65 protein-coding genes (2 of these 65 running past the window's edge) are annotated in these 55691 nt (G+C 47.9%); 25 read left to right on the top strand and 40 right to left on the bottom strand.

Features of this window, described 5'->3' with window-relative positions:
- The 5 genes from K6T22_RS08270 to K6T22_RS08250 all read right to left on the bottom strand — a co-directional run.
- Window positions 1-191 carry the beginning of a DUF2339 domain-containing protein gene (locus K6T22_RS08270; RefSeq protein ID WP_238239985.1) on the bottom strand. The gene continues 1513 nt to the left of window position 1, outside the view, so only the first 191 of its 1704 coding nucleotides appear in the window; it begins with the start codon at window positions 189-191; the stop codon falls past the left edge of the window.
- A gap of 151 nt (window positions 192-342) precedes the next feature.
- Window positions 343-1419, bottom strand: a complete 1077-nt coding sequence (locus tag K6T22_RS08265; protein WP_238239984.1) for a C39 family peptidase — start codon at window positions 1417-1419, stop codon at window positions 343-345.
- A gap of 183 nt (window positions 1420-1602) precedes the next feature.
- Entirely contained in the window at window positions 1603-2652 is a 1050-nt protein-coding gene (locus tag K6T22_RS08260; RefSeq protein WP_238239983.1) for an oxidoreductase, read from the bottom strand.
- A gap of 73 nt (window positions 2653-2725) precedes the next feature.
- Window positions 2726-3211 (bottom strand): GNAT family N-acetyltransferase, encoded by a 486-nt coding sequence (locus K6T22_RS08255; RefSeq protein ID WP_238239978.1) that lies wholly within the window; start codon window positions 3209-3211, stop codon window positions 2726-2728.
- Window positions 3212-3432: 221 nt separating this feature from the next.
- Window positions 3433-4305 (bottom strand): SDR family NAD(P)-dependent oxidoreductase, encoded by an 873-nt coding sequence (locus tag K6T22_RS08250; RefSeq protein ID WP_238239977.1) that lies wholly within the window; start codon window positions 4303-4305, stop codon window positions 3433-3435.
- A 159-nt stretch (window positions 4306-4464) separates the two neighbouring features.
- On the opposite strand from K6T22_RS08250, the gene K6T22_RS08245 reads away from it, so the two are divergent.
- Window positions 4465-5928, top strand: a complete 1464-nt coding sequence (locus tag K6T22_RS08245; RefSeq protein WP_238239972.1) for a potassium/proton antiporter — start codon at window positions 4465-4467, stop codon at window positions 5926-5928.
- A 530-nt stretch (window positions 5929-6458) separates the two neighbouring features.
- On the opposite strand, the gene K6T22_RS08240 is transcribed toward K6T22_RS08245, so the two are convergent.
- Together K6T22_RS08240 and K6T22_RS08235 are read right to left on the bottom strand one after the other, a co-directional pair.
- Complete coding sequence (locus tag K6T22_RS08240) at window positions 6459-7643, bottom strand: hypothetical protein (RefSeq protein ID WP_238239970.1); 1185 nt, start codon at window positions 7641-7643, stop codon at window positions 6459-6461.
- Between the two features lie 21 nt (window positions 7644-7664).
- Window positions 7665-8261, bottom strand: a complete 597-nt coding sequence (locus K6T22_RS08235) for a DUF1129 family protein (protein WP_238239969.1) — start codon at window positions 8259-8261, stop codon at window positions 7665-7667.
- Window positions 8262-8409: 148 nt separating this feature from the next.
- Here K6T22_RS08235 and K6T22_RS08230 point away from each other — a divergent pair, with 148 nt between their 5' ends.
- Window positions 8410-8556 (top strand): hypothetical protein, encoded by a 147-nt coding sequence (locus K6T22_RS08230; protein WP_023468299.1) that lies wholly within the window; start codon window positions 8410-8412, stop codon window positions 8554-8556.
- Between the two features lie 35 nt (window positions 8557-8591).
- On the opposite strand, the gene K6T22_RS08225 is transcribed toward K6T22_RS08230, so the two are convergent.
- From K6T22_RS08225 to K6T22_RS08210, 4 genes are read right to left on the bottom strand one after another with little or no spacing between them, the layout of a single operon-like run.
- Window positions 8592-9383 carry a PP2C family serine/threonine-protein phosphatase gene (locus tag K6T22_RS08225; RefSeq protein WP_238239968.1) on the bottom strand — a complete coding sequence of 264 codons (792 nt, stop codon included), beginning with the start codon at window positions 9381-9383 and terminating at the stop codon, window positions 8592-8594.
- Window positions 9384-9401: 18 nt separating this feature from the next.
- Window positions 9402-10319, bottom strand: a complete 918-nt coding sequence (locus K6T22_RS08220) for an alpha/beta hydrolase (RefSeq protein ID WP_238239967.1) — start codon at window positions 10317-10319, stop codon at window positions 9402-9404.
- A gap of 34 nt (window positions 10320-10353) precedes the next feature.
- Window positions 10354-11802 carry a PH domain-containing protein gene (locus K6T22_RS08215; protein ID WP_238239965.1) on the bottom strand — a complete coding sequence of 483 codons (1449 nt, stop codon included), beginning with the start codon at window positions 11800-11802 and terminating at the stop codon, window positions 10354-10356.
- Window positions 11799-12290: a PH domain-containing protein gene (locus K6T22_RS08210; protein ID WP_238239960.1), complete on the bottom strand. Its 492-nt coding sequence runs from the start codon at window positions 12288-12290 to the stop codon at window positions 11799-11801. Before K6T22_RS08210 ends, K6T22_RS08215 begins: the two co-directional genes overlap by 4 nt.
- A gap of 126 nt (window positions 12291-12416) precedes the next feature.
- On the opposite strand from K6T22_RS08210, the gene K6T22_RS08205 reads away from it, so the two are divergent.
- A complete protein-coding gene (locus tag K6T22_RS08205) occupies window positions 12417-12872 on the top strand; it encodes a hypothetical protein (protein ID WP_023468294.1) in 456 nt (151 codons plus the stop codon).
- A 17-nt stretch (window positions 12873-12889) separates the two neighbouring features.
- Here the strand turns inward: K6T22_RS08205 and K6T22_RS08200 are convergent, their stop codons facing one another.
- A complete protein-coding gene (locus tag K6T22_RS08200) occupies window positions 12890-13321 on the bottom strand; it encodes a MarR family winged helix-turn-helix transcriptional regulator (protein ID WP_238239955.1) in 432 nt (143 codons plus the stop codon).
- A 108-nt stretch (window positions 13322-13429) separates the two neighbouring features.
- On the opposite strand from K6T22_RS08200, the gene K6T22_RS08195 reads away from it, so the two are divergent.
- Entirely contained in the window at window positions 13430-13852 is a 423-nt protein-coding gene (locus K6T22_RS08195) for an organic hydroperoxide resistance protein (protein ID WP_023468292.1), read from the top strand.
- 128 nt (window positions 13853-13980) lie between these two features.
- On the opposite strand, the gene K6T22_RS08190 is transcribed toward K6T22_RS08195, so the two are convergent.
- Window positions 13981-15117, bottom strand: coding sequence for a Six-bladed beta-propeller, TolB-like protein (locus tag K6T22_RS08190; protein ID WP_238239954.1), 1137 nt, complete (start codon window positions 15115-15117; stop codon window positions 13981-13983).
- A 140-nt stretch (window positions 15118-15257) separates the two neighbouring features.
- Here K6T22_RS08190 and K6T22_RS08185 point away from each other — a divergent pair, with 140 nt between their 5' ends.
- The 4 genes from K6T22_RS08185 to K6T22_RS08170 all read left to right on the top strand — a co-directional run bounded on the left by K6T22_RS08185 (window position 15258) and on the right by K6T22_RS08170 (window position 17737).
- Entirely contained in the window at window positions 15258-16334 is a 1077-nt protein-coding gene (locus K6T22_RS08185; RefSeq protein ID WP_238239953.1) for a GTP pyrophosphokinase, read from the top strand.
- A gap of 71 nt (window positions 16335-16405) precedes the next feature.
- Window positions 16406-16849, top strand: coding sequence for a MarR family winged helix-turn-helix transcriptional regulator (locus tag K6T22_RS08180; RefSeq protein WP_238239952.1), 444 nt, complete (start codon window positions 16406-16408; stop codon window positions 16847-16849).
- Between the two features lie 72 nt (window positions 16850-16921).
- On the top strand, window positions 16922-17407 hold the full coding sequence (locus K6T22_RS08175; RefSeq protein WP_238239945.1) for a tetratricopeptide repeat protein: 486 nt from the start codon (window positions 16922-16924) through the stop codon (window positions 17405-17407).
- Window positions 17408-17488: 81 nt separating this feature from the next.
- The gene (locus K6T22_RS08170) at window positions 17489-17737 is read left to right on the top strand and encodes a hypothetical protein (protein ID WP_231496855.1); all 249 of its coding nucleotides are present in this window, start codon (window positions 17489-17491) and stop codon (window positions 17735-17737) included.
- A gap of 67 nt (window positions 17738-17804) precedes the next feature.
- On the opposite strand, the gene K6T22_RS08165 is transcribed toward K6T22_RS08170, so the two are convergent.
- Genes K6T22_RS08165 through K6T22_RS08145 form a run of 5 tightly spaced genes read right to left on the bottom strand, consistent with a single transcriptional unit; the run spans window position 17805 to window position 21963 of the window.
- A complete protein-coding gene (locus K6T22_RS08165; RefSeq protein ID WP_238239944.1) occupies window positions 17805-18680 on the bottom strand; it encodes an aminoglycoside phosphotransferase family protein in 876 nt (291 codons plus the stop codon).
- Between the two features lie 51 nt (window positions 18681-18731).
- Window positions 18732-19289: a guanylate kinase gene (locus K6T22_RS08160; protein WP_238239940.1), complete on the bottom strand. Its 558-nt coding sequence runs from the start codon at window positions 19287-19289 to the stop codon at window positions 18732-18734.
- The gene (locus K6T22_RS08155; protein WP_238239931.1) at window positions 19279-19749 is read right to left on the bottom strand and encodes a hypothetical protein; all 471 of its coding nucleotides are present in this window, start codon (window positions 19747-19749) and stop codon (window positions 19279-19281) included. The genes K6T22_RS08160 and K6T22_RS08155 overlap by 11 nt, the downstream gene beginning before the upstream one ends.
- Before the next feature lie 13 nt (window positions 19750-19762).
- Entirely contained in the window at window positions 19763-20485 is a 723-nt protein-coding gene (locus tag K6T22_RS08150; protein WP_238239930.1) for a glycerophosphodiester phosphodiesterase, read from the bottom strand.
- The gene (locus K6T22_RS08145) at window positions 20485-21963 is read right to left on the bottom strand and encodes a carboxypeptidase M32 (protein WP_238239929.1); all 1479 of its coding nucleotides are present in this window, start codon (window positions 21961-21963) and stop codon (window positions 20485-20487) included. Before K6T22_RS08145 ends, K6T22_RS08150 begins: the two co-directional genes overlap by 1 nt.
- Before the next feature lie 145 nt (window positions 21964-22108).
- Here K6T22_RS08145 and K6T22_RS08140 point away from each other — a divergent pair, with 145 nt between their 5' ends.
- Window positions 22109-22738, top strand: coding sequence for a serine/threonine protein kinase (locus tag K6T22_RS08140; protein ID WP_238239928.1), 630 nt, complete (start codon window positions 22109-22111; stop codon window positions 22736-22738).
- 142 nt (window positions 22739-22880) lie between these two features.
- Here K6T22_RS08140 and K6T22_RS08135 read toward each other — a convergent pair whose 3' ends face one another.
- From K6T22_RS08135 to K6T22_RS08125, 3 genes are all read right to left on the bottom strand, one after another.
- Window positions 22881-23576, bottom strand: coding sequence for a tubby C-terminal domain-like protein (locus K6T22_RS08135; RefSeq protein WP_238239926.1), 696 nt, complete (start codon window positions 23574-23576; stop codon window positions 22881-22883).
- A gap of 77 nt (window positions 23577-23653) precedes the next feature.
- Window positions 23654-24946 carry a globin-coupled sensor protein gene (locus tag K6T22_RS08130; protein ID WP_238239925.1) on the bottom strand — a complete coding sequence of 431 codons (1293 nt, stop codon included), beginning with the start codon at window positions 24944-24946 and terminating at the stop codon, window positions 23654-23656.
- Between the two features lie 248 nt (window positions 24947-25194).
- On the bottom strand, window positions 25195-26496 hold the full coding sequence (locus K6T22_RS08125; protein WP_238239923.1) for a hemolysin family protein: 1302 nt from the start codon (window positions 26494-26496) through the stop codon (window positions 25195-25197).
- 283 nt (window positions 26497-26779) lie between these two features.
- Here K6T22_RS08125 and K6T22_RS08120 point away from each other — a divergent pair, with 283 nt between their 5' ends.
- The 3 genes from K6T22_RS08120 to K6T22_RS08110 all read left to right on the top strand — a co-directional run bounded on the left by K6T22_RS08120 (window position 26780) and on the right by K6T22_RS08110 (window position 29742).
- The gene (locus K6T22_RS08120; RefSeq protein WP_238239922.1) at window positions 26780-27832 is read left to right on the top strand and encodes a YrzE family protein; all 1053 of its coding nucleotides are present in this window, start codon (window positions 26780-26782) and stop codon (window positions 27830-27832) included.
- A 117-nt stretch (window positions 27833-27949) separates the two neighbouring features.
- On the top strand, window positions 27950-28543 hold the full coding sequence (locus K6T22_RS08115; RefSeq protein WP_238239921.1) for a TetR/AcrR family transcriptional regulator: 594 nt from the start codon (window positions 27950-27952) through the stop codon (window positions 28541-28543).
- 17 nt (window positions 28544-28560) lie between these two features.
- Window positions 28561-29742 carry an MFS transporter gene (locus tag K6T22_RS08110; RefSeq protein ID WP_238239920.1) on the top strand — a complete coding sequence of 394 codons (1182 nt, stop codon included), beginning with the start codon at window positions 28561-28563 and terminating at the stop codon, window positions 29740-29742.
- 40 nt (window positions 29743-29782) lie between these two features.
- Here K6T22_RS08110 and K6T22_RS08105 read toward each other — a convergent pair whose 3' ends face one another.
- From K6T22_RS08105 to K6T22_RS08085, 4 genes are all read right to left on the bottom strand, one after another.
- Window positions 29783-30388, bottom strand: a complete 606-nt coding sequence (locus tag K6T22_RS08105) for an HAD-IA family hydrolase (protein ID WP_238239919.1) — start codon at window positions 30386-30388, stop codon at window positions 29783-29785.
- Window positions 30360-31268 (bottom strand): PhzF family phenazine biosynthesis protein, encoded by a 909-nt coding sequence (locus K6T22_RS08100; RefSeq protein WP_283205712.1) that lies wholly within the window; start codon window positions 31266-31268, stop codon window positions 30360-30362. The genes K6T22_RS08105 and K6T22_RS08100 overlap by 29 nt, the downstream gene beginning before the upstream one ends.
- Window positions 31268-32323 (bottom strand): flavin monoamine oxidase family protein, encoded by a 1056-nt coding sequence (locus K6T22_RS08095; RefSeq protein ID WP_283205707.1) that lies wholly within the window; start codon window positions 32321-32323, stop codon window positions 31268-31270. Before K6T22_RS08095 ends, K6T22_RS08100 begins: the two co-directional genes overlap by 1 nt.
- An 80-nt stretch (window positions 32324-32403) precedes the next feature.
- Window positions 32404-32580, bottom strand: coding sequence for a hypothetical protein (locus tag K6T22_RS08085; RefSeq protein WP_238239917.1), 177 nt, complete (start codon window positions 32578-32580; stop codon window positions 32404-32406).
- A 189-nt stretch (window positions 32581-32769) separates the two neighbouring features.
- Between K6T22_RS08085 and K6T22_RS08080 the strand changes: the two genes are divergently transcribed.
- From K6T22_RS08080 to K6T22_RS08070, 3 genes are all read left to right on the top strand, one after another.
- Window positions 32770-33369, top strand: coding sequence for a Pr6Pr family membrane protein (locus K6T22_RS08080; protein WP_238239916.1), 600 nt, complete (start codon window positions 32770-32772; stop codon window positions 33367-33369).
- Window positions 33370-33525: 156 nt separating this feature from the next.
- Complete coding sequence (locus tag K6T22_RS08075) at window positions 33526-33735, top strand: helix-turn-helix transcriptional regulator (protein WP_238239915.1); 210 nt, start codon at window positions 33526-33528, stop codon at window positions 33733-33735.
- Window positions 33732-34193, top strand: coding sequence for a DUF2178 domain-containing protein (locus K6T22_RS08070; protein WP_238239913.1), 462 nt, complete (start codon window positions 33732-33734; stop codon window positions 34191-34193). The genes K6T22_RS08075 and K6T22_RS08070 overlap by 4 nt, the downstream gene beginning before the upstream one ends.
- Here the strand turns inward: K6T22_RS08070 and K6T22_RS08065 are convergent.
- A complete protein-coding gene (locus tag K6T22_RS08065) occupies window positions 34190-34606 on the bottom strand; it encodes a GNAT family N-acetyltransferase (protein ID WP_238239911.1) in 417 nt (138 codons plus the stop codon). The genes K6T22_RS08070 and K6T22_RS08065 overlap by 4 nt on opposite strands.
- An 80-nt stretch (window positions 34607-34686) precedes the next feature.
- Between K6T22_RS08065 and K6T22_RS08060 the strand changes: the two genes are divergently transcribed.
- Both K6T22_RS08060 and K6T22_RS08055 read left to right on the top strand, forming a co-directional pair.
- Entirely contained in the window at window positions 34687-35217 is a 531-nt protein-coding gene (locus K6T22_RS08060; protein ID WP_238239910.1) for a GNAT family N-acetyltransferase, read from the top strand.
- Entirely contained in the window at window positions 35214-35999 is a 786-nt protein-coding gene (locus tag K6T22_RS08055; protein ID WP_238239908.1) for an endonuclease/exonuclease/phosphatase family protein, read from the top strand. Before K6T22_RS08060 ends, K6T22_RS08055 begins: the two co-directional genes overlap by 4 nt.
- A 40-nt stretch (window positions 36000-36039) precedes the next feature.
- Here K6T22_RS08055 and K6T22_RS08050 read toward each other — a convergent pair whose 3' ends face one another.
- The 3 genes from K6T22_RS08050 to K6T22_RS08040 form a co-directional block, all read right to left on the bottom strand.
- Entirely contained in the window at window positions 36040-36543 is a 504-nt protein-coding gene (locus tag K6T22_RS08050) for a YusW family protein (RefSeq protein WP_238239904.1), read from the bottom strand.
- Window positions 36540-37154, bottom strand: a complete 615-nt coding sequence (locus tag K6T22_RS08045) for a flavodoxin family protein (RefSeq protein ID WP_283205706.1) — start codon at window positions 37152-37154, stop codon at window positions 36540-36542. The genes K6T22_RS08050 and K6T22_RS08045 overlap by 4 nt, the downstream gene beginning before the upstream one ends.
- Window positions 37155-37279: 125 nt before the next feature.
- Window positions 37280-37759, bottom strand: coding sequence for a GNAT family N-acetyltransferase (locus K6T22_RS08040; protein WP_238239902.1), 480 nt, complete (start codon window positions 37757-37759; stop codon window positions 37280-37282).
- Window positions 37760-37875: 116 nt separating this feature from the next.
- Here K6T22_RS08040 and K6T22_RS08035 point away from each other — a divergent pair, with 116 nt between their 5' ends.
- Together K6T22_RS08035 and K6T22_RS08030 are read left to right on the top strand one after the other, a co-directional pair.
- Window positions 37876-38322: a MarR family winged helix-turn-helix transcriptional regulator gene (locus K6T22_RS08035; RefSeq protein WP_238239900.1), complete on the top strand. Its 447-nt coding sequence runs from the start codon at window positions 37876-37878 to the stop codon at window positions 38320-38322.
- 35 nt (window positions 38323-38357) lie between these two features.
- Window positions 38358-39626, top strand: a complete 1269-nt coding sequence (locus K6T22_RS08030; RefSeq protein ID WP_238239897.1) for an NAD(P)-binding domain-containing protein — start codon at window positions 38358-38360, stop codon at window positions 39624-39626.
- Between the two features lie 21 nt (window positions 39627-39647).
- Here K6T22_RS08030 and K6T22_RS08025 read toward each other — a convergent pair whose 3' ends face one another.
- Window positions 39648-40088: a VOC family protein gene (locus K6T22_RS08025; RefSeq protein WP_238239896.1), complete on the bottom strand. Its 441-nt coding sequence runs from the start codon at window positions 40086-40088 to the stop codon at window positions 39648-39650.
- 150 nt (window positions 40089-40238) lie between these two features.
- On the opposite strand from K6T22_RS08025, the gene K6T22_RS08020 reads away from it, so the two are divergent.
- A complete protein-coding gene (locus tag K6T22_RS08020) occupies window positions 40239-40985 on the top strand; it encodes a bacteriorhodopsin (protein WP_238239893.1) in 747 nt (248 codons plus the stop codon).
- Window positions 40986-41016: 31 nt separating this feature from the next.
- Here K6T22_RS08020 and K6T22_RS08015 read toward each other — a convergent pair whose 3' ends face one another.
- Window positions 41017-41439, bottom strand: coding sequence for a hypothetical protein (locus K6T22_RS08015; RefSeq protein WP_238239892.1), 423 nt, complete (start codon window positions 41437-41439; stop codon window positions 41017-41019).
- Window positions 41440-41520: 81 nt separating this feature from the next.
- Here K6T22_RS08015 and K6T22_RS08010 point away from each other — a divergent pair, with 81 nt between their 5' ends.
- Window positions 41521-42024: a DNA topology modulation protein gene (locus K6T22_RS08010; protein ID WP_238239891.1), complete on the top strand. Its 504-nt coding sequence runs from the start codon at window positions 41521-41523 to the stop codon at window positions 42022-42024.
- Between the two features lie 153 nt (window positions 42025-42177).
- On the opposite strand, the gene K6T22_RS08005 is transcribed toward K6T22_RS08010, so the two are convergent.
- Window positions 42178-43884, bottom strand: a complete 1707-nt coding sequence (locus K6T22_RS08005) for a methyl-accepting chemotaxis protein (protein WP_238239889.1) — start codon at window positions 43882-43884, stop codon at window positions 42178-42180.
- A 162-nt stretch (window positions 43885-44046) separates the two neighbouring features.
- On the opposite strand from K6T22_RS08005, the gene K6T22_RS08000 reads away from it, so the two are divergent.
- The gene (locus K6T22_RS08000) at window positions 44047-45099 is read left to right on the top strand and encodes a C45 family autoproteolytic acyltransferase/hydrolase (protein WP_238239887.1); all 1053 of its coding nucleotides are present in this window, start codon (window positions 44047-44049) and stop codon (window positions 45097-45099) included.
- Window positions 45100-45143: 44 nt separating this feature from the next.
- On the opposite strand, the gene K6T22_RS07995 is transcribed toward K6T22_RS08000, so the two are convergent.
- From K6T22_RS07995 to K6T22_RS07985, 3 genes are all read right to left on the bottom strand, one after another.
- The gene (locus tag K6T22_RS07995; RefSeq protein WP_238239881.1) at window positions 45144-45893 is read right to left on the bottom strand and encodes a VLRF1 family aeRF1-type release factor; all 750 of its coding nucleotides are present in this window, start codon (window positions 45891-45893) and stop codon (window positions 45144-45146) included.
- A gap of 15 nt (window positions 45894-45908) precedes the next feature.
- The gene (locus K6T22_RS07990) at window positions 45909-47078 is read right to left on the bottom strand and encodes a hypothetical protein (protein ID WP_238239878.1); all 1170 of its coding nucleotides are present in this window, start codon (window positions 47076-47078) and stop codon (window positions 45909-45911) included.
- A 198-nt stretch (window positions 47079-47276) separates the two neighbouring features.
- Entirely contained in the window at window positions 47277-48401 is a 1125-nt protein-coding gene (locus K6T22_RS07985; protein ID WP_238239877.1) for a M20/M25/M40 family metallo-hydrolase, read from the bottom strand.
- A 395-nt stretch (window positions 48402-48796) separates the two neighbouring features.
- Between K6T22_RS07985 and K6T22_RS07980 the strand changes: the two genes are divergently transcribed.
- A complete protein-coding gene (locus K6T22_RS07980) occupies window positions 48797-49939 on the top strand; it encodes an AI-2E family transporter (RefSeq protein ID WP_238239876.1) in 1143 nt (380 codons plus the stop codon).
- Here the strand turns inward: K6T22_RS07980 and K6T22_RS07975 are convergent.
- On the bottom strand, window positions 49889-50455 hold the full coding sequence (locus K6T22_RS07975) for a DedA family protein (protein WP_238239875.1): 567 nt from the start codon (window positions 50453-50455) through the stop codon (window positions 49889-49891). The two genes, K6T22_RS07980 and K6T22_RS07975, sit on opposite strands and share 51 nt — an antisense overlap.
- Before the next feature lie 53 nt (window positions 50456-50508).
- On the opposite strand from K6T22_RS07975, the gene cls reads away from it, so the two are divergent.
- Window positions 50509-51948, top strand: coding sequence for a cardiolipin synthase (gene cls, locus K6T22_RS07970; RefSeq protein ID WP_238239874.1), 1440 nt, complete (start codon window positions 50509-50511; stop codon window positions 51946-51948).
- Between the two features lie 35 nt (window positions 51949-51983).
- On the opposite strand, the gene K6T22_RS07965 is transcribed toward cls, so the two are convergent.
- The 4 genes from K6T22_RS07965 to K6T22_RS07950 all read right to left on the bottom strand — a co-directional run bounded on the left by K6T22_RS07965 (window position 51984) and on the right by K6T22_RS07950 (window position 54563).
- Complete coding sequence (locus K6T22_RS07965; RefSeq protein WP_238239872.1) at window positions 51984-52454, bottom strand: GNAT family N-acetyltransferase; 471 nt, start codon at window positions 52452-52454, stop codon at window positions 51984-51986.
- Window positions 52436-53017, bottom strand: coding sequence for a GNAT family N-acetyltransferase (locus K6T22_RS07960; protein ID WP_238239871.1), 582 nt, complete (start codon window positions 53015-53017; stop codon window positions 52436-52438). The genes K6T22_RS07965 and K6T22_RS07960 overlap by 19 nt, the downstream gene beginning before the upstream one ends.
- Before the next feature lie 34 nt (window positions 53018-53051).
- Window positions 53052-53540: a GNAT family N-acetyltransferase gene (locus K6T22_RS07955; RefSeq protein ID WP_238239869.1), complete on the bottom strand. Its 489-nt coding sequence runs from the start codon at window positions 53538-53540 to the stop codon at window positions 53052-53054.
- A 117-nt stretch (window positions 53541-53657) separates the two neighbouring features.
- Window positions 53658-54563: a methyl-accepting chemotaxis protein gene (locus tag K6T22_RS07950; RefSeq protein WP_238239868.1), complete on the bottom strand. Its 906-nt coding sequence runs from the start codon at window positions 54561-54563 to the stop codon at window positions 53658-53660.
- A gap of 269 nt (window positions 54564-54832) precedes the next feature.
- Here K6T22_RS07950 and K6T22_RS07945 point away from each other — a divergent pair, with 269 nt between their 5' ends.
- Window positions 54833-55691, top strand: the 5' portion of a protein-coding gene (locus K6T22_RS07945) for an ROK family protein (RefSeq protein ID WP_238239866.1). The gene runs 125 nt beyond the window's last position; the window shows 859 of its 984 coding nt (coding positions 1-859); it begins with the start codon at window positions 54833-54835; its stop codon lies beyond the right edge, outside the window.

The raw sequence follows: 55691 nt of genomic DNA, 5'->3' as shown, positions 1-55691 counted from the left end.
ATTGTCGGTTGTGGGACGACTGGTTTTCGTTTCGTATAAGCAGGACGCGGTTTCGGGCGTTCAACCGTACTCGACACTGGTTCAATGGGTTCAGGTGAGACGGGGGCGACATGTTGTTCTTCGAGTTTTGCAACCCGTTGTCGTAACGCTGCGACCTCCTGTTCGAGACGCGTGATCCGTGGATCTTCCATCTCTTCACTTCCTTTCATGGATGCATTGTCATTCTTTTACACACCTAGCGGGCGAATTCCTTTATTTTACGGTAGATTTTCGAGCGAAAACAGTCCTGACTTGGAAAGTAATCAAAAAATCCGGTCGCACGAGTGCGACCGGATAAACCGATTAACGAACTGATAATGCATATTGTCCTGTTTGATTGAACACGGACGTGAATTGCGACCGGCTGACGCTGTATTTGCCACGATATGGATCCGAGACATAAAACGCGCTGCTTGAGACGCCTGTCACGAGCATGACATGATAGTTGCGATAACCCGTGAATGTCTTACCATCAGGCTTAGTCCATGAGAAGTAGCCGTATGGATTCTTGAAATCGACGGTTGCCCAGACGATGACCGGGTTTCCGCTACGAATTTCACGTTCGATCTTTGAAACGCCTTGTTTTGAGATATCAACTGCACCACTGCGGTATTTTTTAGCAAGTGGTAAGATTCCTTTCGGATAGATGCCCCAGTTCTTGTAGTAATCGAGTGTCCCGGCTGGATTTCCTGTGAACATCTTTTCAGGATCAGCCCAATAGTACTTTCCATTCTTGTATGTCGCATTTTTCATGCTTTTCGGCATCTGATTGTAAAGCGACGCAGCAGAGACGGCTTTTTTCTTGTATTCGAGCGCCATCTTTAACGAAACGAATTCACAACCCGACGGATAGCCGAGTGAATATTGATTATAGTACGGGACATTCAACTTCTTCGTTGACGTCGATGGCTTTGATTTCGATACGTATTGTGTTGAGATGTAGCGGTAACTTCCCTTATAAAGAATCCGCGTCCAGCTCCCTGACGTTCCGTACGTTGCGACAGCAACACCTTTATTCAGTTGGGCAACGACCTTATACTTCGTTCCAGCACCTGTCCGGACGTTGAGCGTTCCGACCGTCGTATACTTCGTACCCGTTGACGTGTATTTCGACGAGGATGATTTGACATAATCCTTGTGTATGTAACCTGTGCGGGATTTGTAGCTGATTTTATACCAGCTGCCGGATGTTCCTTTTGATGTGTAGACGTTTCCTTTGTAGACGTTCCCGAGTATTTTGCTCGACGTCGACGGCTTTTCACGGACACGCAAGACGTCCGTCGTCACGGTCAACTTCGTCGCGGCCTCAGCGATCAACGAAGGGCTGAGTACCCCAACGATGACAACCGCTACGAGCAATGCGGATAAGAATCGTTTCATGATAGACCCCCTATGCTTTGATTTGGTGAGACACTCCTCTTTTCCCAACTTTTTGAAAAAATAATCAACATTTCTTTAGAAAAATCTGAAAAATCAGGAATGCACTCATTCTTTATATCAAAAAAACTCGACCATGCCTACGGGCGCAGTCGAGTTGTCATCTTCCTGAAATCAAAATAAAATTTAATTTTTAACCGTTAAGATATATGGTGATGGTTTCGCAAAAGCTTGTTCGAGCAGATGAGAAACGAATAACGTGTCCTCTTCTTTCACCGGCAGCGGTGCATCTTCGACGATACTACGATAAAAGGCACGATACAGCTTGCCATAATCGCCGACGGGACTCGGGATCCGGACGTCTTGTAAGTGACCGTGTTCGTCATGGTAAATCAGACGACCATAATCGTCTTCGGAATCTTCACCGAACCCTTCTTCCCCTGGGAAGTAGTTCGCTTTTAGATCAAGTTCTTGTCGGTCGACGTGTTGTTTAATGAACGTCCCGTTCGTCCCGTGCAACATCCAGCGTGGTGCCGGGGCAAGTGCGACGTGACTCGTCCGGACGCTTACTTTCAGCTCCGGATAATAGAGATCGATTGCAAACGCATCGTCTGGATTATTCGGTAGTCGAACACTACGCACGTCAAAAGCGACCTTGTCCGGTTTTCCGAATAAGGCGATGATTTGGTCGAGCGTATGGACGCCAAGCCCGTAGAGCGCTCCATTCTCATGCCGAGCGTCCGCTGATGCTGCTTCCGGGCGGAATAAGTCAAACTGCGAGACGACTTCAACGAGTCGACCGAGTTTACCGGAACGGATGATTTGGGCAACGACTTGGAAGTCGCTATCGTAACGTCGATTTTGATAGGCGAGAATTTTAACGCCTTGCGCAGCTGCTTCCGCAAATAAACGTTGTGTCTCTTCTTCCGTCACGGTGAACGGTTTTTCGACGAGGACATGCTTTTGGTGCTGCAACGCGCGTAACGCATACTCGAAATGAGTCGCCGGTGGCGTATTGATGACGACGACGTCAAGTGCCGGGTCAGCAAGCATCTCAGAGAGATCCGTCGTAAAACGGGCGTCCGGCAGTCGATCCTGATAGGATGCGAAAAGCTCCGGTTTTTCTTTCCGATTGTAAATCCAGGTAACGTGATAATTATCCTCGATCATCACGTACGGTAAATGGTAACGGGTCGTACTTTTGCCAAAGCCGATGAAGCCGATATTCAGTCGCATCCGATCACTCCTTGAACCGTTCTTTTTCTCTTACCATACCAAACGAAGCGACTGTTGTCTTGATTGAACCGCTTCAAGCAGTCGCTTCGATGCGTTCGTACTCATAAATCGAGAACCCGTCTCGTGTTCCTTGATAGACGAATCCGAATGAAGCGTAATACGCATTGAGAAACTCGTTCGTCGCGACACAGTCGAGTCGTAGAATTTCCCCTTCGTCCTCTGTCACAGCAATCGCATGTTCCAGTAGTTTCCGACCGACACCACGTCCTTTTGCGCGGTCACTGACGACGATTCGATGGATATACAGACCTTCTACATCATCCCACAAGGATTGATCCCATTCGAGCGAAGGAAGCAGGGCAACGGAACCAAGCAGCTCGTTCTGATCCTCAAAGACATATAGGCGACCTGCTTCTAAATCTCGCGCGACGAGTTGTTCGATGTCTTGTTCGAGATAAGCAGACCACTGGCTACTGCCACTGGCTTTGAGTGAGAGCGCTTTTTGCTCAAGTAGGGTTGCGATGTTTCGAACGTCTTTTGATGTAGCTAGTCGTATCATGTTATTCCTCCTGTTACAAAAAAATTCTTCTCTATCCTAACGAATGTGACACGAGAAGAAAACCTTTTTGCTTCAAGATTTCACGTTTGCCCATTATTTTGTGATTTTTTTCATATTCCACAATTCTATTTCAATGTAACGTATCCTTGAGGAGTGATCTGACCCCCAGTCGTCACAACGGTAAACGACCGGCTTCCCACGAGCCGGTCGTTTTTTTGCGTTCAGGCGAGTTCGACCCAGCGGCGCGATAGATTTCGTGCGTGTGCCCGGTATTCGTCGTCCTCAACGATTGGATTGCTAAGACGAGGTGCGGAGTCAGCGTAATAGCCACCGTTATCAAGCGGATCGTCAGTCGTTGCCAGATACAACGCCGTCTTTGCACCGTATTCCGGTGTATAGAGCTTTCCGGTCCAGTATCCGACTTGTGCGACCGGTTTGAGTAACGTCTTCATCACCTTGCCGTATTTGCCGCGGTAAAAGAGGTCCGTATTGACAATCCCCGGGTGCACGCTGACGAACGTGATCTGATCACCATGTTGTTCCGCAAGCTCACGCATATGAATCATCTGCAAGAGTTTTGATTCCCGGTATGACCGCATCGGACTGTAATGCTCTTTTTTGACGTGGGCGATTGCTTCAAGTTCGACATCGGTTCGAATCAAGCCGCCTTCACCAGCAAGCGACGAAATCGAGATGACGCGTGGATCGTTCCCTTTTTCAAGAAGCGGCAATAAGCGTTCGATCAGATAGAAGTGACTCAAGTAATTGACTTGGAATTGTGATTCGAATCCATCCTTCGTAATGTGATACGGAGGCACCATGACCCCGGCATTCAGGATCAATCGGTCAATCCGACCGACCATATCGAATAGTCGGTCCGCAAATTGACGGACAGAATCGAGTTGATCCAGCTGGACGATTTCGACTTCTAGCTGCGTATGCGATACACCATGTTCCCGTAATAGTTGCACGAGTGCCGTCGCTTTTTTCTGCGAACGGACGGTAGCGATGACCCGATCTCCTCGCTCTAATAACTCTTGAATCGTGACCATCCCCATGCCGGAGTTGGCACCTGTGACGATACAGATGTTCATCCCTTTTCCTCCTTGATGTTCCGTTTTGAACGAAATGTTCTGTTTCTAGTTTTCCTTTTTCTGTTCGTTTGTACACCTCGTTTTGACGTTATTTTTCGAAATTTTCAAAAAGTAACGTATACTTAAAGAAGAGCATGTCATCAAGAAAGAGGTGGTCGGATGGAAGAAGGTACAATCTTGTTCGTCGCAGGAACGTTATTACTGATTGCGATCATTACAACAAAGTTTGCCGTCCGATTGAACGTACCGACATTGATCTTGTTCGTTATTGTTGGGATCGTTGCTGGTTCTGACGTTACGGGACTCATTAACTTCGGTGATTTTGAACAAGCCCGTCTTTTTGGGACGATGGCGCTCGTCCTGATACTGTTTGATGGTGGTTTGCATACGAAGTGGACACACTTTCGCAAAATCCTTCCTGCTGCTTTGTCGCTTGCGACCGTTGGTGTCCTTGCAACGACCGGCATCATCGCTGTCGTCGCGCATATTCTCCTCGATTTTTCTTGGCCCGTTGCTTTACTGATCGGAGCGCTCGTCGGCTCGACCGATGCGGCCGCTGTCTTTTCTCTGCTCAGTGGACGACCGGTCGATGCAAAAGTGAAACATACGCTCGAAGCGGAGTCTGGAACAAATGATCCGATGGCCGTTTTCCTGACGATTCTGTTTACCTCATTTGCGTTAGCTCCGGAAGCATTTTCAATCGGTGCTGGTCTCCTCTCCTTCATCTATGAGATGGGACTCGGAACACTTATTGGTTTAGCGATTGGATATGCTGTTTCGCAGTTATTGAATCGAATCCAGTTACCGTCGTCCGCTCTCTACCCAACACTCTTGTTTAGTGGAGCGCTCTTCTCTTACGGTCTCGCAACGATCTTACATGCTAGTGGATTTCTCGCCGTCTATCTGACAGGAATTTGGATCAACAATCACGATATGATTTACCGTGAGACACTGAAGCGGTTTAGTGGCAGTTTGTCGCATTTAGCAGAAGTTGGCATGTTCATCATGCTTGGGTTGCTCGTCTTTCCGAAACAGTTGCTTGATCCACGGACATTGTTCGTCTCGGCCGTCATCGTCCTGACGCTGATTTTGCTCGCTCGTCCACTAGCTGTCGTGTTGTCTTTACTTCCGTTCCGTTATACGTTCAAAGAACAGAGCGTCATCACGGCAGCCGGTCTACGGGGAGCTGTACCGATTATTTTAGCGACATATCCGCTCTCAAGCGGTCTTTCGGAAGCACCGCTTCTTTTCAATATCGTCTTCTTTACCGTCATGACGTCCGCCCTTTTACAAGGGACGGCATTACCGTGGATCGTTCGCCGAATGGGACTTGAGACGCCGCCCGATACGACGGTCGAACCGTTCCTGAAATTCATGACCGTCACCCATCCCCAAGCGGAAATCATTGAAGTCCAGGTTTCAGCAAAAAGTCTGATTGCCGGGAAGACACTGCAGGATATCGAGATGCCGCAAGACGTACTTGTCGTCGCCATCATTCGCGAAGACGAAATCTTGACCCCGCGCGGTCAGACACGTGTCCTAGTAGACGATCAACTATTGATTTTGACACCGAAACAAGCGGATCAGGACGTTCGGCGACTGATTATGTCGCTTGGTCTATAGGTTGCGCTAAACACATCCTTGCATAGGGTGTGTTTTTTGATTTGAATTGGTATACTCAAAACGGAAAATAAAGGAGGCACCTTGATGCTGAAACGATTACTTGCCGTCATCTTGACCACCGCTCTCGTTTGCACTGTCCTAGCGTACATCTCCTATACACCGGTAGCGGAGCGGTCGCCGGATACACTATATGATTCGTTTAGTTCGATATTATTGTTTTATGTCTTATATGCTTTCCCAATCATCTTGGTGTCCGGTTTTTTGCTCGACTTCCTCGTCGGCATGATCATCAACCGATCATCGACGACATTAGCTTTTGTGCCGACGGTCCTTGGTTATGGTCTATCGGGTGTCTTGATCGCTAGTATCCTACTTGCATTTACAACGAAGGATTCCTTTAATCTACCGATATCGTTTGGAATAGCTGGACTGACAGCCATGCTCTATTGGTCGTGTTCAATCGAATGGTGCGACCCACACATTAAAAATGACCCGACACGTCTGCTTGATAGCGGACGTGCCGGGTCATTTTATTCTGCTTCTGATCGTTCAATCGTGACGACACCCGGTGGACGGTGTGGAAACGTCAACGTCAAGCCAGCAAAGTGGCAACTATCATTTTCGTTCGGTGCCCGGTGCACCCACTCAATCGTCTCCTGTCGCGCTAAAGCGTGACGGATCCGATTGTCTGCTTGCGTACGTGAGATGCCGCGGCAGTCGACATTCGTAATATACGTCGACTCATCCGACTCGATTTGTTGCCAAACCCCGAGGATCAGTTGACCAATCGGACTGACGGGTTGACCGTCTGGCTCTTCACTACTTACTGCGTCATCGAGCACCTCGATGACAGCGTCACAGGTCTCACCGGAGGCAAGTAACCGTGTCGAACCTTGTTGCAAGATCCGGTATCTCGTGACGCCATTTTCGAGCCATAAGCGTTGCGCGAACGGATTGACCGGGACACCGTGGAAAAATGTCTGTGTCCCGCGCCAAGCAAAACCGAATGATGGATCATATACGCGGATTGTATCCATCGCCCGTTCATGAAACGAAGCAATCGTCTGACGCTCCTTCTCAAGCAGGCGACGAATGGCTTGATCGTCTTCGAGTGGCGCTGTCCGTGGTGTCATCGTAAATAGCTCGGATTCCGGTAGCCGGTGCGGTGCAAGAATCGTTCCGTCGAAACGATAGTCGTTCGCCGGTCGTCCAGAGCGTCCGACAGATAAGCGCCACGTCCGTTCTTCCGGCATGAAGGCATAACTTTGGTGAGCAAAAGGTGGGGCGACGAATAGTCCCGGAAACGTTTCGAACGTTTCGACCCGCAGTACGTCACCGTCATACCAACATTCTTCAATCAGACGGACGAGCCGTCCGACGGGCGCATTACGGTCTGTCAGGTAACGCCCGGTATTGGCATGAAATCCGAGTAGGAACTCGCGCTCTTCTTCCTGAAATGTCACCATCAAGAGTTGAAACAAAGAGGCAATCTGTTGCTCGACGAGTTCGGGATCTTCCTCTGTCTCTGCTTCAAACGCGATCATCTTCCAACCGGATCGTTCATAGAGATGGATCGTCACCGGAAAGAACAGGAACGCACCGTGTGTCGCTTCGAGCTTAACCATGTCCTGCGATGCTAAGCGTTCGGTCAGTAGGGAAAACCCCATACGTTCGAAATGATCTTGCAGTCGTCGTTTCCAATGTGTGAACTCCACGCAACCATCCCCTCTCGCGAATTATGCGCCGCGTTTTCGTAACGGATTCTTTGACCAGTAGATGTAAAGACCGACCAGTCCCGCGATGCCGATGATATAAGACGGCGTTCCACTGACTTGGATCAAGACGTCTGGTGCCGGGAAGACCGTTACGAGCAGTGCCTTGTAGGTTGAGAATAATATGAAGCTGATGATGAATTGAATCCACACCTTCGGCTTGACTTGCTTGATTTTCGGCGCCGTGATGACTTGTGACATCGCGTCAATCAAGAACAAGGCGATGATCGAGAAGAATAAGTAATCGATCAAAGCGAACTGGAACAACCCATCGATGCCTTCGATGAAGATGAACATCAAAATCGATGAGACGTAGTTTCGCGTCCATCGCTTTTGCGTCTCCATCCGGTGCCGTTGTGGTAATTCGGCGATCATCTGATCAAGTCGCGCTTCGACGGATAGACCGTGTATCTCCTCAAATGGTCGTTGTTTCCGCTGCGCTTCGTAGATATCTGCCCGCAGGCGGTCTTCAATCTCCGTTCGGTCTGGTTCTGCGACATTCAGATTCAATCGTGGTAAAACAGTTTCTAATAGACGAGTGTTGGCTTTCGTTAATTTCAATCGATTTCCCCCTTTTTCATGTTTAAGTATACTGGGTTTTTGGGAAAAATACGTAGTGGAAGTAAAAGATTGCTTGACGAAACGATGAAGAATGTTCAGAATTATTAAAATATGGTGTCGGAATGAGACAGAAAGGACGTGTTGGACTATGCGTCAAACGTTGACGAGCGCCGCTTTGATCACCTTGCTGACAAGCGCGGGCATCGCCTTCCCTTTGGCTGAAGCAAAGCCACCTGTTGACCAAGAGCCGGTCGAACTCGATCAGCAACAGGAACAAACGCCTGAAACAGAATAATAACAACCCGCGCTCAATCAAGAGCGCGGGTTGTTTCATGTATCGCTGGGTTGAGTGACCGTCTCTTCAATCGTGACCGTCCACGTGACGACCGTCGTGCTGTCGCGAACGCCATATGCTTCGATCGTCGAGAGCAGTTCAGCGACACCACCTGATTGTAATGCGTTCTCGATCTGTCTCGGTTCAGCATACGGTGCATGTGGGCATTCAAGCAGACCGTCCGTCGTCACGAACAATCGGTTCTCCCCTTGCCGCAATTCGCGGACGCCACGGGTATAACTCGGGACCGGTAACGCGAATGTGTTCGCACGTCCAATCCATTCATAGAACTGTCGCTGATTCAAGGCGGCTTGTCCCATCTTCATCAAATCCGAATGAAACAGATACAAGACGACGTCGCCGACCGATAACCACCAGATGAAGCGTTCTTTGCGGACGGCGATCAGACATGCCGTTTCGCCTTGTAACGTTGTGCAGGCTGCTAAAAAATCCGGGTCTTGAAACAGATCCAGCACGGTTGTCTCGATTCGTCCGAATGCTTCAGCAAGTGGTGCATCTAAATCATCTCGGATTCGCGACTCATGTTGTGCCAATTGCTGTAAGACAAATGCTGCGCTATCTGCTGTTTTGTGAGCATCTAAAACGACGGTCATCTCCCAATCATCTCCGATTAGGATGGCAGCCCCATCTTCGTTTTTATACTGGCCACTGTTTGAGCAACCACCGAAACGTCCAAGTGTAATTGGACCAAACTGGTCGATTTGTTGTTGATCGACGAACGGTTCGTCGGAACCGACCCAGTAATGGGATACTTGTGTAGTGTGCATGACGACGTCTCCTCTGCTTTACATATCCCGCAAGTATGGCTGCAAGAATAAGCGTAATCGTTTTTCGTAGTTGTCTGGGTCTAGCGTATACGTCTCATCATGCCCAGCATTACGGACCGGGTACAATTGTTTAAGACCGGTTTTTGCTTGATACAGTTCATACATCATCCGGACCGGAACGAGTTCGTCCTTCAGTCCGTGGATGAACATCGTCGGAATACGACTTTTCGTCGCTTGGCGTGTCACGGAGACGTCGCCATAAAAGAAGTCCTGTTCGCCCTTATTCCACATGCTTGCGACCGTCAGAGACGGGAGTGCCGGGTAACGAATCTGTTCGTCTGCGAGTAGGCTGAACCAGTCGTCAAGCCGGGCGTAAGCTCCTTCAGCGACGACGGCACGGACTTGAGTCGGTAAAGTCTCACCAGTAGCGAGTAAGACAGTTGCAGCGCCAACACCTAGTCCGTGATAGACAATCCGAGTATCATCTCCGTTTTCAGCAAGCAGGCGCTGCGTCCACTCCAAGACATCGAGTCGATCGAGCCAACCGTAGTTTCGGACCCCACCACTTCGTTCCTGTCCACGTCGTTCAATGAGTAGGACGTTAAACTTAGCATCATGATAATAGCGAGCTAGTGCATAGGCACCAGTCTGCGAAAAGCCGATCTCGTCTGGTACGAGAAGGACTGTCTGTTTGCTACCAGTAGCAGGTAGATAACGACCGAAACGGACGACTCCGTCTTTTGACCATTGTTGTGTCTCGCTCGTTTGTTTGAACCACGTCTCGTCTTGGCTCACTTGTTGCTCGCTCGTTGATTTTAAAATCGGAGAGGCGTCCGACTGACCGATCAATGTTTGCTGAATCCGGTATCCGTCATAGACGATATATAATAGCAGACACGTGACGAGCACCACGATGCCGATTCCCCATTTGCGCATGTGATTCGCTTCCTTTCCGACAGTGAGTCTTTCCTTATTCGTCGTCGGTTTCAGCTTCCCCTGCTAGCGGTGTCGAAAGGAACGATTGTTTATACCACCGTTGTAAGGTGTCAATGTCCGTTCGTTCAAAATAGAGGGCATGAAACGCCGTATTGCCGCGCAGTTGAATCTGAATCCGGGCAATCTCCTTTGCTTCGAGCCAGCGGGAGACAGACCAGGTTAATTCCTCAATCTTCAGTCGTGGCGTATAGACCGTTTCTTTTTGCACCCATTGTTTGCGTAACATCAAGAGATCGTGTCCCGTTCCAAACCGTGTCTTCCGGTAGCCGCTTCGCACAGCCAGATAATAGAACGGTAACCAGATGAATAGCAGCAAGATCAAGAAGCGCCAGGAAGAGTCAAGGACGATGATCACGACACTGCTCAGTGCAGTAAACAAAAGCGCATAACCAAGTAGCGGCCAACGGACCCGGTAACGGAAGCCGATCGGTGCGACATCGTACTGTGGCTTGAACTGGCGAAAGCGCGGTAGATACGTTGCAAGAAAGCCACCGATCTCGTTCGTCCGGATGAATGGATGGAGCAACAGACGCTCCTTTTCCCCAGTCGCCGAGATGATGTGTAAGGACAGACTCGCCCGACCAATCAAACGCTGAATCCAACTTTCTTGAATGACGAGAGCTTGAATCTTATCGGCGTGAAACGCCACTTCGGTCCGGTTCAACATGCCGTAGCCGATTAACAAACGATTGTGCTGCAACACAGCGCGGTATGAGCCGTATTTCAAAATATAGACGATGATCGAACCGATATAGATGACGAGGAGGACAAGGATGCCGAGTCCACTCAAGACGAGTAATGACAAATGGGCGAGTTCCGAGAACAACCGGTCGACATAGCGTTCGATGAATTGGTCGATGAACTGATAAGCGGTTCCGATCCCGACGAGTGCCAGTCCGACGCGTCCAGACAACGCACCTGCTAACGCTAAATCACGGACGGGAATCGTATAGGCGATTTCTTCAGATTCTTCCTTCGCGACGCTAGGTCCGTCGTTTTTTATCGACGACTTCAATTCTTTCGCAAAATCAAGCCGGATTCCCTTCAGCTCGACTTCCGGTGTTCCGCTCTCGGACGACGTCTCGACCGTCAATGTCGCAAGACGCAACAGACGTTCGATGACGTTTTGCTGAATCCCGATCGACTCGATGCGTTTGCGTTGCGTCGTCCGTTCACTTTTTTGAAAAATGCCTTTGCGGACACGAATCGTCTCGGCATCAATCGTAAAAGTATAAAAGTACCAAGAAGCGATCCCGTAGAGGATGACGAACAACATCCCGACACTGATCCCGATCCACGTATAGGTATTGATTTCCCCTTTACGGATTGCATTTAAAATCAAGGCGGCAAACGGAATCAGGAGTGAACGGATGATCGAGATGCTCGACATCAAGATGAACAGCGGATGAACGCGCCGTGTCATAACGATTCCTCCTCCCGCTCCTCAAGTTTCGCGAATCGTTCGACTTGTTTGCGCAGATCGTCCCCTTGCGCACGATCAAGACGAGCTAACGTGACGAAGCCGGATGCTGTCCGGACGTCGAGCGTGATCAAGTCATAGCGCCGCAAGATTGGTCCTGTTTGACTGTCAATCAGTTGCACCTTCACGAGTGGCACCGTCACTTCGCGGCGGAAAAAGATCCCGTTACGAACAATCAGAAATTCCTCATCGATTCGAAAACGCATATACTTCACACGAAGAACGGGTATGTAGACGATACGGGGAATGAAGTAAATGAGCCAAAGCAAAGCAGCGATCCCCATCCACCAAGGCGTCAGGTCGAGCCACATGACTTGGGTGATCGTCGTGCCGATTAAGATGATGGCAATCAAGCCGTGGAGCGGAATCAATCCGAGTCGTTCTGCCCGGATCGAACGTTCTGGCAACGTATGCCATTGTACAGTAGACATCAAAAACACTTCCTTTCGTTTCCATTTACGGTTAAAATCATTGCTGGGTTTCATTGCAGTGGTTGACATTTTGTTCGATTTCATCGCATATATAGAAGTGAAGAACTGTAACACCAAGGAGGAACCATGTTAACTTTTGAAGAAAAACTACGAATTATCGAGACGTTCCCACAACTCGTCCGCAAAGATGTCTCGCTGAAGCGCGTCAATTTCCAATTTCCGGATAGCCAATATGAGAAGAAGAATCTCGTCTATCATTTGCATCCGAACGGAAATGGTTTTGTCTATGCAGCTGGTCTACCAGGATACGAAACGGATGAAAAAGGCTTCGTCAATATCCGCGAATTCTCAGAGCCTGCTTTAATTCTCTTATTAGAAGATGCGATCAAAGCGCTCTCGACGGTCCAGTCTGTCGAAACACTTGAAGAAACATGGGTCAACGATAACCAGTTCGAATTGACGTTACTCAATGAAGACATCGATACGTGGCTCGTCTACGCTGGCGATCTTTTAGACGGTGCGTTCAACTCGTATAAGGAAGCAGCAAACTATCTTGAAGAAGAAGGCTTCCGCCGCAAATAAGACAATGAGCGATCCGGTTAATCCGGGTCGCTCATTTTCATGACGAGACGATTTAAGGCTGCTTTGACGACTTGTAAGTCCTCTTCGTCGACGTCAAGTGTCCGGACGAGATCAAGCGGAACGCTCTCCGCATGAGTTCGTAACGCGCGACCGGCGTCCGTCAAAAAGATTTGAATGTGTCGTTCGTCTTCCGGTTTTCGAACCCGTCGCAACAAATCAGCAGCTTCGAGTTTTTTAAGAAGTGGTGTCAACGTTCCGGAATCGAGATGGAGCCGTTCACCGATTTCTTTAAGCGACTGTCCCTCTTCTTCCCAGACGACGAGCATGACGAGATATTGCGGGTACGTCAGACCGAGTGGTTCGAGTAACGGTCGGTATCGACGCGTGATTTCGCGTGAAATCGCATAGAACGGAAAACAGAGTTGTTCATCTAAGGCTAACGGGTTCATAAAAAATTCCTCCAATCGTGAGCAAACGAGTTGCAATTCGATTTAAATTGTATACAATCTAATTGTAAGCTACTTATTTGATTCTAACAACGAAAGGGAGTTACACACATGAAACCAATGTTCACATCATCTGCAACAGCTGTCGGAGGTCGCGACGGACGCGTCGTATCAGAGGACGGAATTCTTGACGTCGCCCTCGCAATGCCAGTACCAGGATCGAAAAAACAAGCAACGAACCCAGAACAACTCTTTGCTGCAGGATACTCTGCATGCTTCGACTCTGCTTTAAACATGGTCGCTCGCAAACAAGGTATCAAACATGACGGTAGTGAAGTTACAGCGCACGTTACATTAAACGAAGCAGCTGACGGATTCATGCTTTCAGTCGAACTTGACGTTCTCGTCCGTGGAATCTCGGAAGAAGCGGCTGCTGAACTCGCGAAAGTCGCGCATACGGTCTGCCCTTACTCACGTGCGACTGCTGGAAACATCCAAGTCGATGTCTATACACGTACAACTGACGCAGAATAAGTGTAGCATTTCTAGCCAGCCTGAGGTTTATTCTTGGCTGGTTTTTATTTTTTAATATGAATTTGGTAGTTGAAATAATTTTATTTTTAAACAAGCGGCTGCTCTCATAACGAGAACAACCGCTTGTATCATAACTGGTGGACCGATAAGATGACGAGTTCCCCGGACACGGTCACGTAATAGGCATCTTCGAACCGATACCGTTCGTTGTGTTCCGCGTCGTACACCGTAACCATCGGCTCCGCGTCGTCACCGATCGCTTCGTGTAAATAGAAACGTTCCCGTAAGACACGCTCAAACGGTTCCTTATCAAGGAATCGGGCACCGTTGCGTAAATTGATTACTTCATGATGCTGTTCGGACCGGTCATTGACGATGAAGATCGTCGACTCGACGTCGTCATAGGTGAAGTCGAGTGGTTCATAGTCACTCCAATTGATTCGTGCGACCTCTTCAACACTCGCTTCCGTATCGATCCGGTAAAAGACTTCTTCGTTCAGCCGGTCGGTATAGGCACTGAAAATCAAGTGACCTTCCTGTTCCCCGAGATACTGGACGGTGTCCCCTTCTCCTTCTAACTTTAGTAAGGTTGCAAACGATAAGTGCTCAACGCCTTGTTCAATCTCCTCGATCAAAGTCGGGAGCGGAGCAATCAACAAGCTTTCCGAGTGGTCGATCGGATCTTCCGGTGAGATGACGCCACTTTCAAGCGCGTCATAAAACGAGAACTCGTCAAGCCGAGCATTACAGACGATGTATTCCTTGTCTTCAAGCGTGACGAGAAAGAAATAGAGCTCCCGGTAATTCTCTGTCATCCCGTAAAGCCGTTGATCGCGAATCGTTTGACGCGATTCATCTGTGACGTCATAGAGAAATGCGGACGTCGTATCCGTCGTCTGCAAGAACACGAGATAGTTTTCATTGAGCACCCAGTAAAGCGTCAAGTCCCCTTCAACGTAAAACGAAGCAATCTGTTCCCGTTTACCGGACATCAGATCGATGACGAGTACTTCTGTCTCGCCACCCTGCTCTTGCGTATGTTCATTCAGGCAATAGACCTTCCCGTGCCGGACGAACGGACGGGTTGGTCCGTGATCGGTCAAGGCTTCTGGCGTCAGATCAACCTGTTCTTGATCTTCAAGATCATAGCGGCTGATATGATAGCGGGCGTCATCAAGACGGCGTCGAAAATAGATTGACGACGGGGTGACATGTAAAACATCCATATGATCGGCGGGTAAAGCACGGGCATCCACTATTTCCATTTTCAATCTCCTCCCGGAAACGTACTACTTGTCTTTTTCCCACGAATCGTACTGCTTCAAACAGGGTCTTACTGTGCGTTGAACAAAGCAGAGTGCTACAATATGGCTAGATGACTACAGGATGAGGAAGGTGCGAAACGGTGCAATCACAAGATTTAAATACGATGATGCTTGAATATGTCAACGATAAGGAAGAATATGATGCGTACGCCGACAAATTGAAGATGCTTCTGTCCGAGCTACTGGACGCGGCAGGGATCAAATACCACTCGATCGTCGCCCGGACGAAAGACTCTGAAAGTCTGTATCAGAAAGTCTTACGGCAACCGAACAAATACCGTTCGCTTAAGGACGTCCATGACTTGACCGGGATCCGGATCGTCACTTATTTCCATGACGACGTCCGGGAAGCAGCACGCATCATTGAAAACGAGTTTGCGATCGACCGGGATCAGTCCGTCGATAAGTCGACCTTGCTTGATACGACGGAGTTCGGTTACCTCTCAGTTCACTTCGTCGCGTCACTCAGCGAACAGCGACTTGCTCTAAGCGAGTATGGTCGCTTTAAGGACTACACGGCCGAAATTCAAATTCGGTCGATTCTTCAGCACGCCTGGGCAGAGATCGAGCATGACCTCGGGTATAAAAATCCGAACAGTGTTCCGGCAGAAGTCCGGCGCAGCTTTAGTCGGGTAGCAGGATTGCTTGAGATCGCCGATCAGGAATTCGTCAACATCAAAAAACAGTTGAAACAATTCGAAGACGAGACCGTTCAACAAATCTTGTCTGACCCACACCAAGTCCGGATCACGGCGGACAACTTAAACTACTTCATCGATCACTCCCCAGTCATCAACGAGCTCGATAAACGGCTCGTCACGTCGCAGATGATGCTTGATTCCGATCAACAGTTGATCAACGAACTGATTCGGATGTTCCATTATGTTGATATCCGAACATACGGGGAGTTGATTGAAGCCGTGACGACGCACAGTCCGCTCGCCCTGCGTTGTGCGAAGGTCATGCCGAATCCGTTCCTCCCCCGTCAAGGAATCGGGATCGCTTATATCTGTATGGCACTGACGATTGCCGGAGAAGATACACACCGGATCGATTACTTCTTCCGTCGCTTCTACCCAGAGCTACGCAACGTCGAAGAAATCGTCGCCCAAGTCGCCCGTGCTGTCGAAACAGATGATTCAAGAGAAAAATATTGATTAAACTAAAATTTTTCACTATACTAAATCACGAGTGAAAGAAACTACGGTATAGAAAGAGTGAAGGATACATGGCAACTACACTAGAAGTGGCACAACGCGATCAGTTGATCGTTGATACGGAAAAAGGATTACGGATGAACTACCGCGCGATCAAGAAGGACGTGCGTAGCATGTTCACGACGTATTTGACACGCAACGAGTTCTTCATCTTGAAATCACTTTGTACGAACAGTCCACAAATCGCCTCTGCCCTCTCGCAAGAGTTTCAGTTCTCAGCGAGCATGATCACGGCACTAGCTGACGAATTGACGAAAAAAGAGTTGATTTCTCGCGAGCGGAGCGAACTCGATCGTCGTGTCGTCGAACTCCGGGCAACACCAAAAGGCATCGAGTTATACGAAAAACTCGAGTCGATGAAGATGGATTACCTCGCGGACGTCTTCGAAGACTTCTCGGATCAGGAACTTGAACTGTTCCGGACCCTTTTAACGAAGCTTGAAAAAACAGTCTAAGCTGTTCGATGGAACGGATCCGGTCAAGGACGACCGGGTCCGTTTTTTGATAGCGTAGGAGGAGGAAACGAAATGTTTGATTTCGAATCGGTTCATCAATTACGAAAGACGGGCCAGTATGAAACAGCAAAAGAAGTCGTCCGTCAGTATGTTGAAACGGCACCTGACGACCCAATCGTCCTCTATCAGATGGCGTGGTGTTACGATAGCCTTGGTGAGGAGCATGCTGCTGTCCCCTACTATGAACAAGCACTAGCGCTCGGTCTTACAGGAGAAGACCGCTTGCAAGCCTATATCGGGCTCGGCAGTACGTATCGCGTCACCGGACAGTTTGAAGAAGCGTCAGCCGTGTTCCACCGCGCATTGCTTGAGTTTCCGGATGCCCACGCCTTACACGCATTCCTCGCAATGACGGAGTATAATCTCGGTCAAACGGATCGAGCGGTCAGTCGCTTACTGAAGACGCTTGCTACGACGTCGTCGGATACATCGATCCAGACATTTGACCGGGCACTCCGTTATTATGCCGATCATTTAGACGAGATCGTCACAGAATGAACAGCAACAGTTGACGATGGATTGGTCTGCACAGCATAATGTAACAGCCAAGCGAACTCGCTTTTGCAGGAAAGGATGTTAATGATGTCATCAAAAAAAGTATGGACAGTAGAAGGATATGAAGAACAAGGGCAAGAAAAACACGGGAAGGCAAGTAAGTCGGAAACATATACGACTGAGGCCGACGCTAAGAAAGCTGCTAAAAAAATGGCGGATCAGAATGATCATCTCGACGTCTATGTTATTTATACGAATACCGTCAATGGTAAAACAGAAGAACGATTCTTCAACTCGAACGGCAAGTATAGTGAAGAAGGCTTTGAATGGTAATATTCAATAACTTCAAAAAAATAGCGGGTTCGTTTCTCTTCAAGTGAGAGACGGACCCGTCTTTTTTTTACGCCTCATACCAAAGCGGCATGTCGCGTCGAAAACCATCGTGATCCTGAATGATCCGTTGGACACGTCGTTGCATCACTGGCACCTGGCTTGCGTCAAACCGCTTTGTCCAGACGAGTGATGAGAAAACAACCATCGCCGCGTAAAGACTATAGACCTGCCAAAAGGCGGACGGCACTTCGTTCTTAAAGTATCCATTGATCATATGACTTGCAAAGACGGGACTCGTCTCGACCTGAAACAACCCGCATTTGACGAAATCATGCCACGGATCGCCATAGTCATGGTTGCCGTAATCAAGGAAAGCAGATAGATGCCCATCCTCGACAAGTAGATTATCGAGATGAACATCGTCATGCTGCAATCGATTCGGTCGCGTCTGAAGTAACGCAAGTCGTTCGCCGATAAATCGGTCGAGTCGCTCGACCCACTCGGATGCAAGCAAGTCCTCAATCGCTGCGCGGTAACGGTCATGTTTCGCCTGACAACGTATACTCCAAGACATCATCTCGCTTGGAGCAGGCACTGCATGGATGCGTTTCAATGCTTTCCCCGTCTCCTGACCGAGTTCGGTCGCTAATTCCGGCGTCTCACGGAGCACGCTTCGGACGGTTCGTCCAGATAAATACGGATAAATGCCGTACGCAATCGTTGCTGTTCGTCCGGTCGCAAGTGGTAAGGCATGAGCGATGCCCTGTTGTTCTGGAATCAATAAGGTCGCTTCTTGTTCATACCGAAGGCTAGCTGGGTCTATGACAGTCTTGACGATAAAGTGGTCTGTCAACGTCTTGACGGACCAAACAGCTTGATCTGATCGACCCGGAAGCCGCTTCACGGTTTGAATCTTTTGTAATAATGGATGGTTCGGTAACATAAACACTCCTTTCTGCAGACGAAAAGAGGACGCTCACGTGCGTCCTCTTGGTCATGCCTTTGGAATATAACCGGCGATGATTTTGAGCAAATCGGCGTACGCTGTCTCAAAATCAATATTTTCGATCATGTAATCATAATGATCGCGTTCTTTCCACGCTTCCTCGTAATCAACGAGTCGTGCTTCGAACTCCGGTGTATCGCCGCGCATCAACAGTCGTTCCTTCATCAAGTCGGGTGGGACCGAAACGAAGATCGTGATCACTTGGTCGTTAAACAAGCGTTTGAAGTTCGCTGCTCCTTTTGGATCAATATCCTTGATGACAATCTGATCCTGTTCGAGGACATCGACGTATGCTTGGCGCGGTGTGCCGTACCACGCCCGGTGGACGTGGGCGTATTCGATGAATCCATCGTCTTGGATCAGTTGCTGGAACGTCTTGACGTCAACAAAGTGATAACTTGCTCCATCGATTTCCGTCGGACGTTTCGGTCGTGTCGTGACCGATGGAATGAACCGGACATGCGAATATTCTGTCCGCAAGCGTTTGATCAGGGAAGACTTTCCGCTGCCCGATCCACCAATCAAGAGAATGATTTTACCTGACATCGTTTTCCCCCTGTTGTTGTGTCGTGAAGTAACCGGTAAAACGGAGTGCGAACTGTTCCAGTTCACTGTCGACGACCGTTCCGTAAATCGGTCGGATGACAATTAAATAGCGTTCATACGAGATGATGCGTGACGTCTCGTTACGTGTCATCTGAACCTGGGCTTCCGGATAACTTTCGACGTAATACCAATCGACCGCAATCCGTTCATCAGATGGCGTCTCATAGATCCACGTCACGGTCGTTCCGTTAGCAGGAAGGGTACTTTTTAAGGTGAAGCGTTGAATCTGCTTCAATTCACGTTTCGCTGACGCTAGGCCTGTCTTATAGTCAGCCGGGCGCATCGGTGTCGTTGCGACTTGCTTCGGTTTCGGTTCCGGCAAACGGGAAAAACCGAGCTGAAGTCCGACGAATAAGGCGACGAGCGACAAACTGATGACGAAAACGTAGTCCTTACGCATCCCTTCCTCCTCCTTATCCTTTAAGTCTGTCACGCATGCCTTTCGGATCATTGACGATGACGGCATCGACACCGATCGCTTGCATCTGCCGGACATCATCGACCGTCTTCGGTGTATAGACGCGGACCGTGACGTCTTGCGCGTGAGCAAACGCGACGTCCGCTTCCGTCACCCGTCGATAATCGGGATGGATTCCAGTCGCACCGATCCGGAGGGCTTGTTCTTCCGGATGATAGATCGGGTACGGATAGAGAATCGCCGTCTCGACGCTTGGATCGAGCTTACGAATCAAGGCGACCGAATAATGATTGAACGAGCTGAAGAGTAGTCGATCTGACGTAATCCCGTGAGCGGCGCAGCGTTCGAGGACATAGGCTTCAAGCCCATCATAGCGGATCGTATCCGTCTTCAGCTCGACGTTGAGTCGGAGTGTTGCTGGTGCAAGAATCGTCAACACTTCGTCAAGCGTCGGAATCTTCGTCTTGATCGCTTCCCCTTTAAATCGTGCTCCTGCGTCGAGCGCTTGCAGTTCAGCAACCGTCATGTCGACGACGCGCCCTTTCCCATTCGTCGTCCGGTTGACGGTCTCATCATGAATTATGACACCGACACCGTCCTTTGAAAAATGGACATCGAACTCAACGCCATCGACATCGTCTTCGATCGCAGCAGCGATGGCTTCAAGCGTATTTTCGGGAAAACGCTCACTGACGCCGCGGTGTGCGAACCATAACATCAGAGTGCCTCGACGACGCGTGTGTATTTCTTCGTCAAGTAATTGACGAGTGGTGCGACCGAAATCGATTGTCCTGTTGCTGCTTCAATCAATTCAGCTGGTGTCTTCGATTTTCCGTGACGGTGAATGTTTTCCTTCAACCAGCCTTTGATCGGGGCAAGCGTTCCGGCTGCGATTAGACCGTCGACGTTGTCGACGTCACGACGAAGCGCTTCGTTCAGTTGTGCCGCGTAAACGAGACCGAGGGCGTAACTTGGGAAGTAACCAAACGATCCACCCGACCAATGGACGTCTTGTAGGACGCCTTTATCGTCACTCGGGACATCGACGCCGAGATACTCTTTATAGAGACGATTCCATTCTTGCGGCAGATCCTTGACTTCGAGTTCGTTTGTCATCAGACGTTTTTCAAGCTCATAGCGGATGATGATATGCAGTGCATACGTCAGTTCATCGGCTTCAATCCGAATCAGTGACGGTTTGACTTCGTTGACCGCTGCATAGAAACGTTCGAACGGGACGTCAGCAAGTGACGGAATCGCCTGTTGTAAGCCATGATAACGGGCTTCTAGGAAGCCTTGGTTCCGTCCGATGAAGTTCTCAAAGAACAACGATTGTGATTCATGAATCCCCATCGATGCACCGTCACCGAGACCGAGTGAGTCAAGTTCTGGTTCGATGCCTTGCTCGTATGTCGCGTGCCCGGCTTCGTGCATCGTGCCGAAGACCGAGTTCCGGTAGTCGTTTTCATCGTACTTCGTCGTAATCCGTGCGTCCTTCCGGTTGATCGTCGTCTGGAACGGATGGACCGTCTCATCTAAACGACCCGACGTGAAGTCGTAGCCGATATCGCGGAGCCATTCTTGGTTCAAGGCGATTTGTGTCTCGCGTTCTGCTGACCAATCGAGCGTCGGGAAGTCTTTTCCTTCAAGCTGCCCGAGCAGACCGATGATGGCTTGACGAAGTTCAGCGAACAATGGATCGAGTGTCGCGACTGTCATCCCCGGCTCATAGTCATGGAGCAGTGCGTCGTACGGGTGCGCATCATAGCCCCAGTACTCGACGAATTTGCGTTCCATCGCGACGATTTTCTCGAGGTATGGTTCAAACAGTGACCAATCGTTCGCATCTTTTGCCTTTTCCCAGACACTCTCGGCTTCAGAGATCAACGTGATGAACGTTTGATACTCGGCTTCCGGAATTTTCGAATCGCGGTCGAACGCTTCTTTTGCTTTTGCGAACGAGATCGCTTCAATCCCCGTTAACGTCTCTTGCTCCATCGCCGCGAGTAGTTGTTGGTACGTCGCACCTGTTCGGCGACGGAAGCTCTCGGTTGAGAGGAATCCGATTGAAGCAGACCGGTTTGTTGCGCCTTGATCCGGCATGTATGTCCGCATATCCCAGTATAGTAATGCGACGGCTTCTTCGTATGCGCGAAGACCATCAAAATGGTCGCGCCATTGTTGTGTCGTTGACATGATTAAAAACCCCCTTAAAGTATGTAACAGTATAGCATTTTTAGCATATCACATAATGTTCAAAACTTTCACACACAAGCGATTTTTGAAACTTTTCCTGTCAGATGAGCGTATAATGGGTATAAGAATTGAAGGAGGAAAGGAAGTGACAGCATTGAAAACAGACGCTGAGTTAGCGCACGCGATCCAATTGAAGGAAACAGGTTTGGTTTGTACGATCGAAAGTCTTCCGAGCGAACTCGAGTTGATCGGAACAGGACGGAGTGCGTTCGTCTTTCGAGTCCTGGGAACGGATCGCGTCATCAAGAAGTTTTACCCGTCGTTTCGAACGCTTGCCGAGCTCGAGGGTGGTATCTACGCGCAGTTGACTGATTTTCCGACGTACGCGCAAGTCTACGAATATGGTGCGGATTATATCGTGCTTGAATACATTGAAGGTCAAACACTTTTCGAATGTCTCGTCAGCGGGACGTTCATCCCGGAATCCGTCTTGACGACGGTCGATACGGCTTTAGCACAAGCACGGTCCGTCGGTTTGAACCCGTCAGACATCCACTTGCGAAACATTCTCTTGACGGCGAATGGAACACGGATCATCGATGTCGCCCGTTTCCGGCAAACAGAACCATGTACACAATGGGATGACTTGAAGAAGGCGTATCATTATGTCTACGCAAAACCATTCTTCCCTAAGAAGTTAAGTGAGACCTTCCTCAATACAATTGCTGATGTCTATAAGGGGCGATTGTTCGAGTCGATTCGAAAAACAGGATAATGAAAAAGCGCGCTGGTTCTCTTTAATCGAGACCTAGCGCGCTTCTTTATGCATCCAGATAATACTCGGATTGATGGATCGTCTTGTTGATTCTTTACGTACTAATTTTTTTTAGACTATACATACGGTCAGTGAAATAAATTCATTTCGTGTATACGAGACGAAAGACGATCATACTGGCGACGGCTAATAAGCGCTCACTCGTATCACAGTGAAAGACGAGTCGCGTTCCTCGACGCGACCCCGTCGCGATACAGACGCCTTCTTTATAAACTCCGATTTTCCTTGTGATCGTCGAGGAATTGATCTGGTACTCTTGATTGTCATACGTGACGAGTAATACTTCCTGCAGTCGCAATTGCTGACGAAGTGCCGCGTCGGTACGAATCGTTCCGACGTCGTACCCGTCTTCGCGAATCACGAAATGCGTCGTATTACGTAACCACTCTGTTTTCGTTTCTTTGATTTGGAGACGCTTCCCCTCCCCTTCGAACGTCACGTCAATAAAAAACGATTCGAACTTTTCGAAGCGTGCAAGGATTGCCTGCCACCAGTTGGCGTAACTTCGTGAAAATGTCACCCATTTCTGATGTGCTAAAAAAATCGTATTCGTCTTGCGTGAAGCACGGTCAGCAAGTCGGACCGATACGCCCTCTGCTTGTCCCTGATATCGTAAATCGCGCCGGATTTGCCACCACTCGATTCCGCCAATCAAGAAAGCGACACCTGTTAAACCGAGTAAGGCGTAGAACTCACGCGGAGCAAGATCTTCTGCTATTACATAATTTCCTATGAATGCAACAATACATACGACGAGCAATCCAAGGCTTTTCATCATGAATCACCAACACCTCCCCTTACATTTTCCATAAATCGACAAAAAAATCCTCCTTTCTTGGAGAAAGGAGGAACAATTCAGAGCGTCGCCGCGACTTCCTGCAAATCATCTGCGGTCTCAGCAATCGCCTCAGCGATCTTGCGCATACCTTCGATCGTTCCGGCGACATCCTTCGTATCCGTCGATAGTTCGTGAATTTGACGCGAGACATTGTCTGTCTGTTCAGAAATCCGCGAGAAGGCACGGACGACTTGTTGCATCTCGGACGTCGTCCGGACGACCGCCGTCTCCGTCGTTCCCATCCGCTCTGAGACGACGAACATTTTTTGTGTGATTTCTTGTGCGATCCGCGACGTCTCTGCAGCCGATTGTTTACTCTCTTCAGCAAGTTTACGAATCTCTTGCGCGACGACGGTGAAGCCACGCCCCATCTCACCAGCACGTGCCGCTTCGATTGAAGCATTCAGACTGAGCAAGTTTGTTTGATCGGAAATCGTCGTCACCATCCCGGCAATCCGCTCGATTTCTTGCGACAAGCGTGACAGTTCAGCGACTTGTTCGGTCGTCCGTGATAAATCCGCGACGACATCCTGGAAGCGTCGTGTCTCCTCTTCAACGAGAACGACACCTGCTTCTGCTTCGCCGACTGCTTCCGTCAATTGAAGTGAAATGGCATCCGTCGTCGTCGAGACATGTTTTGCATGCCGCTCGATTTCTTGGAAGTTCGCCGATGATTCTTCACTCATGGCAGCGAGTTCTTCGGTCGATTTTTGCACGCCATCTCCGACGTGACGTTTCGCTGTCGCGATCGCTTGTCGTTCTTCATCGATTTGATCTTCATACATCGTCATGACGATCTGTTGTTCCAAGTTGAACAGTTTCCCTGCCGAGCGCATGATCCGGACACGTTCAACTTCCGGCCAATCACTGCCGTCAATCTTCTCACTGAGGACGTTCCAGACTTTTTGGAACGCAGCAATGTACCACTTATTATGCAATCCGATTTGAACATGACGCTCGGCAATCCGGCGGCGTGCTTCGATGTACTCCATCGTCACCTGACCGTCGAACATTTGTAAGATATGCTGAGCGAGCGTACCTTTTAATCGTTTGAGTGTCGAATGCTGTTCGATTAACTGACGAAGGGATGGAACACGGACCAGCTCCTCGTAGAACGCGTCGACCATGCTCGGCATCCAATCGGAGACATCTTCGCGGATGACCCGTACAATTTGTAAATCGACAGCTTGTAAATCGATTAAACGCAATTGTTCATGTAAGGATGTCGGAACATTCAACACGACATGGGACCGTTCGACTTCGATACGTTCATCAAAGGACGGTGATGCTGATTTCGTGAACCACTTCATATGCTTCTCTCCTTCATTCATAGGTGGACTTCACTTTCTATATCGTCTCGATCTTCTGACAATTGAATGGAAAAATCATAATATTTTTGGACGAGTTAAAACCATTTCCTCGTCCCTTGTCTATGGAAGCTTTTTCTCTGTATTTGAAAGAACAGTTACCATCGGACGAGACGAATCTCTCTTCTGCCCAATGAACAAGACCCGTTATGCTCAGTAGATTGGACTACTAGGCACGACGGGTCTTTATGTTAACGAGGCGTCAATGTCAACTTGACATCCTGAATCTGATAGTGGGCAGAACGCATGATTTCAAGCGTAAAGGCTTCATCCGTGACGATGGTTCCTTCTTCAAAGGCAGTCGTTCGCGATTGAATGTAACCACCGACCGTATCGACCGCCTCTGCATCTGCAAACCGAAGACCAAATCGCTCTTCCATCTCAACCAACAGGACAGTACCTGCTAAGCGATAAGAACCGTCCGGTAACTGTTCGATTTCTGCCTGTTCCGCTTCATCGAATTCATCACGGATATCACCGACGATTTCCTCCAAGATATCTTCCATCGTGATCAAACCGGATGTTCCACCATACTCGTCAATGACGAGTGCGATGTGCGAGCGTGTCTGTTTCATCTTCAAGAGTGTTTCTTGCAGCGGCGTCAATTCTGAGACGACTGGAAGTGGCTTGATGAACGATGCAAGTTCTCGTTCATGTTGTACAGCATGATGTGCGAGCACTTCCTTGACATTGATATAGCCGCTAATCCGGTCCTTATCCGTTCCTTCACTGACCGGATAACGGGTGTACGGATTGTCTGACATCGTCTGCAATAGACTTTCCCAGTCGATCTCGTCCGAAATGACCAACATGTTCATCCGTGGCACCATGATGTCGCGCGTGACACGCTCATCAAAAGCGAAGACATTTTGCATCAAGTCGAGTTCTGATTGATTGATTTCACCACTTTGAAAACTTTGCGCCATGATGATTTTCAACTCTTCTTCCGAATGGGCTTGTTCGTGACCGGCTGGTTTTACACCGAACATTCGAAGGAGAACACGGGCAGATCCGTTCATGATCCAGATGAACGGATACATGACTTTCCCAAATATATAGAGCGCCGGTGCAAGTAGCAACGTCATGCGTTCTGCATACTGAATCGCGAGCGTTTTCGGTGCCAGTTCACCGACGACGACGTGTAAGAACGTGACGAAGATGAAGGCAATACTATAAGACAGAAGCGTGGAGACCGCTACTGCAACACCGAGTTCATCAAAGAGCGGTGTCAATAACTTCTCAACGGTCGGTTTCCCGAGTGCCCCGAGACCAAGTGCTGTAATCGTGATACCAAGCTGACAGGCAGACAAATAGTAATCCAGATCGCCCGCCACCTTCTTTGCAAGCACAGCTCCTTTTTTCCCTTCTTGCACCATCTGGTCGAGACGAGACATCCGGACTTTGACGACCGCAAACTCCGATCCGACGAAAAACGCGGTCAAACCAATCAATACGACGAGCAACAACAAATTCAGTGTTAAGACGATGTCCAACTTGTATCCCCCTAAAAGCGGGGGATCACCTCCTTTTAATTTTTAAACTGTACAGTACAACGTGATACTTGATAAAAGTGTACGATGCTTTTTCTTCAAACGCAATCCATAACCCTTCATTGGAGTTCAGACGACCATTAATCATGTACTTGTAATACTAGGTTTCTCCATCTCATTGAGCGGTAATATAAGAGCTATGCGCGTAAGAAACTTGAGATGAAGCTTTTACATTCATGAACATCTCGAACTTGAAAGACCAATTTGGGGAGAGGTAGTGCTTATTATGGAAAAAACAAACAGAGGCTTTTCGTCCCATTTCCGACCGGAAGCGGACGACGCAGGTCGTAACATCTCATGGAGCTCGATTTTTGCAGGTGTGGTATCATTCTTATCCTTATTGATTTTATTTAGTCTCATCGGTTCAGCCATCGGACTCGGTGTCACGGACGTAACGTCGAACAATCCGTTTGATGGTGTCGGAACTGGCTTGATCATCTGGGCAATCCTTTCATTGCTCATCTCGCTATTCGTCGCTGGATTCGTCTCCGGTGTGACGTCCGCTCGTGCTGGTCTCGTTCACGGTTTCTTGACATGGTCAACAAGCGTCATCCTCTTGTTCGCTCTCTTGACATTCACGACAGTCAATACGTTACAATCGGTTGGCTCATTACTCGGAACAGTTGGTGGTGCGGCAGGTAACGGTATCGGATCTGTTGCTTCAACCGCTCAAGACGCTGCAACAAAAGGCTTTGATTCGATTACTAAAAACGTCTCACAAGTCGACACGAAAGAGCTTGAAGGAAACGTCGATGAGATTTTGAAAGACACGGATATTAAAGAGTTACAACCAGGCTACTTGCAAAATGAGCTTGACGCTGTCCAAGAAGACGTCACAGCTGCTGGTAAGGAAGCGATCACAAAACCAGAAAACTTCGATACAATCGTCCAAGATCTCGGGGATTCGTTAACAGCACGTGCTGAAAAAATCGAGAAATCGGTCGATGAAGATAAAATCGCTGACGCTGTCGCGAAAAACACCGACCTCACAGGTGCTGAGGCAGAAGAAGCGACACAAAACATCGTTGACGGTCTTAATACAGCAACAAAAGAAACAACGCAACAAATCGAAAATGCTAAACAAACGCTTGACGAAACTTCAGCAGACTTGAAAAAAACAGTCCAAGATGTCCGTGAGCAAACGGAACAAGCAACACAAACGGCATCAAAAGTTTCAATCTGGGCATTCGTCGGACTGCTTCTGACACTCATCTTCACGTCATTTGCTGGTATCGTCGGCTCACGCGTCGCTACTCGCGGTCGTGTCATGAACAAATAAGATGTACTACTGAACTGATTCCGCATACGCGGAGTCAGTTTTTTTGTGCAGTAAAACAATCTGATTGACTTCATCTAAATTCTCCTGTTAAAGTGTTACCTAACGACCGTTAGGAAGGTGATTGACCTGAAAGCCCAACAATTACTTCAGACGAGCATCCATCATTTTGCCGCGCACGGCTATGAAGGAGCATCGCTGCAAGAGATTGCGACAGAAGTCGGTATTAAGAAACCGTCAATCTATGCGCATTATAAAGGCAAGGATGACTTATTCCTGCAAGCGACGACGTATGCCTTGCAGGAACAAAAACGACGCTTCGCGACGTACTTTACGAAAACGCGCCAACAACCGCTCGAACAATCGTTGCATGGCTTCTTCGACTGGTTTATTACGGAGCAGCAAGATGATATCCTGATGCGATTCATTCTACGAGCAGCCTATTTTCCACCGGAGAAGCTCGAACAAGAGATGACAGAACGATTCAATCCATTTTTTGATTCGCTACACGATCTCTTGACGCGTTTACTTCGCGAACGAGACCGGACAGAACAGATTCTGTATTCAACGGACTACAAAAGTGCCGCACTCGCCTATTTGACCGTTGCTGAAGGCACATTGACGGAACTCGTCTATAACGGCGTCGATGCGTTTCACGCGAGACAACAAGCTGTTTGGCCAATCGTCTGGCGAGGTATGTCAAAAACGATTTAATTTAACTGAGGTGAACTATGCAAAACAATACATTGATTCTGAGTACATTGTTGCTCAACTTATTTATCGCCTTTTTAGGTATCGGTCTCGTCATTCCTGTCACACCGACGATCATGAACGAGCTCAACATTTCCGGAGCGACGGTCGGATACATGGTCTCCGCCTTTGCCTTTGCGCAACTGATTCTCTCTCCGCTTGCTGGACGCGCCGTTGACAAATATGGGCGTAAACCGATGATCATCATCGGCTTGTTCATCTTCAGTATGTCCGAGCTCTTGTTCGGTCTCGGTCAAAGCGTCGAAGTCCTGTTCGCCTCCCGAATTCTCGGTGGTGTCAGTGCTGCTTTCATCATGCCTGCCGTCACGGCATTCATTGCTGATATCACGACGAACGAGACTCGCCCGAAAGCGCTCGGTTATATGTCTGCTGCGATCTCGACTGGTTTCATCATCGGACCAGGAATCGGTGGATTCCTCGCTGATTTCGGAACGCGAACACCGTTCTTCTTCGCTGCTGCGTTCGGTTTGATAGCGATGGTCTTATCGGTCTTTACGCTCAAAGAACCAAATCGTCACCATGAGACAACGATGGTCAAACAACAGACTGGTTTCCGTAAAGTCTTCAGTCCACTCTATTTCATCGCCTTTCTTGTCCTGTTGATCTCGTCGTTCGGTCTTGCTTCGTTTGAGTCATTATTCGCCTTGTTCGTCGACCGCAAGTTCGGCTTCACAGCGAAAGATATTGCCCTTGCGATTTCGCTTGGAGCGATTGTCGGTGTCATCGTCCAAGTTGGATTGTTCGATCGATTGACACGCTGGTTCGGTGAGATTCGCTTGATTCGCTATAGTTTGATCGGTTCGACCTTACTCGTCGTCTTGATGACGTTCGTCACGAGCTACATCTCGATCATTCTTGTGACGATGGTCGTGTTCGTCGGGTTCGACTTGATGCGACCTGCCGTTACGACCTATCTCTCGAAGATCGCGGGAAATGAACAAGGATTCGTCGGTGGGATGAACTCGATGTTTACGAGTATCGGAAACATTCTTGGACCGATCGTCGGTGGATTATTGTTTGACGTCAACCTGAACTATCCGTTCTATTTTGCGACAGCGATGCTTGCAGTCGGTATTTTGCTGACGTACTTCTGGCACGCCCCACGCACCGAAGCAACCGAAGTCGATCGATTGTCCTCTTAACGCAACAGCCCCGTTTCCTTAAATGGAAGCGGGGCTGTTGTTATGTCAGGAAGAGTTCCTTTAATCGGTCTGGAGACAACACCGTGTAGGTCGCAACCGTCTCACTCGGTTGATTACTGATGAGACACGTTGCGATGCCAGCGTGATGTCCGGCTAAGACGTCGAGTTCCCGGTCGCCAATCATGATCGTTTCAGATAGTTGCAACTGATGCTGTTCGATCAGGTACTGAACGGCTTCTGGATCCGGTTTCCGTGCGAAGCCTTGTTCTGCCGTCAGAACATCTTGAAAATAATGTGTCAGCTGATGCTTGGTAAGTAAAGCGTGAATCGACTGCCCCCGGTGGGTGACGATATGGTGGGTCGCACCTCTCTCCGACAGCGTCTCTAACAGTTTCTGAATTCCCGGAAATGGATGCGAGCGGTCGAACTCGATCGTTGTTTTCTGTTGTTTGTATGTCGTAATGAATTCATCCGATACACCAAATGCCTCATACGTCGTTTTAGCCGACATCGCCATCAGCTCCGCGACTTCAACGCGATCGACCAGTCGTCCCTCACGTTCGAGCAATTCAACGAATACATCGACCAGTACGGGATACGTATCAAACAACGTTCCATCAAAATCCCAAATGAAATGTTTCAACATCTGCCTCTTCCTCTCCCACTTTCTTTATACCAACAAAAACAGCTTGCCCGTCCATCTCGACCTTCCATTTGCTGTGATCAAGACCTGCTCCGGAAATCCGGATTCCGACCTGCCCAGGTCGTCCCATTTCGTGTCCTTGTTCGACGATGATCGTTGTTTCCGTTGTTGCTGGTTGGATGAATTGTCGGTAATAAACGCCCATCACCCCACTCGCTGTTCCTGTGACTGGATCCTCGATACTACCTGCTCCCGTCGCTGAACAATGGCGTCCATGCATGGTCGCCTGTTCTTCATATGTATCGAAACAAATCGGATGAATCGATGCCTCGGGATGATCTGAAAGAACGTCTGCGAAACGTGCATTATCAGGTATCATCTGCTGAAAGTCTTCGAGACGTCGAATCGGCAACACAAGTGTCCAGTTGCCTGTACTACCGTAAACGACTGGCCATCGGTCATCGAGATGTTTTAACTCTAAACCAATCGATGCTAAGACTCGATCAATCTTACCTTCGAATGGTTGTAGCTCAGGTCGCCCTTGTTGCAAACGAAACATCCCGTTTGCTAAACGTGATGCTGGTAAGGTTCCTGATTTCGTCTCGATTTGAAGCGTCATCGGTAAACGTCCGGTTGTCTCTAAAGCAGTCAGTGCAGCAATCGTGCCGTGTCCGCATAGATTCATCTCCCGGTCCGGTGCAAAGTAACGCATGCGATAGTCTGCCTGATCGGAAGTCAGGACAAACGTCGTCTCGGTGAATCCATTCGCCCGCGCAATCCGTTGCATCTCAAGCTCTGATAATTGATTGGCGTCTAAGACGACTCCAGCCGGATTACCGCTTCCTGGCGTCGAAGTAAACACATCATAATGTAGCGTCTTGATTATTTTTCTTCTCCTCTCTTTTCTAAATAACGTTCAACAGATCGTAAGGCACCTTCTAGATGCCCACCGTGACTAGCATCCGTCTCTGTCCCGATCAATGAAATCGCTGCATGTTCCGCTCCGAAATCCATCGTATGATAGTCGGGGAAAGCCACTAGTGGAGCAGCATCCGCGCGTGATGCTGTCCACGCATCGGTCGACCAATCTTTATAAAACCAACCAATTGGATGAAGCGCCTGTTCACCGAACAAACGAGTCAACTGCGCAAGGACAGCTTCTTTGATTTCAGCCTCTGTCAGTGATTGTCGTTCATGTGCCGGTGTCCGGAAAAAACCAAACAACGCTCCTGGTCCGTCTTGTGGAGACGCGTCATGCATCTCTTGTACCATCCCGGACCAGCTGATTGCCTGACCAGACAAATCCGAATCACGCCAAAACGGTCTTTCATAAAGAACAAGACATTTAGCTTGTTGCGCCATCCAGGTCGGTAATGCTTCGAGTTCATCTAAGACCGCTTCCGGTAAGGCAGGTTCGTACGATAGTTTCGCTGCTAGACGCGGTGGTAGTGCGAGGACAATCTCGTCGAACGACTGACTCTTCTTTCCGAAACTGATGACGCTACGATTCGTCACATCGATCTGACTGATGGGAGACTTGAGTTGAATCGTTCCCGGTCGGAGTTGTGCAGCGAGAGCCCTAGCAACGGAGCGAATTCCGTCTCGGATACGCAACGCCGTTGGTTGATTCGAAACGAGATGTGACTCAATCGGTTGTCCCGCCCGTTCGAGTCGAAGCGCTCCCGTCGAATATTGTTCTAGTGTCGGTAAATGAAATCGATGGATCAAATCGACCATTAGTGGTTCGTTATCCGGCCAAAACCAGGTTGGTCCAAGATCAAAAGCGTACGTTTGTCCTGCTAGGTCGAAATCGACCGTCTCGATTCGTCCGCCAATTCGGTCACGTGCTTCATAGATTGTCACGTCGTGTCCAAGCTCCTGCAGGCGTGTCGCGAGATACAGCCCACTGATTCCTGCCCCAATGATGGCAATGTGCATCACTTTTCATCCTCTCTAGCTGTGATTCTTGTTTCAGTATAGCGGAACACGCGAAAAAACAAGGACGAGACGTCCTTGCCTTAGGATGATTGCATTTGCTGCCAGTCGTCTTCTTCATAAATGGATTGAACCCAATCAACCGGCACATACAGAGATCGGGCAATCGCTTCGTCTGTCTTACCGAGTTTTCTTAACAAACGGACGATTCGAATCCTTCGTTCGAGCTCCCGGTCATCCGGTATCAGTTCAGGCATCATTTTCTCTTCTCCTCTCCACTGAATCGGCGATGGTGTTTTCAAGAGAATACCCGATAATTGTCTGAATATTCCGTTTGGTGTGCAGAAGCAAGGATTTTTGATAATCATCTTTAAATTCTTATAGAACAGGAACTATATCTTTCTTACCGAATTAAAATAGTTAGTCTACCAATAAAGGAAGTGTTTCGAATGTTAATTTATCTTATTCGTATTGCGTTTGGGTTACTAGGTCTTACTGCTGTTATCTTTCAGTTTCAAGCAGGATTAAGTCGCCCGACCTTTAATCCGATCAACTTTTTTAGTTATTTTACAATCCTTAGTAATTTACTATTCGCAATTCTTCTCTTACTCACGGGCTGGTCGAAAACAGCCTACACAAAAACGACACCCGTTCGAGGTGCTACGACCTTATATATGATTATCACTGGACTTGTGTACATAACATTACTTCGTGGTTTGGAAGAAAGTCTTCAGACACCTATTCCTTGGGTCAATACCGTTTTGCATTACATCATGCCGACTTTTTCTTTAATCAATTGGTTGATTTTCATTCCTCGTTATTCGTTACGTCGAATTCATGCATTGTTATGGCTAGTGTTCCCGTTAGTATATTTAGTTTACAGCCTAGTGCGCGGAAGATATACCGACTTTTATCCGTATCCGTTCTTAAATGTAACAACACAAGGTATCGGAAACGTCTTGTTTATTAGCTTCGTTATTATGATAGTCTTTGTTATTTTAAGTATCATCCTTCGTTTCTTATTTAATCGCTTACAAACGTATCGTTGAATCACATTTCCTTCAACAAAGTTAATGGCCGTTACCTTAATAAGGTGACGGCTATTCATTTTGCTACTAATTTTTTCTTATCATAAAAAGTAAAGTCCGCTTTACAAATTGTAAAACAGACTTTACAATGTAAACAACTGGAAAGGAGGTCGTCAGATGAAGCTGACGAACCATGTCCGCCTCTATCGCCAACAGCATAAGTGGACGCAGGAACAGTTCTCGGAACGAATCGGCGTGACGCGCCAGACCGTCATCTCGCTTGAAAAAGGGAGCTATACGCCGTCGCTCTTACTAGCGATGCAGATTGCTCGTGTTTTCGATCGACCCATCGAAGAACTATTTCAATTAGAGGAGGAATCCCGATGAAACGTGTCGTCACTCAATCCTTACTTAATTGCTGTCTCTACTTTTTAGCTGCTTATCTCATCAGTGCCATTCATGCTAATCTGCAGTTATTTCAAGATGACCCGGTATCCGGTACGGGATTGTCGCTGGAATTAAATCTAATTGGCGTCCTTCCAGTTCTAGTGATTGCGATTATCCTTTCGGTCGTCAGTTATTTCTTACGAGAAGACCGGTCACGTTCGTTTGCAACAGCAGAATTTTCTGACTCAGACGAACGCGAGGCACTCATCACCGGGAAAGCGACGCGTGCAGCGTACGTCGCTTTTATGATCAGCCTTCCCGTCCTAATGCTTGCCTTTTTATTTGAGCAACCGTTACTTCAACTGTATCCAGCATTTCCATTTTATGCGATTGCTCTTGTCTTATCGATCGGAACACTTACGTACATGTCAGCTTGGATCGTGCACGTCCGGCGTTAAAGTCGCTTGACGAAGAAATAGTGTGTTTGTCCAATCGACGGATGATCAGTCAGGCGTCCATACTCTTCATAACTATGTTTGCGGTAAAAGTCTGGTGCTTGAAAATCAAACGTATCCAAAAGGATTTTCGTACACGCCGCTCCCTTCGCATATTCTTCAATTACTTGCAGCAGGCGGGTTCCGACACCTGCCTGTCGTGCTGTATCGCTCACCCAAAGAAACTGGACATGAATGTGTTGCCAACCGAAAGAGGCGGTAATGCCTCCGATGCATTCGCCCGTCTCATTATAAGCTGTAAAACAAAGTTCTTCCGATTGTTCATATAAGGCTTCAGGAACATGTTGCCGATTATAGGCAATCAATTGCTCGCGGATGAATGTCCCGTCTTCCTTCGTTCCCGTATGAATTTCCACACTGCTCCCCCCTTAAATTTACAAATGATACCATTAATGCCATAATGATAGCATATTCCAACTCGATCGGAGGATTACATATGCAGACGATGCACCACACGTTTGACACACAACGTTATCAGATTCGACCAGCTCGGCTGAGTGACGCTGAGGCTCTCGCTGAACTCCGCCAAGCACTCGACGCGGAAACGGAATATTTTGACCGGATGCCCGGTGAGGACGTGATGACGGCGACGGATTTCGCGAACCAGTTACGTCAAACATCAGTGCCAGACCGTATCCTTGTCGTCGAGAGTGAAGGGCGACTGATCGCTTATGCTCGCTGTCGCGGATTTCATTTGAAACGCTTCGCGCATAAGGCATCATTCGGACTCGGTGTACTTCAATCCGATTGGGGACAAGGCGTTGGGAGCCAACTCATGGATCGGATGATTGCTTGGGCGAAAGCGCAATCACTCCTCAAAATTCAGCTTGAGGTCGTTGAAACGAATCTTGGTGCCATTCGGCTTTATCAGCGGCATGGGTTTCAAGAAGAAGGACGGCTTCGTCACGACCGGTTACTATCGGACGGCTGTTATTACGATACCGTTCTGATGGGCTTACACCTATGAGTCACTCGTTATCGATTGCGACCTATAACATTTGGCACCATCCGCACAAACGACAAGAACGGTTCAAGGCATTGTGCGCGGAGATCAATCAACACCAACCGGACATTCTCCTGTTGCAAGAAGTCATGTCGACGTTTCATCCAGACGAACCGTTCGTCTCGATCGCCGAGCATTTGGCGCAAGCAACCGGATACCCTTATTGGATGATGGATCCTTACATGGATTCACCGGATGAGGGACTTGCCATTTTAACAAAACTGCCGTTTGAGCGAACGGATTCGAGTGCTGCCGCGACAGTGAACATCAACCACCACTGTGCGATTCGAATCCCCTTCACAATTGATGGTATCCAATTTGCGGTAACGAATATTCATTTTAACTGGCGCGCCTCTGACATCCGACTTGATCAACTTCAATTCGTCAACGAATGGATCGCCTCGCAATCAGATGACGCGACGATCGAGTTCTTAGGCGGAGACTTCAATGATTGTCCGGGGTCGCCCGTTCATCACGCTGCGCTACGCGAGTGGGTTGATCTCGCGGACAGTTATGCTACGCGAACCGATCAAGTCGCAGCTGCGACGCTTGATCCCGTAACGAATTCGCATTTGGCATCGAATGACGGCGTCACGACACCGGTTCGGTATGATTGGTTACTTTGTCAGCGTTCGCCCCTACCTGTGACGTTACAGCATGTGCAACTGATCGGAAACAAGCGACTGACACATCATCTATTACCAAGCGACCATTATGGCGTTCTCGCTCATTTGACGATTTACTAAAACAAGAGGTCTACGCCCCTTACGAGCGCAGACCTCTTGTTTATTTTTGATATTCTTTTTCGGTCCCGTCTGAGAATTCAATTTCGACCTCTAAACGGGAAGCATCTTGAATCGCAAACACACGCTCGACCTCTCCGATGACGTCTGCTTCTGATGTATCCGCATCAATCTTTAAGTTCTTGAACTTCGAATCGAGTTCCGTCATCGCATCGTCCCCTTGCTTTTGCTCTCCCTTATAACGGTATTCTGCTTCGGTTCCATCGTTATCCCGGTCATAACTAATATCAATAGCATCGTTATCCCCGTCGACGTCCGCCTCAATCGATAGACTGTTGAATCCATAGTCCGTATCGGCATTTTTCGTCACAGTATCCTGATCTTGCATCGTATCGTCATTATTCATCGTATCGTCGGTCGTATTTGAATTCGTCGATCCTTCTTCGACCTTGTCTGTCGAAGTTTCGTCATTTCCGCAACCTGCCACCATCAAACTCATGGCGAATAATGTTGCGACACCGTATCCCGTCAAACGTCGCTTTTTCATTCCATCACATTCCCTTCCGCTGGTATCGGATGTTCTTTAAGCATACGTGCAAGGTGTAACAAGTTATGCGCTAAAAACTGAGCATGTCGTTTCGTGAAGTCATTTTCTCGTCCCGCTTCAATATAAGACGGTCCGGGTCCTGCTTCTCCGACCCAATAAGCATCGACGTTCGGTGGGATCGTAAAACCGATGTGCGATAACCCATATAAAATTGAAGCCGATGCGTGCTTAGCACCATCTTCGTTTCCAGTAACAACGACACCACCTACTTTATTGTAATAAATGGCTTGACCGACATCATTCGTCAAAGCACTTCCACCGTAGAGCCGTTCAATGACTTGTGTCGCGACACTACTCTTCTCGCCAAGCCAAAGCGGTGTTCCGATAACGACGATATCAGCTTGTTTCACTTTTTCGAAGATGACCGGCCACCCATCTCCGTCTCCTTCGTCGTCCGTGACACCAAACGCCACATCATGATCAACGACACGTACGATCTCGGACTCGACTTGATCGCCCCAATATTTAATGACATCTTGAATCAACGCTTCCGTGTTCGAAGGTTCCGTTGATGCCTTTAAAGTGCAGTTCAGAAATACAGCTCGTATCATTCGTTCATCCTCCTCCGCCACTTGTAATCAATATCACTTTTATTACTTTCCTTTTGTGAACAACCCATAAACAAAAAACTCCGCTTTACGGCATTCTTCTAGCTATCTTTAACGTGATTCTGCAGTCAACGGATAGTAGTTCGTCGTTCGAACAATAATGTATCTCGCCAAACACCATGATGCCTAGCAATCGCCCGTCTTCGACCAACAAGTTCAAATCCAAATCGCTCGTGCAATCGTCTACTTGCTACATTTTCAGGGAAAAGATGCGATTGGAGTGTCCAAATTCCGTGCGTGTCCGCAAACTGAATCATCGCCGCTAATATACATCGACCACCGCCGTTACCGCGAAACGACCGATCGACATAAATACTGATTTCCCGAACGCCACTGTAGACTTCACGTTCGGAGACACGACTTAGTTTCCCCCATCCAACGACATGTATCTCGTGGATCAGAACGAATCGCTCTGCTTGTAACATTCCTATCCACCACACCTCTTCACGAATCATCGTTTCGAATGTTGCGTTACCATCTTCGATTCCTTGCTGGTAAATCTCATGTACGCGATAACGGTCTTCTTCTTCCATCCAACGAATTCGCATCCGAATCCCTCCATTTCTTAGTGATTTAGTAAAATCATCATATAATCACTTGCAAATTACAAATAATTATTATATAAATGATTCATAAAAGTTATTACGAGAAAGGAGCACGGATCTTGAATGAAACCCGCGAACTATTCCAAACGTTCACTCGACGTTTTGGGTTACTCAATAAGAATTGTTGTGCCGTCCTAGATGAAGAGATTTCACTCGTTCAGAGTCATCTCTTGTATCAAGTCGCAAAACATCCCGATTCCTCAATGCAAGAAATTGCCGATCAACTTGCACTAGACATTACGACGTTTAGTCGCCAAGTCCAGACGTTAATCAAGCGAGACTTACTAGTAAAACGCCCTGCTGTCAATGACCGACGCATCCACCTTCTTCGTTTGTCTGAAAAAGGAAATCGTGTCGCTGAAGCCATCGATCAAGAAATGAACGTCTACCTCGATAGCATCTTCTCCTCGATGACATCCTTTGAAAAGGCACATGTCCTCCAAGCGATTGATTTGTTGAATACGAAGATGGCAGAAAGTGACGCCTGCTGTAAACCATGTCTTTAATACTTGCAAATTACAAATAAAAGGAGGAGTTACGTATGACAAATCTTTCAACTTATCCCGTTGTAATCATTGGTGCCGGTCCAATTGGTCTTGCCGCTGCTGCGCAACTTGCGGTGGAAGAACAACCTTTTCTTTTGTTCGAAAAAGGGTCTTCAATCGCCCATCACGTCAAACAATGGGAACACGTTCGGATGTTTTCAACATGGCAATACAACATCAGCGATGCAGCACGTCTGTTGCTCGAAATGACGGATTGGATCGCACCAGCAGACGATGATACACCAACCGGATCGGCACTAATTGAACAGTATCTTGCTCCCCTCGCTACTTTGCCAGAAATTGCTCCATCTCTTCACTTTCATCACGAGATCCTCTCCGTCTCTCGAGCAGGTCTTGATAAAATGACGAACGCCTCACGTGAAACGACGCCGTTCGAATTAGTCATAGACACGCCGAATGGACGTAAACATATTCTCGCTTTCGCGGTCATCGATGCGTCTGGCGTCCTCGGGCGACCAAACCCCGCTATCAGTTCCGGACATCGAGTCGAAATCGAACAGAACTTACCTGTTCGGTATTCGATCGTAAATGCAAAACGTGATACTGTTGTTTTCGCTAATCAATCCGTCGCTGTCATCGGTAGCGGGCACTCGGCTTTGAACTCACTCCTTGAACTTGTTTCCATTAAAGCGCAACACCCTGAAACGGAGATTCATTGGATCCTTCGCAAATCGGACCCAGTTCAAGCCTACGGCGGAGAAGATAAGGATGCATTGGAAGGTCGCGGTGCCCTCGGTTCACGCATCCGTCAGCTCGTTGAACGAGAGCAAATCAATCTACACACTGGTTTCAAAACTCAATCGATTGAATCTGAGGGAACTTCGTTCGCCATCACCTCACAAGACGGTCAATCACTCTTTGCTATCGATCAGCTGATCGTCAACGCGGGAAGTCGACCTGACTTCTCATTCCTTGGGGAAGTACGGCTTGATATCGATCCAGTGACCGAAAGCAACCGGACGCTCGCTCCCCTGATTGACCCGAACCTTCACAGTTGTGGTACCGTCCGTCCACATGGGGAAGAGGAATTACGTCATCCGGATCACGGAATATATCTTGTCGGTGCGAAGAGTTACGGGCGTGCGCCAACCTTTCTGCTTGCGACGGGGTATGAACAGATCCGGTCGATCGTCGCTTATCTTGTCGGAGACGAGAAACGCGCTAAACGAGTTGAGTTGACGCTGCCGGAAACCGGTGTCTGCAAAGTCTCCTTACCAGAATCATCGACTTCGTGTTGTTCATGAATGCAAAAATCGATCCCATTGTTATTCGGGATCGATTTTTTCTGCCAGCTCAACAATCACACCTTCTGGTCCACGTACATAACAGAGACGATAGTCGCGTTCATAATCCGCTATGCTTCCGATCGGATGATAGCCAATATTCGCTAGACGATTGATGAGTGCGTCGAGTGCCGTCACCTCAAAACAGAGATGACGGAATCCATTCGCGTAGACCGGATGAATTTCCTTAGACGAATCGCGCGGCTCCTTAAAGCGAACGAGCTCAATCCAGATCGGTTCATCTGGTAATCCGAGTGCGACACATCCCGTTTTTGCTCCCTGTAAGTCTAATAGCTGATCGAGCAGTGTTCCTTCCATCTCCCACCGTCCGCGCACTTCAAGACCGCAAAGCGTAAAAAAACGAATCGCTTCTTCGAAATCTTCGACATTCAAGCTGATATGATCCATTCGTTTGATCGTCATCTGTCACTCCTCCTCAAGTGTGTCGAAATGTTGTCAAACCGTTGATAGACAGCACATTCAAAGCGTTCCGACATGACGTTTAACTCCTTCATTCTTTATAAAATAGAAGTATGAAAGGTCGTGCCCACTTACGAAAAGGAGTCGAATCACATGGAAGATGTCAACCTTCTCGTTCTTGCGACCCAGTACATGTTCTGGGTCGGATTCGTCGGAATGGCCGCCGGTACGCTCTATTTTCTCGTCGAACGAAATTCCCTCGCCCCGGAATACCGTTCGACCGCAACAGTCGCTGCACTCGTCACGTTCGTCGCTGCGATTCATTACTATTTCATGAAGCAAGCTGTCGGGGAATCCGGTTTGTTGTCGGAGATCGATGGCTTTCCGACTGAAATCCGCTACATCGACTGGCTTGTGACGACGCCTCTCTTGCTGATTAAGTTTCCTTTACTGCTTGGATTAAAGGAAGGAAAAGGACGTGCGTTGTTGACGAAACTCGTCATCGCGGACATCATCATGATCATCGGTGGTTACATCGGAGAGTCGTCGATCAATCTAGCAGGTGGCTTCACACAACTCGGTCTTTGGGCATACGTCGCCGGTTGTATCGCATGGTTTTATATCATTTATCTCTTGTTCACGAATGTCACGAAAGCCGCTGAAGACAAACCCGCACCGATTCGAAAAGCACTGTTACAAATGCGCTTGTTCATTTTGATTGGCTGGGCGATCTATCCGGTCGGTTACGCCGTCACCTTATTTGCACCCGGCATCGAGGTACAGCTCGTCCGCGAATTGATTTATAACTTTGCCGACTTGATCAACAAGGTCGGATTCGGTCTGATCGCCTTCTTCGCTGTCAAGACGATGTCCGCTGCGCAAAAAACAAAATCCCTTTAATCAAAAGACCGGATGTTGTGGCATCCGGTCTTTATTTAAATTCATGCTGTAGTTCACTCGGAAATCCTCCGTTTTTAAATGTAAAACTCGACAGGTTAATCCTGTCCCCATCCATCTCTAAATAATAGGTTACGTTAGGTTCGTTCTCAAATTTGACTTCAACTTCGTATGGACTTGAAGAAGATTCGTATGAAAATTTTTGTGTTTTTGTAGTGTAGACTTCATCAGGGAATTGACGTGCCAGTTCCATCTTAAGCAACTTCGCATTCTCAGCAATCTGCTGATTCACGAGCGTCGGTCGGACATACCAAAAGGAACTACATCCGATTGCCACCAAACCAAGCAAAATCAATCCATACCGCTTCCAGCGTACCGGCAGAAAAATCACGCCGCAGCCAATCACGAGTAGTACAAAAACGATCGTCATCCCTTCGATTATAAAATTTGGTACCATCTCATTCACTCCTTTCGTTCTATCCTCAACTAGAAAAACGTGGTATGATCAATTCCTATGACAAAAAATAGGAGGTATTTCATGCAGAAAATCATTTTGATAGGGTCTGGTGGATCCGGCAAATCAACTCTTGCGCGGGCGCTGGGAGAGAAACTCGGCTATCCCGTCAATCACCTTGACACCTTATTATGGCGTCCGAACTGGGAGGCGGTCTCGCGTGAGGAACAACGCTTGATTCAACAAACACTCACGTCACGCGACACGTGGATCATCGACGGCAATTACGGTGGAACGCTTGACTTACGGATCGATGCAGCCGATACGATCATCTTCCTTGATTTACCTCGGACGCTTTGTCTTTACCGGGCACTCAAACGGACATGGCGCTATCGCAAGACCAGTCGACCGGACATGGCGACAGGTTGCCCCGAGAAGTTGTCACTCGATTTTCTAAAGTGGATTTGGCGTTTTCCGGTTGATAAGCGCCCAGAAATCCTTTCAACACTTGAAGCTACTTCCGATAAACAGATCATTCACTTAAGGTCCCGCCGCGCCGTCAAACAGTTTCTTCAATCACTTTCATAATATCCATCCACCGATTCGATTGCCTTGCGTCATTCTTACTTAACATGTACATACGACGAAACAACCTTACTCCCCTGCCTATTTTCCAGTCATTACCGTAAATATAAAAACGACCATGACGGGTTTCCCCTCATGGTCGTCGTTTTTAATCACTTAGACAGTAAACCTGCCCGTGACTTGTTTTAAATCATCTGCCATCGTCGCAAGCGACTGTGACGCCGATGAAATTTCTTCCATCGATGCCATCTGTTCTTCAGTCGAGGCTGAGATGTTTTGTGTACCAGCAGCAGTTCCTTCTGTCACCGCTTGAATCGTCCGCATGACAGAGGCAATCTGTTCACTTGCTGCCGCCATTTCTTGAACGGCACCCGATACTTCTTCGACGTGCCCTGTCACGTCGGTGATGGCTGTCTCGATATCGGCAAACGAAGCACCAGCTTGATCGACGACTGCGATCCCACTCGTCATCTCCGTCGAAACTTTCTCCATCGAGACGACGGATGCTTCCGTCTCTTGTTGGATGACACGAATCAATGTCTCGATTTGTTTTGCTGAGACCGCTGATTGCTCAGCGAGCGTCTTGACTTCAGCAGCAACAACAGCGAATCCGCGTCCTTGTTCGCCAGCACGCGCTGCTTCGATCGCTGCGTTTAGTGCGAGCAAGTTCGTCTGTGCTGCAACACCCTTGATCGAGTCCGTGATTTGTCCGATTTCTTGTGAACGATTACCAAGACCATCAATGACGTGGCTGAGACGATTAAAATCGTCTTGAATCCGACCCATCTGCGTGCCGAGTGTTCCGACGACTTGACCACCGAGTGCGACCTTTTCCATCGCATCCGCCGTACGTTCCGTCATCTGTTGCGCATTGCCCGCGACGTAACGGACCGACGTCGTCAATTCTTCGATTGTCCGTGAGGCGTCGGACACTTGATGCAGTTGTTGACTTGCCCCGCTTGCCATCTCTTCCATCGTCACGGCGACCATTTCCGTCGCTTTCGTCGTCGACTCCGCATTGACGCTTAATTCGTCTGACGCAACAGCGACACGATCTGCCGTACCTGTTAGTTCAAGCACGACTTGTTGTTGTGACGCAATCATCTCGTTGAAGGACGTCGTCAATTGACCGAGTTCGTCTTTTGAGTCGTAATTGCCTCGAATCGTTAAATCTCCATTACCCGATTGATCCATCCAACCTTGGAGCTGTCGAATCGGTCGCGTGATGAGGCGTGTAATGTACATCGCAAGTCCTGCAAACAAGAGGACTGCAAGTAAAAAGATGCCGAGCATTAAGTAAAAGGCCGTTTGTTTTTCTGCTTGATTCTGAGCGTCAAGCGTCTTCGCTTGTTTCGTCATCGAAGCCATTAAGTTTTTTGCTGAATCCGCGACGTTATCCCGAACTTGTTCGAGACCTTGCGAATACGCCGTATACGCTTCTTCTGTCTCGTTACGCGTCGCTGCGTCTTGAACGATCGTCATCGAGTTATCATAGGCGAGGACATTATCTTTTAATTCTTCAAGCTGTTTCTTTTCTTTAGCATCGAATTGCCCTGTTTTTTCGACCTTCGTGACTGACGAGCGAATCTGTTCTTGCCGCGTATCGATATCAGCTTGTAGTTCAGCGACCCGCGCCTCGTCCTTCGTTAACATCATCTCGACCAAAAAAGAATCGAGCGCGCGCGTATCGATTCGGATTTGAGCGACTTCCTGGATTGGTATCAAGTTTTCCTGATACATCGCGCGTGAAGCGTTCGACATCTGATTTAAGAAATAGAGTCCTGCCCCCGCAATTAAAAGCATCGCAACGACGGCTGTTGCGATCAAAGCTTGTATCTTCCGTCTGACTGACATATGTTTCATTCCATCCCCTCCCGTTTTTGTTATCGGTTCAAGAATGAAAAAGTTGACTATTTTCTTAATATTCCCATACTTTAGATGTGCTCAAAGAAAGACTTGCCATACGACTTTCTCTCTTCCGTTCGATATAATCAGCGTACAGCAGTCAAAGAAAGGGTGAATCGTATGCAACGTGTAGCCAATGAGATCACACAATTTCGCGGCAGTCATTATGAATTCGGTCGCGAACAAGGGCGTTACGTCAAACGAAACCAGTTGCTCCATAATCGGGAGGACAACTGGAAAATCCGTGTCCCGCGCTTTCAAGTCGATCCGGTCGAAACGAAGGAGATGTTCCTTCGGTATGCTCCGCATATTTGGGACGAGTTACTCGGACTTCAGGATGAACTCGAACTATCACTTCCGGATACGTTACTCCATTTCGGTCATTACCGCGTCGAAGGACCAAAAAGTGGTTGTTCGATCATGACCGGCGATAACTTTCTCGTCCGCAATTATGACTACCATCCGATGACGTACGATGGGCGATTTTCTGTCTTTCAACCGAACGATGGTGGTTCCGCAATCATCGGTCCGGCATCGCGTGTGACCGGACGAATGGACGGGATGAACGAACATGGTCTTGCGATGGGCTATAATTTCATCAATCGCCGTCGTCCGGGTGACGGGTTCGTCAGCTTCATGATCGGTCGCATCATCTTAGAAATGTGTACGTCGGTTGATGATGCGATTTCACTCGTAAAAGAAATTCCGCATCGGGGATCGTTCACATATGTCGTCCACGATAAATCAGCGCGTTCATTCGTCATCGAAGCAACGGCACGGGATGTGCTGGTGCGCGAGACAAACATGTGTACGAATCACTTCGATTTGCTCCAACACGAGAACCGTTACCACCTCGATGACTCGAAACGTCGGATGATGGAGTTAAAGACCCACCAACACATGATTCAAGACGCAGAATCTGCTTTTCGCCTTCTCAACGATACCGATAAAGGAGTCTTTGCTGATCTGTACGCCCAGTGGGCAGGTACGATTCACACATCGGCTTATTTCCCTGAGGAATTGAAGGTCTGGTTCGCTCTCGGTGGTGACCAGGAACCGGTGACGTTCGACTTTGCTGACTGGCTAGCTGGTAATGACTTTGCAGCACGTGAGATCACGGGCGAACTAGAGACGAACATTCAGTTCGCAAATACATTACAAACCTGGCGTTAATAGACGAACTCCCCTAGCGAACGATTCACTAGGGGAGTTTTTGTTCAAAATACATGTTGTAGTAGCTGTTGATTACTCGCTTGCGATAAGTTTTTATGAATCACTTGATCCGGTTTCGCCTTCAACGCTTGTTCCAAGTAACTCGCCTGACTCCGCTCACCAATTAAAATCAGCCGTTCCCAGTCTTGTGTCCGTCGTAATGTATCGATTTCAGACGCTAAATCGCGATAAAAGCGCTCTGCTTGCTGATTGACACGTGCTTGAAAATCGTCTGACTGACTACTACTTGACGCGCCTTGCCTTGCACTTCGTCCTTGATAACGACGCCACTGTCCCGTGTCTAAATCAAGTTCATAATCCCGTCTCGTCTCGATTTCGCCAACCCGGACATCGAGAATCGTCGCAGAGTCGAGATGCGTCAAGACGATACCCGTTCTCGGAAACTGATGATCAAGAACCTCTAATTGATTGACGTTCGCTTTTGGACCGTAACTGATTTCGTCAGTCACATCTACTTGAAGCAGATGTAATTCCTTCAATTGACCATCGTTCGTAAAGAAAGCTACGACACTACGTAAGAGTTGTGTCCGATGTTCTTGAATCGCCCGTTCCACGGCATCAAAGCAAGTTTCAATCGCTGTTTGATTTTCGTGTTCAGACAGGATCCGTTTTCGTTCATTCCGTAAGACCGTTTGCCATTGATTCCGTTTGTCAGGTGTCGTACTCAAGTAAACCGACAAGACTGGCTCACCAGAATACTGTTTCAAACGACTGATATCTTCTTGAAACCCCATTTTCTATCCCTCCATTCAATATATGAACGACGCTAATATACCGGTAATGAAGACGGATGTGATCGTCACCGTCGAAAAACCGGCAACGACCATCTTTGGTAAGATTTCATCTTCAATGATTCGGACCTCATCTTCCGTCTCCCCGATATTTTTAGCTGCTTCTTGACTGAGGATCAATGTACCTGGAAACCCATATAAAGACGTCAAACCGATCGCAATCGCCATCGGATAGGAATACCCGAGCAACTTCCCTGCAAGCATCGCGAATAAGACGATGCCAAGTACGCCAAGGAAAAAGGCGATCAAAAGTGGAACGAGTAGTTCGACGAGGTCCGCAAATGAAGTCGTTGCAAGCGGTCCAAAGATGATCAACAAAATCGCCAGCATCATCAGACCGTAGGCATCGATTCCGTTTAAAACATTTGGTTTCAATACACCTGTTGCCCGTAAAGCGATACCAAGTAACAAGGCAATGACGAACGTATTGAGCCATCCATTCGTCAAACCGCTCAGAAATGAGGAGACGATGACGACGACACCAACGACGAACAACGTACCTGCCGTCGTTTGAAACGGCTCCGGAAGAATTGTTTGTTTCTTTGTCGCTTGTTCTGGATTGATCTCTACTCGTTTCGTGATACTACCATCCCGAACACCCTCTCGAATTCGAAGTGCTTCTTTTCGAAGAATGATCGATGTCAACGGAAAACCGATCAATCCTTGTAAGGCAGCAATCAAAACTGGAAACACCGCGACAGAGATCAGTCCGGCATTCAGTGCTTGCTCTTGAACGATGATGACGGAAATCGTACCACCACTGACAGCGGCAATCGCACTTAATACATAATTGGTATCCAGTAGTAATCGACCAATCGTAAACAATAAGACACTAATCCCGATCACCGCTGATACCCCAATCAAAAACGTTTTCCACTGACGTTTGAATTCATCAAGGCTGATCAATGTTCCGAGGTGGACGATGATCATCCCGACGACGGTTTGACCGAGTGGTAACAACGAAGATGTCGGTAACAAATCTTCTGGAAAAAGATTCGTCTTAAATCCGATCAAGAAGATGATTGAAGCAACGAATAAGGAAGATAATAAGGCCTTCGTTTTTTTCGAGATATAATCGCTGACTGTCCAGATGAGCATGATGATCGTAAAGGCGATGATCGGTTGCATGCGTGTTCCTCCTTTTCAGACGACCGGTTGGTAGTAAACCCTAAACCGTGAACATCGGCGACGCTGAAAACGATAATGAAGGAACGACAGGTGATAAAATGCAGTATTCGAATGGCAGAAGAATATTCGGAACGCTTCATGATCAAGATTCGTCTTTTTTCGGTTCGTCGGAGTAGTCGTTTTCCAAAGTAAACACCGTCATGCTGGGAACGAAGGCATCTGCCGCACGAGCTCAAGAGTGAGGATGACGGCCTGTTCGAACTCATCAACCGGAATATATTCATTTACCGTATGAATTTCATCATATCCAATCGATAGATTCACGACGACTTTACCTTGTTCATTGAAGACATTGGCATCCGTGCCTCCACCACTTCGTTCAAAGCGAACACGTCGTCCGATTGTCTCAAGACATGTTTTGGCATGAACGAGTAACGGATGTGTCTCTTCAAAGTGATACCCTGTGATGAGTGGTGTCGCATGAAATTCCAATTTTGCTCCGTATGTCGAGACCGCTTCGTTTAACAGCGTTTCCATCATGTTGACTTGCTCTAAGCACTTATGATGATCAAACGAGCGGACTTCTCCAACGAATTCCAACTGTTCCATGACGACGTTCATCGCCGTTCCACCTTGCACGAGACCGATGTTCGCTGTCGTTTCGTGATCAATCCGTCCTAACTTCATCCGACTGATCGCATGAGTAGCGACTTCGATTGCTGATATCCCTTTTTCCGGTTCCAGACCAGCGTGAGCAGCTCGACCAGTCACTTTTACATCTAATCGATACATCGATGGACTCGTCGTGATGATTCCACCGACCGGACCACCGTTATCAAGGACATAACCATACGTTGCCCGTAACATTGTCATATCGACAGCTTTTGCGCCTAACAATCCGACTTCCTCGCCTGCCGTCAGAATGAATTCGATTGGACCATGTGGGATCTGTTGCTCTTTTAGACACTGAATCATCTCAATCATGATCGCAATTCCTGCCTTATCATCCGCTCCAAGAATCGTCGTCTGGTCAGATTCGATCCGACCGTCTCGTTCGCGGGGTTGAATGCCTTGACCAGGAGAGACCGTATCCATATGCGATGAAAAAAAGAGTGGTTTGATTGAGGTATCACCTTCAAGCCTTGCAATGAAGTTATTCGCTCCAAGTCCCGTTTTTTCTTTTGATGCATCTTCCTCAATGGTCAGACCAAGACCTTGAAAACGCTGAATCAACTCTTTCTGGAATGGACCTTCCGCAAAAGAGACGGAGTCGATGCGTACGAGTTCCTTGAATTCTTGAATGAGTCGAGCCGTTGACATCATGATTCCTCCTTTTCATCTAAGCAACTTTGTCATTATAAAAAAACAGGACAAGACGTATCCAAAGGTATTTAGTGAACTAATTAGATATCTGAGATGAAAGAATTGAAGTGATTGATGAGGGGGTACGAGTGATTATACGGACGAGAAAGGAAGAGTGACGTTCAGGACTGACTATGTACGCATGAAGGATGAGGTAAAGGAACGTCTTGAGGTGGAAAAAAGGGATAGACTGACGACAAATCACATGTCTAAACAGCATAACTTACCATTACCCATTCCATCGAAAAATTAACAAATATATGTGAAAAAAGAATCGCTAATTCATCCTTTTCCAATTATTTTAGTTATTTTGGGGAAAGGATATCATATCCATGAATCTTAGAGGAGGTATTGCCTTGTCCAGATTGATTTCCAATCGTTCCTTTCGTATTGGTCTGTTCATCTTACTTATCCTCAGCATCATCTATATGGCACGGCTCGTCGACTTTCTCTTTTATCCGTTATTTGTCCTCTTCACGACGATTTTCACCCCTTTCATCTTAGCTGGTATCTTATTTTATCTATCTGTCGGCTTCGTCGATTTACTCGAACGTCGTCTCCACTCCCGGAAATTGGCGATTTTCATCGTCTTAGTACTCTTGTTCAGTCTCGTCATCCTATTCTTCCTAACCTTATTCCCGCTCATCACAAAACAGCTTTTCGCCTTCATCGCTGCCGTACCTGGATTCGCTGAACGCTTGTATGCTCAAGTCTTATCCTTATTCGCGAAGTACGGAACATCCATTCCATCCTTTGACAACAATGTTTCATCCTTTGAGAATTCGCTGAAAAGTGCATCGTCACTTCTTGGAAATCTCTTCTCGTCGATCGCTGGATCCATCTTGTGGTTGATTCAGTTCATCGCTTCAACAGTCTTCACGTTATTCATCGCCCTGTTCTTATATGTCTTCATGCTCGTTGATGGGAAGAAGTTGCCTTCCGCCATCGTTCGCTTCATTCCGACGAGTTATCGAGAGGAAGCCTTGCTCATTTTAAAGGATATGAACGGAACGATTCGCTCGTATGTCCGAGCTCAATTAATCGTCTGTACATTCGTCGGGAGTCTCGCAACAGTTGTTCTCTGGTGGCTCGATATTCCGTATTTTTTACCACTCGGACTATTCATCTTCGCGACGAACATCATCCCGTATCTCGGACCATTTCTTGGTGCCGCCCCAGCAGTCGTGATCGGCTTTTTGGATGAACCGATCAAAGGATTATATGCCATCATCGGGATTACGATCGTGCAACAACTTGATGCCAACGTCATATCCCCACTCGTTCAAGGAAAGTCACTAAAAGTTCATCCGATCACGATCACGGTCGTCTTACTTGTCGCCGGGCAACTCGCAGGGATTCTCGGCATGTTACTTGCCGTTCCATTTTATGCTGTCGCTAAAGTCACGGTGCTTAACATCATGAAGCTGGCACGACTGCGAAACCATGCCCTACGAACGGACGAACCAGTTCCGGATCGTGTCCCGGAAGATCCAACATAAGATGCCACATAAGACCACGATACCAGGAAGTAACAAAACACCACTATGCGTTGCCCACCAGATAGAAAATCGATTCAATAGTCCATAGGCTCCTAAACGATTGATCAGAATCGTCCAGAGTAACGCATAGATGCCTGTACCAGCGAACGTCACGATGATATAAGGGCGAAATGGATAGGCGAGCAACCCTGCCATATAATGAATCGGACGACGAACACCAGGAAGGAAAAATGAGGTGGCGATGGCAACCGTTCCTTTCTCCTGAAGAACCGCTTCTGCTTTTGCTAGATGTTTATTCGTTAAGAGCTTTTGAAAGAAAGGGAGTTTTCGAAACAAACGAGGAATACCGTAGAAGAGATTAAAGCAAACGAAACAGGCAGACCAGACTAATAGAAAAATCACGATTGGTTGGTGTCCGTGTCGCAACCAACTACTTATTTGACGAATGACTAATAAATCATCTGAAATCGGGATGAACACGATACTCGAGATGAAACGGAACCACTCTAAAATCACCCTTTCTCCCTCCCGTCAAAATCATTCTAATTGAAAACGAGGTGTTCGTATTGATGGACTATACCCTGATTTTATCAATCTTGCTCTACGCGATCGTCATCGCAAATATTGCAGCAGCGATTGCCATCCTGTTCTTTGAGCGACGTGACGTCAGTGCGACGTGGGCATGGTTGATGATTCTCTTTTTCGTGCCAGTCCTTGGATTCTTGATCTATCTACTGCTCGGTCGTTCTTTAAAACAGGATACGTTTTACCATGTGCCAAAAGAACGCCGACGTTTACGGGACCACGACATCAAGATGCAAGAGAACGAACCACTCCATTCTGACAATCCGATTTTCCAGTACCGCAAGATTGTTCAAGCGAACCGGACGGCGGACGCCCTCTTAACGGAAGCGACGGACGTTCGGACCTTGTTCGATGGTCATCAGAAATTCGATACCTTGCTCGCCGATATTCGAAACGCTCGCGTAGAAATCAATATTCAATATTTCATCTTAAAACGCGATCCGCTTGGGGAGCGATTGCTGTCTGCTTTATTCGAACAGGCAAAACAAGGCGTCAAGATCCGCATCCTTTATGATGCTGTTGGCTCTTGGAAGCTTAAATCAAAGGACTTTGAAGTATTCAAACAAGATGGCGGTGAAGTTCGTTCGTTCTTCTCTTCCCCCCTCGGCATTCTAAACCTGCGAATCAATAATCGAAATCATCGAAAACTATGTACGATTGATCGACAAATCGGCTATATCGGTGGTTTTAATGTTGGATCAGAGTATCTGGGAGAGGACGAACAGTTCGGTTACTGGCGTGATACGCATCTGCGCGTTCTCGGTCCCGTCGTCGAAGAGCTCGAATATCATTTTGAACAAGACTGGGATGCAGCAAGTAGGGAGCGAACGGATTGGTCGACCGCACCGATTCCGCCGCTTGAAACATCAAACGATCACGTTCCGATTCAAATCGTCACATCTGGTCCGAATTCTGAAACGGAATACTTGAAGAACATGCTGATTCAAATGATCCATTCCGCTGAAAAATCGATTTACATCCAGTCTCCCTACTTCATCCCAGATGCTAGTTTCATGGATGCTTGCAAAATCGCTCTCGCCTCAGGCGTGACACTAAAAATCATGATTCCGAATCAACCGGATCATCCGTTTGTCTACTGGGCAACCTATGCCTCTGTCGGTGAATTGATTCAACATGGTGCCGAAGTCTATACGTATGAACTCGGTTTCATGCATGCGAAGACAATCGTCGTCGACGGTAAGATCGCTTCGGTCGGAACAACGAACATCGACGCGCGTAGTTTTCGATTGAATTTCGAGATGAATGCGATTCTGTATCATCAAGCCGTAGCAGAGGAACTAGAGCTGCTCTTTTTGTCCGATATCGCGGATAGCGAACGACTAACGATTGAAAAATATGCTGCTCGTCCACGGATAATCCGTTTCAAAGAGAGTATCTCCCGATTATTATCGCCGATTTTATAAGAAAACCCGCCCTCCATCTGGGCGGGTTTTCTCCATTAATCCGTCAACGACTTCGACATATAGTAATCCGTCTTCTCGTACCCAAGCGAGTCATAGACATGAATCGCCCGTTCGTTGTGCGCGAAGACGTGTAACGAAATTTTCTTGACGTTCATCCGTTTTACTATCACTTCAAGCAAGCGTAGCGCTTCCTTCCCGTAGCCTTGGTTCTGTTTATCGGACGAAATCTTGACGTCGAAGATGAACGCTTCACGTCCGCGTGACTCCTCCGTCACATGAATCCAAACCATCCCGATATCATGCCCTGTCTCGTCGCGAAACGTAAACAAATAATGATCTTTTGTCTTCAAACCATCTGGTAATAACGTCGCGAAATCTGCTCTCGCCTTCTCAAGCGCCTCGTTTTCCGCCCACGTACCAGCACGACATTTTTCCGCAGCATATTCTTCGATCGCGACCGGTAGATAAGTATCATACGTCGCTTGATTCATTTGCTCGATGCGCATGTCGTCACCTCCTGCGTTTTCGCTGACCAGTCTCGACGTAACATCGCATAGACCGCGACATCATGATAGACACCGTACAATTTCTCAGTGTCCCGTAAGACACCCTCTTCCGTAAAACCAAGCCGCTCTGGAACCCGTCTACTCCGCATGTTCCGCGTCGCACACTCGATGACGACCCGGTTCAAGTCGAGTGTCTCGAAGCAATAGTTCGTCACGTATCGGACGACGTCGGTCATGATGCCTTTTCTAAGACCGTTTCCCGCTAAATAATAACCGATCGATGTCATGTCGAGACGACGGTTGATTTCATGTAGGGCAATCGTTCCGACGAGTTCATTTTCTAAATAGATGCCGCACGTAAAGCCGTTACCGTTTGCGAACTCTTCTAGCCAGGCAGGAATGACCGTTTCCCGATATGTAGTCGCATCTGTCGCGCCGTCGACCCAGCCGAGCCATTCGCGCAGATGTTCACGGTTGGCATCGACGAGTGCGAATAATTCCTCTGCATGATGCCTCTCAATCAAGCGTAATGAAATTTTCTCTGAAACGTGTAAAGCGAACATGACATCTCCCCTTTCTAGTATCTGTTGTTTGACGTCACGTCGTCGTTTCCCTGCTTGACGTCACTTTCCATTCCATTCGTCTTGAGCGGACATCCATCCCAAGCGCTTCGTAAAAGGCGATTGCCTCTAGATTAGCATCATCGACGCCGAGCTCAATCCGGTCGCACCCGATCGTTTCAGCATGTGCGTAAGCCGCTTGCATCAATCGTTTTCCGACACCTTGTTTTTGATGCGTATCTGAAACAACTAAACTGATGACACGTAAGTAATGTTTATCGAAGACGAAGCCACTTCCTTCGACGATGTCTTCTTTTAAGACGATCACACCAGCAAGTCCGTCATGCTCGGCGACGAGTAAGGTATAAGCCGGGTTCTCGAGTTGGGACAAGAATAAGTCTTCCGGTACCGGCATCTCATGCGGACGGTAGTGGTCAGGGCGTAAGGCAACATGCTGATCGTGGATTTGCTGGAATAGTGGAATCAATGCCTGAAAATCATCAGGACGGGCTGTGCGAATAGTCATTCAAAAATCGCTCCCTTTCGTTTTGTTGTATATTAACATATTATTCCAACATCCGAATAGTCTTCAAAAAAAATACAACACCCCGTTTTACCGGAATGCCGCCTAACCTTTGCTAGCTTATATCGCTTTTGTAAAATCACGTGCCGTCTCGGTCAACGTCGATGCCGCACTCTGGACGTCATGGAACCGTTCGACTGTTTCTGCGACGACGGTAACACTCTCCTTTGCATCGACAGTTGCGTGTGTCATTGCGCGGGCAATCCGCTGCAATTCATCATTCATTCGCTGCGTCGTCTGTCGGACATCGACGACGGCTTGTTCAACAAGTTTCGATAGGTTCCGAACTTCTGTTGCCACGACGTTGAATCCTTTTCCGTGTTCACCAGCTCGCGCTGCCTCGATCGATGCATTGAGTGACAAGAGATTCGTCTGTGACGCAATCGTTTTGATTGTCTCGGTCACTTGCGCGATATCTTGCGCCTGGCGTTGCAGGCGTTCAATCGTCTGATGATTATCACGGGTCGTCTCTGCCATTTGCTCAATCGTTTGACGTAACGCAAGACTCTCTTTCTCGCCCTGCATCGAACGTGTATTCAAATCACTCGCAATCGTGTCAAACGATGTCGCGAACTGTTGAATTATCTGCTGGCGGTCCGTGATATCAGAAGCGATCTTCAAGACGCCCGTCACTTCTGTTCCATCGTAAATTGGCATGTAGGTTGCTTCAAGCCAAATGGACTGACCATGAGCATCAATTCGTTCAATTTTATCCGCTGCACTGAAGCCACTGAACAATTTATGCCAAAATGCTTGATAACTATCACTCATCGCAAACTCTGTCGTACAAAACAGATGATGTTGCATTCCAATCATTTCTTCTCGTTTATATTTCATTGTCTTCGCAAACAACCCATTGACGTCGACGACGCGACGTTGACGGTCGAAGCGGATCATTGCGACGTTATCGCGCATCGCAACTAAAATATCTTGGGACCCTAGATCAGTTGATAGTGGGGTGGTCATGATTATAAAACTCCTCTCGCCATCTACCTCCCGTTACAAGCTACCCAAGATATTACAAATCGGAATAGTATGAATTAAAGATATATGACTAAAATTTTTTTATCTATTTATACTATTAACCAGACCCATGAAAAATGAAACGTTATTTTCTTAATTATTCTACTCCTACACCTCCTTTTTAAACTTGCCTTCTCTGCCTAATCTGATATACTCAAAACGACACTTATTAAAATAATTTAATAAGTAATTCGGATTAGGAGGACTTCCTATTGACTGATCTCATTTCACGGACTCGTCACGCTTTTTTAATGGAACATTTCGATACGATTCCTGCCATTCGCCAAGTATTAGACGTCAGTTTTCCGACAACGAGTAAACAGATCGATCAGTTGCTCGTTGCTCAAGAAATCGAAGAGACGCCGCTTGAGTTAATTCGTGGGGGACGTCCAGCAAAACGGTACCGCTACCGGACGGATCGCTTTCATGGACTCGCCCTATTCATCGAACGGACGTATCTCAAGTATCGGATCCACGACGTCGGTGGCAACCTGATCACGACGGATCGCTTATCGATTGATTCGTCGGATCATTTTTCGACTTTATTGAAAACGCTGACAACGTTACTAGACAATCACCCGTCCGTTCAAACTCTTGCGATTGGTGTAGCGGGTGCCGTTGATGCTACGGGATTGGTCCTGTTTGCCCCGGATTATCCGACGCTAGACGGTCTCCGCTTACAGCAAGAACTGACTGACCGGTTCGCTCGACCGGTCGTCGTCGAAAATGACATGAACGCGGCTGTCATCGCTCCGTCTCAGGAAAGCAAGACGACTGTTTACGTTTACCTCGGAACGAACGGTCCGGGCGCCGGTGTCGCTGTATCCGGGCGCATCGTCCGTGGCGCACATCACTTCGCTGGAGAAATCTCGTTCATTCCGTTTGACGAGCAGCGGAACGTCGGTCAAGTCCTCGCAAATACTTCACCACATACTGACGAGTGGTACGAAGCATTAAGCCGGATCATTCTCTCCTTTACCGTCACATTGAATCCGGACGTCATCTTATTTGCGGCATCAGACGTCACAAATGACGTGTTGACACGTTTGACGGACCAATGCGCCAAGCGAT

Source organism: Exiguobacterium acetylicum, from assembly GCF_022170825.1.
In the GTDB taxonomy this organism is placed as follows: Bacteria; Bacillota; Bacilli; order Exiguobacteriales; family Exiguobacteriaceae; genus Exiguobacterium_A; species Exiguobacterium_A acetylicum_B.
The sequence above is the reverse complement of the archived record's forward strand: the minus strand, read 5'-3'. Positions and strand labels throughout refer to the sequence as shown.

Coding starts and splice junctions, on each gene's coding strand:
- K6T22_RS08260 (WP_238239983.1), bottom strand. CDS start 2,652: ATGCGACTGAATATCGGCTTCATCGGCTTTGGCAAAAGTACGACCCGT.
- K6T22_RS08135 (WP_238239926.1), bottom strand. CDS start 23,576: ATGATGAAAAGCCTTGGATTGCTCGTCGTATGTATTGTTGCATTCATA.
- K6T22_RS08170 (WP_231496855.1), top strand. CDS start 17,489: ATGATGTCATCAAAAAAAGTATGGACAGTAGAAGGATATGAAGAACAA.
- K6T22_RS08085 (WP_238239917.1), bottom strand. CDS start 32,580: ATGATGCCTGAACTGATACCGGATGACCGGGAGCTCGAACGAAGGATT.
- K6T22_RS08265 (WP_238239984.1), bottom strand. CDS start 1,419: ATGAAACGATTCTTATCCGCATTGCTCGTAGCGGTTGTCATCGTTGGG.
- K6T22_RS08080 (WP_238239916.1), top strand. CDS start 32,770: ATGTTAATTTATCTTATTCGTATTGCGTTTGGGTTACTAGGTCTTACT.
- K6T22_RS08025 (WP_238239896.1), bottom strand. CDS start 40,088: ATGACGATCAAACGAATGGATCATATCAGCTTGAATGTCGAAGATTTC.
- K6T22_RS08205 (WP_023468294.1), top strand. CDS start 12,417: ATGTTAACTTTTGAAGAAAAACTACGAATTATCGAGACGTTCCCACAA.
- K6T22_RS08180 (WP_238239952.1), top strand. CDS start 16,406: ATGGCAACTACACTAGAAGTGGCACAACGCGATCAGTTGATCGTTGAT.
- K6T22_RS08050 (WP_238239904.1), bottom strand. CDS start 36,543: ATGAAAAAGCGACGTTTGACGGGATACGGTGTCGCAACATTATTCGCC.
- K6T22_RS08095 (WP_283205707.1), bottom strand. CDS start 32,323: ATGCACATTGCCATCATTGGGGCAGGAATCAGTGGGCTGTATCTCGCG.
- K6T22_RS07950 (WP_238239868.1), bottom strand. CDS start 54,563: ATGACCACCCCACTATCAACTGATCTAGGGTCCCAAGATATTTTAGTT.
- K6T22_RS08145 (WP_238239929.1), bottom strand. CDS start 21,963: ATGTCAACGACACAACAATGGCGCGACCATTTTGATGGTCTTCGCGCA.
- K6T22_RS08060 (WP_238239910.1), top strand. CDS start 34,687: ATGCAGACGATGCACCACACGTTTGACACACAACGTTATCAGATTCGA.
- K6T22_RS08160 (WP_238239940.1), bottom strand. CDS start 19,289: ATGTCAGGTAAAATCATTCTCTTGATTGGTGGATCGGGCAGCGGAAAG.
- K6T22_RS08010 (WP_238239891.1), top strand. CDS start 41,521: ATGCAGAAAATCATTTTGATAGGGTCTGGTGGATCCGGCAAATCAACT.
- K6T22_RS08020 (WP_238239893.1), top strand. CDS start 40,239: ATGGAAGATGTCAACCTTCTCGTTCTTGCGACCCAGTACATGTTCTGG.
- K6T22_RS08055 (WP_238239908.1), top strand. CDS start 35,214: ATGAGTCACTCGTTATCGATTGCGACCTATAACATTTGGCACCATCCG.
- K6T22_RS08070 (WP_238239913.1), top strand. CDS start 33,732: ATGAAACGTGTCGTCACTCAATCCTTACTTAATTGCTGTCTCTACTTT.
- K6T22_RS08075 (WP_238239915.1), top strand. CDS start 33,526: ATGAAGCTGACGAACCATGTCCGCCTCTATCGCCAACAGCATAAGTGG.
- K6T22_RS08225 (WP_238239968.1), bottom strand. CDS start 9,383: ATGCACACTACACAAGTATCCCATTACTGGGTCGGTTCCGACGAACCG.
- K6T22_RS08230 (WP_023468299.1), top strand. CDS start 8,410: ATGCGTCAAACGTTGACGAGCGCCGCTTTGATCACCTTGCTGACAAGC.
- K6T22_RS07960 (WP_238239871.1), bottom strand. CDS start 53,017: ATGTTCGCTTTACACGTTTCAGAGAAAATTTCATTACGCTTGATTGAG.
- K6T22_RS07965 (WP_238239872.1), bottom strand. CDS start 52,454: ATGCGCATCGAGCAAATGAATCAAGCGACGTATGATACTTATCTACCG.
- K6T22_RS08250 (WP_238239977.1), bottom strand. CDS start 4,305: ATGAACATCTGTATCGTCACAGGTGCCAACTCCGGCATGGGGATGGTC.
- K6T22_RS08045 (WP_283205706.1), bottom strand. CDS start 37,154: ATGATACGAGCTGTATTTCTGAACTGCACTTTAAAGGCATCAACGGAA.
- K6T22_RS07985 (WP_238239877.1), bottom strand. CDS start 48,401: ATGATGTCAACGGCTCGACTCATTCAAGAATTCAAGGAACTCGTACGC.
- K6T22_RS08105 (WP_238239919.1), bottom strand. CDS start 30,388: ATGTTGAAACATTTCATTTGGGATTTTGATGGAACGTTGTTTGATACG.
- K6T22_RS07995 (WP_238239881.1), bottom strand. CDS start 45,893: ATGGGGTTTCAAGAAGATATCAGTCGTTTGAAACAGTATTCTGGTGAG.
- K6T22_RS08120 (WP_238239922.1), top strand. CDS start 26,780: ATGGAAAAAACAAACAGAGGCTTTTCGTCCCATTTCCGACCGGAAGCG.
- K6T22_RS07955 (WP_238239869.1), bottom strand. CDS start 53,540: ATGACTATTCGCACAGCCCGTCCTGATGATTTTCAGGCATTGATTCCA.
- K6T22_RS08195 (WP_023468292.1), top strand. CDS start 13,430: ATGAAACCAATGTTCACATCATCTGCAACAGCTGTCGGAGGTCGCGAC.
- K6T22_RS08175 (WP_238239945.1), top strand. CDS start 16,922: ATGTTTGATTTCGAATCGGTTCATCAATTACGAAAGACGGGCCAGTAT.
- K6T22_RS08210 (WP_238239960.1), bottom strand. CDS start 12,290: ATGTCTACTGTACAATGGCATACGTTGCCAGAACGTTCGATCCGGGCA.
- K6T22_RS08215 (WP_238239965.1), bottom strand. CDS start 11,802: ATGACACGGCGCGTTCATCCGCTGTTCATCTTGATGTCGAGCATCTCG.
- K6T22_RS08015 (WP_238239892.1), bottom strand. CDS start 41,439: ATGGTACCAAATTTTATAATCGAAGGGATGACGATCGTTTTTGTACTA.
- K6T22_RS08000 (WP_238239887.1), top strand. CDS start 44,047: ATGCAACGTGTAGCCAATGAGATCACACAATTTCGCGGCAGTCATTAT.
- cls (WP_238239874.1), top strand. CDS start 50,509: ATGGACTATACCCTGATTTTATCAATCTTGCTCTACGCGATCGTCATC.
- K6T22_RS08005 (WP_238239889.1), bottom strand. CDS start 43,884: ATGAAACATATGTCAGTCAGACGGAAGATACAAGCTTTGATCGCAACA.
- K6T22_RS08220 (WP_238239967.1), bottom strand. CDS start 10,319: ATGCGCAAATGGGGAATCGGCATCGTGGTGCTCGTCACGTGTCTGCTA.
- K6T22_RS07990 (WP_238239878.1), bottom strand. CDS start 47,078: ATGCAACCGATCATCGCCTTTACGATCATCATGCTCATCTGGACAGTC.
- K6T22_RS08130 (WP_238239925.1), bottom strand. CDS start 24,946: ATGAAGTGGTTCACGAAATCAGCATCACCGTCCTTTGATGAACGTATC.
- K6T22_RS08255 (WP_238239978.1), bottom strand. CDS start 3,211: ATGATACGACTAGCTACATCAAAAGACGTTCGAAACATCGCAACCCTA.
- K6T22_RS08150 (WP_238239930.1), bottom strand. CDS start 20,485: ATGTTATGGTTCGCACACCGCGGCGTCAGTGAGCGTTTTCCCGAAAAT.
- K6T22_RS08200 (WP_238239955.1), bottom strand. CDS start 13,321: ATGAACCCGTTAGCCTTAGATGAACAACTCTGTTTTCCGTTCTATGCG.
- K6T22_RS08165 (WP_238239944.1), bottom strand. CDS start 18,680: ATGTTACCGAACCATCCATTATTACAAAAGATTCAAACCGTGAAGCGG.
- K6T22_RS08245 (WP_238239972.1), top strand. CDS start 4,465: ATGGAAGAAGGTACAATCTTGTTCGTCGCAGGAACGTTATTACTGATT.
- K6T22_RS08155 (WP_238239931.1), bottom strand. CDS start 19,749: ATGCGTAAGGACTACGTTTTCGTCATCAGTTTGTCGCTCGTCGCCTTA.
- K6T22_RS08040 (WP_238239902.1), bottom strand. CDS start 37,759: ATGCGAATTCGTTGGATGGAAGAAGAAGACCGTTATCGCGTACATGAG.
- K6T22_RS08110 (WP_238239920.1), top strand. CDS start 28,561: ATGCAAAACAATACATTGATTCTGAGTACATTGTTGCTCAACTTATTT.
- K6T22_RS08190 (WP_238239954.1), bottom strand. CDS start 15,117: ATGGAAATAGTGGATGCCCGTGCTTTACCCGCCGATCATATGGATGTT.
- K6T22_RS08030 (WP_238239897.1), top strand. CDS start 38,358: ATGACAAATCTTTCAACTTATCCCGTTGTAATCATTGGTGCCGGTCCA.